General features: G+C 34.2%; 55 protein-coding genes, 1 other RNA gene and 1 pseudogene (2 of these 57 running past the window's edge). 23 read left to right on the plus strand and 34 right to left on the minus strand.

Annotation, left to right across the window (positions count from 1 at the left end):
* From ICJ85_RS09595 to ICJ85_RS09645, 11 genes are all read right to left on the minus strand, one after another.
* On the minus strand, positions 1-1,246 hold the 5' portion of the coding sequence (locus tag ICJ85_RS09595; RefSeq protein WP_188223574.1) for a bifunctional GNAT family N-acetyltransferase/carbon-nitrogen hydrolase family protein. 278 nt of this gene lie to the left of the window's left edge; 1,246 of the gene's 1,524 nt are visible here — the first part of the coding sequence; it begins with the start codon at positions 1,244-1,246; its stop codon lies beyond the left edge, outside the window.
* Between the two features lie 179 nt (positions 1,247-1,425).
* Complete coding sequence (locus tag ICJ85_RS09600) at positions 1,426-2,157, minus strand: SIMPL domain-containing protein (RefSeq protein ID WP_188223575.1); 732 nt, start codon at positions 2,155-2,157, stop codon at positions 1,426-1,428.
* Between the two features lie 157 nt (positions 2,158-2,314).
* A complete protein-coding gene (trpA, locus tag ICJ85_RS09605) occupies positions 2,315-3,079 on the minus strand; it encodes a tryptophan synthase subunit alpha (protein WP_188223576.1) in 765 nt (254 codons plus the stop codon).
* Positions 3,080-3,207: 128 nt separating this feature from the next.
* Positions 3,208-3,519, minus strand: coding sequence for a GIY-YIG nuclease family protein (locus tag ICJ85_RS09610; RefSeq protein WP_241739524.1), 312 nt, complete (start codon positions 3,517-3,519; stop codon positions 3,208-3,210).
* 6 nt (positions 3,520-3,525) lie between these two features.
* Positions 3,526-4,707 (minus strand): tryptophan synthase subunit beta, encoded by a 1,182-nt coding sequence (gene trpB, locus ICJ85_RS09615; protein ID WP_188223577.1) that lies wholly within the window; start codon positions 4,705-4,707, stop codon positions 3,526-3,528.
* A 71-nt stretch (positions 4,708-4,778) separates the two neighbouring features.
* A complete protein-coding gene (locus tag ICJ85_RS09620) occupies positions 4,779-5,465 on the minus strand; it encodes a phosphoribosylanthranilate isomerase (RefSeq protein WP_188223578.1) in 687 nt (228 codons plus the stop codon).
* A gap of 30 nt (positions 5,466-5,495) precedes the next feature.
* A complete protein-coding gene (gene trpC, locus ICJ85_RS09625) occupies positions 5,496-6,281 on the minus strand; it encodes an indole-3-glycerol phosphate synthase TrpC (RefSeq protein ID WP_188223579.1) in 786 nt (261 codons plus the stop codon).
* On the minus strand, positions 6,281-7,273 hold the full coding sequence (gene trpD, locus ICJ85_RS09630) for an anthranilate phosphoribosyltransferase (RefSeq protein ID WP_188223580.1): 993 nt from the start codon (positions 7,271-7,273) through the stop codon (positions 6,281-6,283). The genes trpC and trpD overlap by 1 nt, the downstream gene beginning before the upstream one ends.
* Positions 7,274-7,297: 24 nt before the next feature.
* A complete protein-coding gene (locus ICJ85_RS09635; protein ID WP_188223581.1) occupies positions 7,298-7,654 on the minus strand; it encodes a four helix bundle protein in 357 nt (118 codons plus the stop codon).
* A gap of 38 nt (positions 7,655-7,692) precedes the next feature.
* A complete protein-coding gene (locus tag ICJ85_RS09640) occupies positions 7,693-8,259 on the minus strand; it encodes an anthranilate synthase component II (RefSeq protein ID WP_188223582.1) in 567 nt (188 codons plus the stop codon).
* A 41-nt stretch (positions 8,260-8,300) separates the two neighbouring features.
* Positions 8,301-9,704 (minus strand): anthranilate synthase component I family protein, encoded by a 1,404-nt coding sequence (locus ICJ85_RS09645; protein ID WP_188223583.1) that lies wholly within the window; start codon positions 9,702-9,704, stop codon positions 8,301-8,303.
* A gap of 359 nt (positions 9,705-10,063) precedes the next feature.
* On the opposite strand from ICJ85_RS09645, the gene ICJ85_RS09650 reads away from it, so the two are divergent.
* From ICJ85_RS09650 to ICJ85_RS09670, 5 genes are all read left to right on the plus strand, one after another.
* Complete coding sequence (locus ICJ85_RS09650; protein ID WP_188223584.1) at positions 10,064-10,609, plus strand: TlpA family protein disulfide reductase; 546 nt, start codon at positions 10,064-10,066, stop codon at positions 10,607-10,609.
* Between the two features lie 6 nt (positions 10,610-10,615).
* Positions 10,616-11,236 (plus strand): thioredoxin family protein, encoded by a 621-nt coding sequence (locus tag ICJ85_RS09655; protein ID WP_188223585.1) that lies wholly within the window; start codon positions 10,616-10,618, stop codon positions 11,234-11,236.
* 112 nt (positions 11,237-11,348) lie between these two features.
* Positions 11,349-11,666, plus strand: a complete 318-nt coding sequence (locus tag ICJ85_RS09660) for a rhodanese-like domain-containing protein (protein WP_188223586.1) — start codon at positions 11,349-11,351, stop codon at positions 11,664-11,666.
* A 16-nt stretch (positions 11,667-11,682) separates the two neighbouring features.
* Positions 11,683-12,078 carry a rhodanese-like domain-containing protein gene (locus ICJ85_RS09665; RefSeq protein ID WP_188223587.1) on the plus strand — a complete coding sequence of 132 codons (396 nt, stop codon included), beginning with the start codon at positions 11,683-11,685 and terminating at the stop codon, positions 12,076-12,078.
* A gap of 182 nt (positions 12,079-12,260) precedes the next feature.
* Positions 12,261-12,527: a hypothetical protein gene (locus ICJ85_RS09670; RefSeq protein ID WP_188223588.1), complete on the plus strand. Its 267-nt coding sequence runs from the start codon at positions 12,261-12,263 to the stop codon at positions 12,525-12,527.
* Positions 12,528-12,546: 19 nt separating this feature from the next.
* On the opposite strand, the gene ICJ85_RS09675 is transcribed toward ICJ85_RS09670, so the two are convergent.
* From ICJ85_RS09675 to ICJ85_RS09685, 3 genes are all read right to left on the minus strand, one after another.
* On the minus strand, positions 12,547-13,431 hold the full coding sequence (locus ICJ85_RS09675) for a carbohydrate kinase family protein (protein ID WP_188223589.1): 885 nt from the start codon (positions 13,429-13,431) through the stop codon (positions 12,547-12,549).
* A 104-nt stretch (positions 13,432-13,535) separates the two neighbouring features.
* Positions 13,536-13,895, minus strand: a complete 360-nt coding sequence (locus ICJ85_RS09680; RefSeq protein WP_188223590.1) for a hypothetical protein — start codon at positions 13,893-13,895, stop codon at positions 13,536-13,538.
* Positions 13,896-13,925: 30 nt separating this feature from the next.
* Positions 13,926-14,969, minus strand: coding sequence for a LacI family DNA-binding transcriptional regulator (locus ICJ85_RS09685; protein WP_188223591.1), 1,044 nt, complete (start codon positions 14,967-14,969; stop codon positions 13,926-13,928).
* Between the two features lie 246 nt (positions 14,970-15,215).
* Here ICJ85_RS09685 and ICJ85_RS09690 point away from each other — a divergent pair, with 246 nt between their 5' ends.
* The 6 genes from ICJ85_RS09690 (at position 15,216) to glmM (ending at position 22,860) form a co-directional block, all read left to right on the plus strand.
* Positions 15,216-16,118, plus strand: coding sequence for a nucleotidyltransferase family protein (locus ICJ85_RS09690; RefSeq protein ID WP_188223592.1), 903 nt, complete (start codon positions 15,216-15,218; stop codon positions 16,116-16,118).
* 1 nt (position 16,119) lies between these two features.
* On the plus strand, positions 16,120-17,208 hold the full coding sequence (locus ICJ85_RS09695; RefSeq protein ID WP_188223593.1) for a phosphotransferase enzyme family protein: 1,089 nt from the start codon (positions 16,120-16,122) through the stop codon (positions 17,206-17,208).
* A gap of 46 nt (positions 17,209-17,254) precedes the next feature.
* Entirely contained in the window at positions 17,255-19,069 is a 1,815-nt protein-coding gene (locus tag ICJ85_RS09700; RefSeq protein WP_188223594.1) for a sodium:solute symporter family protein, read from the plus strand.
* A 31-nt stretch (positions 19,070-19,100) separates the two neighbouring features.
* Entirely contained in the window at positions 19,101-21,029 is a 1,929-nt protein-coding gene (gene nagB, locus ICJ85_RS09705; RefSeq protein ID WP_188223595.1) for a glucosamine-6-phosphate deaminase, read from the plus strand.
* Between the two features lie 12 nt (positions 21,030-21,041).
* Positions 21,042-21,374 carry a hypothetical protein gene (locus ICJ85_RS09710; protein WP_188223596.1) on the plus strand — a complete coding sequence of 111 codons (333 nt, stop codon included), beginning with the start codon at positions 21,042-21,044 and terminating at the stop codon, positions 21,372-21,374.
* Positions 21,375-21,474: 100 nt separating this feature from the next.
* A complete protein-coding gene (gene glmM / locus ICJ85_RS09715; RefSeq protein WP_188223597.1) occupies positions 21,475-22,860 on the plus strand; it encodes a phosphoglucosamine mutase in 1,386 nt (461 codons plus the stop codon).
* A gap of 146 nt (positions 22,861-23,006) precedes the next feature.
* Here the strand turns inward: glmM and ICJ85_RS09720 are convergent, their stop codons facing one another.
* The 4 genes from ICJ85_RS09720 to ssrA form a co-directional block, all read right to left on the minus strand.
* Positions 23,007-26,237, minus strand: a complete 3,231-nt coding sequence (locus ICJ85_RS09720; RefSeq protein ID WP_188223598.1) for a glycoside hydrolase family 2 TIM barrel-domain containing protein — start codon at positions 26,235-26,237, stop codon at positions 23,007-23,009.
* 76 nt (positions 26,238-26,313) lie between these two features.
* On the minus strand, positions 26,314-26,949 hold the full coding sequence (locus ICJ85_RS09725; protein WP_188223599.1) for a class I SAM-dependent DNA methyltransferase: 636 nt from the start codon (positions 26,947-26,949) through the stop codon (positions 26,314-26,316).
* Positions 26,950-26,952: 3 nt separating this feature from the next.
* Positions 26,953-27,165 carry an antibiotic biosynthesis monooxygenase family protein gene (locus ICJ85_RS09730; protein WP_317173069.1) on the minus strand — a complete coding sequence of 71 codons (213 nt, stop codon included), beginning with the start codon at positions 27,163-27,165 and terminating at the stop codon, positions 26,953-26,955.
* A gap of 169 nt (positions 27,166-27,334) precedes the next feature.
* Positions 27,335-27,730: a transfer-messenger RNA gene (ssrA, locus tag ICJ85_RS09735) on the minus strand.
* A 216-nt stretch (positions 27,731-27,946) separates the two neighbouring features.
* Between ssrA and ICJ85_RS09740 the strand changes: the two genes are divergently transcribed.
* Positions 27,947-29,152 (plus strand): NAD(P)-dependent oxidoreductase, encoded by a 1,206-nt coding sequence (locus ICJ85_RS09740; protein ID WP_188223652.1) that lies wholly within the window; start codon positions 27,947-27,949, stop codon positions 29,150-29,152.
* Positions 29,153-29,190: 38 nt separating this feature from the next.
* Entirely contained in the window at positions 29,191-29,976 is a 786-nt protein-coding gene (locus ICJ85_RS09745) for an SDR family NAD(P)-dependent oxidoreductase (protein WP_188223600.1), read from the plus strand.
* A gap of 128 nt (positions 29,977-30,104) precedes the next feature.
* Here the strand turns inward: ICJ85_RS09745 and ICJ85_RS09750 are convergent, their stop codons facing one another.
* From ICJ85_RS09750 to ICJ85_RS09785, 8 genes are all read right to left on the minus strand, one after another.
* Positions 30,105-30,743, minus strand: a complete 639-nt coding sequence (locus ICJ85_RS09750) for a DUF1361 domain-containing protein (RefSeq protein ID WP_188223601.1) — start codon at positions 30,741-30,743, stop codon at positions 30,105-30,107.
* Positions 30,724-31,167, minus strand: a complete 444-nt coding sequence (locus ICJ85_RS09755) for a ubiquinone biosynthesis protein COQ4 (protein WP_241739525.1) — start codon at positions 31,165-31,167, stop codon at positions 30,724-30,726. The genes ICJ85_RS09750 and ICJ85_RS09755 overlap by 20 nt, the downstream gene beginning before the upstream one ends.
* Before the next feature lie 108 nt (positions 31,168-31,275).
* Positions 31,276-31,569, minus strand: coding sequence for a winged helix-turn-helix domain-containing protein (locus tag ICJ85_RS09760; RefSeq protein WP_188223603.1), 294 nt, complete (start codon positions 31,567-31,569; stop codon positions 31,276-31,278).
* A 32-nt stretch (positions 31,570-31,601) separates the two neighbouring features.
* Positions 31,602-31,901 (minus strand): hypothetical protein, encoded by a 300-nt coding sequence (locus tag ICJ85_RS09765; RefSeq protein WP_241739526.1) that lies wholly within the window; start codon positions 31,899-31,901, stop codon positions 31,602-31,604.
* A gap of 8 nt (positions 31,902-31,909) precedes the next feature.
* Positions 31,910-32,518, minus strand: a complete 609-nt coding sequence (locus tag ICJ85_RS09770; protein ID WP_188223604.1) for an ABC transporter permease family protein — start codon at positions 32,516-32,518, stop codon at positions 31,910-31,912.
* A 178-nt stretch (positions 32,519-32,696) separates the two neighbouring features.
* Positions 32,697-33,560, minus strand: coding sequence for a hypothetical protein (locus tag ICJ85_RS09775; protein ID WP_188223605.1), 864 nt, complete (start codon positions 33,558-33,560; stop codon positions 32,697-32,699).
* A 13-nt stretch (positions 33,561-33,573) separates the two neighbouring features.
* Positions 33,574-34,392 (minus strand): 3-deoxy-8-phosphooctulonate synthase, encoded by an 819-nt coding sequence (gene kdsA / locus ICJ85_RS09780; protein ID WP_188223606.1) that lies wholly within the window; start codon positions 34,390-34,392, stop codon positions 33,574-33,576.
* A 43-nt stretch (positions 34,393-34,435) separates the two neighbouring features.
* Positions 34,436-34,795, minus strand: coding sequence for a hypothetical protein (locus ICJ85_RS09785; RefSeq protein WP_188223607.1), 360 nt, complete (start codon positions 34,793-34,795; stop codon positions 34,436-34,438).
* A 187-nt stretch (positions 34,796-34,982) separates the two neighbouring features.
* Here ICJ85_RS09785 and typA point away from each other — a divergent pair, with 187 nt between their 5' ends.
* The 6 genes from typA (at position 34,983) to ICJ85_RS09815 (ending at position 42,412) form a co-directional block, all read left to right on the plus strand.
* Entirely contained in the window at positions 34,983-36,782 is a 1,800-nt protein-coding gene (gene typA / locus ICJ85_RS09790) for a translational GTPase TypA (RefSeq protein ID WP_188223608.1), read from the plus strand.
* A gap of 143 nt (positions 36,783-36,925) precedes the next feature.
* Positions 36,926-37,153, plus strand: a complete 228-nt coding sequence (locus ICJ85_RS09795) for a uroporphyrinogen decarboxylase (protein ID WP_188223609.1) — start codon at positions 36,926-36,928, stop codon at positions 37,151-37,153.
* Positions 37,154-37,238: 85 nt separating this feature from the next.
* Positions 37,239-38,549 (plus strand): O-antigen translocase, encoded by a 1,311-nt coding sequence (locus ICJ85_RS09800; RefSeq protein ID WP_188223610.1) that lies wholly within the window; start codon positions 37,239-37,241, stop codon positions 38,547-38,549.
* Positions 38,550-39,839, plus strand: coding sequence for an O-antigen translocase (locus ICJ85_RS09805; RefSeq protein WP_188223611.1), 1,290 nt, complete (start codon positions 38,550-38,552; stop codon positions 39,837-39,839).
* On the plus strand, positions 39,829-41,370 hold the full coding sequence (locus ICJ85_RS09810) for a phosphoethanolamine transferase (RefSeq protein ID WP_188223612.1): 1,542 nt from the start codon (positions 39,829-39,831) through the stop codon (positions 41,368-41,370). Before ICJ85_RS09805 ends, ICJ85_RS09810 begins: the two co-directional genes overlap by 11 nt.
* Positions 41,363-42,412, plus strand: coding sequence for a glycosyltransferase (locus ICJ85_RS09815; RefSeq protein ID WP_188223613.1), 1,050 nt, complete (start codon positions 41,363-41,365; stop codon positions 42,410-42,412). Before ICJ85_RS09810 ends, ICJ85_RS09815 begins: the two co-directional genes overlap by 8 nt.
* A gap of 51 nt (positions 42,413-42,463) precedes the next feature.
* Here ICJ85_RS09815 and ICJ85_RS09820 read toward each other — a convergent pair.
* The 5 genes and pseudogenes from ICJ85_RS09820 to ICJ85_RS09840 all read right to left on the minus strand — a co-directional run bounded on the left by ICJ85_RS09820 (position 42,464) and on the right by ICJ85_RS09840 (position 47,229).
* Positions 42,464-43,682: pseudogene (locus tag ICJ85_RS09820) on the minus strand (IS3 family transposase).
* A 17-nt stretch (positions 43,683-43,699) separates the two neighbouring features.
* Positions 43,700-44,644, minus strand: a complete 945-nt coding sequence (locus tag ICJ85_RS09825) for a glycosyltransferase family 2 protein (protein ID WP_188223614.1) — start codon at positions 44,642-44,644, stop codon at positions 43,700-43,702.
* On the minus strand, positions 44,641-45,525 hold the full coding sequence (locus ICJ85_RS09830; protein WP_188223615.1) for a glycosyltransferase family 2 protein: 885 nt from the start codon (positions 45,523-45,525) through the stop codon (positions 44,641-44,643). Before ICJ85_RS09830 ends, ICJ85_RS09825 begins: the two co-directional genes overlap by 4 nt.
* 30 nt (positions 45,526-45,555) lie before the next feature.
* Positions 45,556-46,533: a class I SAM-dependent methyltransferase gene (locus ICJ85_RS09835; protein ID WP_188223616.1), complete on the minus strand. Its 978-nt coding sequence runs from the start codon at positions 46,531-46,533 to the stop codon at positions 45,556-45,558.
* 12 nt (positions 46,534-46,545) lie between these two features.
* Positions 46,546-47,229 (minus strand): cell division ATP-binding protein FtsE, encoded by a 684-nt coding sequence (locus ICJ85_RS09840; RefSeq protein WP_188223617.1) that lies wholly within the window; start codon positions 47,227-47,229, stop codon positions 46,546-46,548.
* 221 nt (positions 47,230-47,450) lie between these two features.
* On the opposite strand from ICJ85_RS09840, the gene ICJ85_RS09845 reads away from it, so the two are divergent.
* The 3 genes from ICJ85_RS09845 to ICJ85_RS09855 all read left to right on the plus strand — a co-directional run bounded on the left by ICJ85_RS09845 (position 47,451) and on the right by ICJ85_RS09855 (position 53,836).
* Positions 47,451-50,477, plus strand: coding sequence for a tetratricopeptide repeat protein (locus tag ICJ85_RS09845; protein WP_188223618.1), 3,027 nt, complete (start codon positions 47,451-47,453; stop codon positions 50,475-50,477).
* A 30-nt stretch (positions 50,478-50,507) separates the two neighbouring features.
* The gene (locus ICJ85_RS09850; protein WP_188223619.1) at positions 50,508-52,247 is read left to right on the plus strand and encodes a porin family protein; all 1,740 of its coding nucleotides are present in this window, start codon (positions 50,508-50,510) and stop codon (positions 52,245-52,247) included.
* A gap of 182 nt (positions 52,248-52,429) precedes the next feature.
* Positions 52,430-53,836 (plus strand): TlpA family protein disulfide reductase, encoded by a 1,407-nt coding sequence (locus ICJ85_RS09855; RefSeq protein WP_241739527.1) that lies wholly within the window; start codon positions 52,430-52,432, stop codon positions 53,834-53,836.
* 52 nt (positions 53,837-53,888) lie between these two features.
* Here ICJ85_RS09855 and ICJ85_RS09860 read toward each other — a convergent pair whose 3' ends face one another.
* Positions 53,889-54,593: a class I SAM-dependent methyltransferase gene (locus tag ICJ85_RS09860; RefSeq protein WP_188223620.1), complete on the minus strand. Its 705-nt coding sequence runs from the start codon at positions 54,591-54,593 to the stop codon at positions 53,889-53,891.
* 54 nt (positions 54,594-54,647) lie between these two features.
* On the opposite strand from ICJ85_RS09860, the gene ICJ85_RS09865 reads away from it, so the two are divergent.
* The gene (locus ICJ85_RS09865; RefSeq protein ID WP_188223621.1) at positions 54,648-55,139 is read left to right on the plus strand and encodes a YkgJ family cysteine cluster protein; all 492 of its coding nucleotides are present in this window, start codon (positions 54,648-54,650) and stop codon (positions 55,137-55,139) included.
* Positions 55,140-55,179: 40 nt separating this feature from the next.
* On the opposite strand, the gene ICJ85_RS09870 is transcribed toward ICJ85_RS09865, so the two are convergent.
* On the minus strand, positions 55,180-57,270 hold the full coding sequence (locus ICJ85_RS09870; RefSeq protein WP_188223622.1) for a S46 family peptidase: 2,091 nt from the start codon (positions 57,268-57,270) through the stop codon (positions 55,180-55,182).
* Between the two features lie 173 nt (positions 57,271-57,443).
* Positions 57,444-57,671: the final stretch of a serine hydrolase domain-containing protein gene (locus ICJ85_RS09875; RefSeq protein ID WP_188223623.1), read on the minus strand. It continues 840 nt past the right edge of the window; only the last 228 of its 1,068 coding nucleotides appear in the window; the start codon falls outside the window, past its right edge — the gene reads right to left on this strand; the stop codon is at positions 57,444-57,446.

Genomic DNA, 57,671 nt, shown 5'->3' on the forward strand with positions numbered 1-57,671 from the left:
CTCTGGCCTGGGCACAATGGCGTACACGGGAGTAGCCGTTTTGAGTATCGGTTAAGAACGGTACAAACAGAATATCCATGCCTTCATCGGCAAGTAATCGGCTTAACTCCGGGAACTCCGAGTCGTAGCAAATTAAGACGCCAATTTTTCCACAGTCGGTTTCAAAAGTTTGTAATTCATTTCCACCTACCATCCCCCATACCTTAGCTTCATCTGGCGTAACGTGGAGTTTCTCATAGCGTTCTGTTGTTCCGTCACGTCTACACAAATAGCCTACGTTATATAATTTATCGTTAACCATTTCTGGCATACTCCCTGTAATGATATTAATGTTATAACTGATGGCTAGTTTTGAAAACCGGGTGACGATTTCTGAGGTATGTTTGGCCAGTTCCCGAATGGCATCTGGTGTAGACATGTGGTTGTTTTCAGCCATTAGCGGCGCATTGAAAAACTCCGGAAATAAAGCAAAGTCACTGCGGTACCCAGAAACAGCATCTACAAAGAATTCAGCCTGATGCATGAGTTCATCTAAATCCTTATAAGTACGCATTTGCCATTGTATGAGCCCTAGTCGGACAATCTTTTTTATGGTTGCGGCCTGCTTGGTCTGCTTTTCGTAATAGATATTGTCCCACTCCAGAAGTACAGCGTAATCTTTACTATCTACATCACCTTCCAGATAGTTTTTCATAATCCGGGTAGGGTGGAAGTCGTTAGATATTTGAAAGTTTAATACCGGATCGTTAATCTCTTTGCTACGTACTTTCGCAATGTATTCTTTTGGGCTTAGCGTATCGGCGTACTGTTTATAATTAGGGATTCTTCCGCCGAAGGCTAAACCTTTTAAGTTTAAACGTTCGCAGAGTTCCTTACGGTAATCGTATAAACGACGACCTAAACGTAGTCCTCGGAATTCGGGTTTAATAAATATTTCTATACCATAGATGATATCTCCTTTAGGGTTGTGGGTGCTAAAGGTATAGTTGCCGGTAATATCTTTATAGGTGTGGTTGTCGCCAAACTTATCGTAGTCTACAATAATACAAAGGGCGCAACCAGCAATCTGATTATTCACTTTAATGACCACCTGACCTTCGGGAAACATATCGATAAGTTTCTTAATTTGAAACTCACGCCAGTAAGCATCAGGCATAGAAGAATATGAAGCTATCATGGCTTCTTTCAACTCGTCGTAATCGTCTAAACTCAGGTATTCTAATTCAATATTTTCTATCTCTTCCATAAAATTTTAGGTATGCGTTTAAGAACTAAAAGCGCTATGAAATGGTCTTTATTAATTGACTTCAAACCAACCGAAATTGATGATAAAGGCATTCCATCTGACTATTTAATAATACATATTAACAGATGAAATTTAAGGAAATTAAATATAAGATACTGTGCTTTAGCTAAAATTTAATACTAGTCTATGAGGTAGGTGAGTTTCATGGTAATAGATGCCGTTTTCTCTTTTGACGACGTGTTGAAGGCTCCACCCCATGAGTAATCTTCATTAGAGTTTTGACCAGTAATCTGGAAAATCCCCATTTGTGCTGTGGATAATTCACCTAGTTTAGCTCCAGAGTTTTCGGAAATGCTTTTGGCACGAAGTCTGGCGTTCTCTGTGGCTTTAGAGACCATTTCAATTTTTAAGTCTTCCAGTTTGGTGTAATAATATCTGGGAGCTACCGAATACAGTTGAATGCCTTTGTTTAAAAGTTCGGTAACTTCTCTGGATAATTTTTCAACTTTCTCAACGTCTTTAGAATTGATTTGAAGGGTCTGACTTAATGTATAACCCGTAAATTGTTGTCCCATATACTTACCTTCAGAGGAGTAGTTCTGCTTCATGTTTTTATTGGTTTCTACAGCGCTAAAAATAATTGCATCTTCGGCAATACCTTTAGTCTTAAAATAAGAAACAATCGCTTCTTTGTCTTTTTTTAAGTCGGCGTAGGCTTGTTTTAAATCGGCATTAACCTGCGAAAAACGGGCTTCCCAAACAATAAGATCTGAAGTGAAATCGGTTTTGCCTAATCCGGTGACCGAAATGGTGCCGGCTTTTTTATTTCGATTGATGACAGCGTTTCCGAAAATAATGGATGCCACAACGATAGCGATGGCAAACACAAGGGCACTTAGATGCTTTTTCATGAGAAGTAGATTTGTAATTTATAGGATTGAATTTGAGATGAGTGTAACAAGAAACATGCCAACTAAGTTAAGTAAAAAGAAGTATTTATCCTATAAAATGAAAAACCGATAAGGTTTTAAGTCTTATCGGTTTTAAATATGTGTTTTTTATAAAGTTTTATTGAAGAATACCGTTTACAAAATCACCAATAGTATCTAACTTTTCAGAAGACACATGCTTTATAAATGCACTTCCAATGATGGCTCCTTTGGCATAGGTTGTGGCTTGTGTAAAGGTTTCATTGTTGTTAATACCGAAACCAACAATTTGAGGATTCTTTAGGTTCATATCGGCGATACGTTTAAAGTATGCTGTTTGCTCGTTTCCAAAGCCAGACTGACTACCAGTAACGCTGGCGCTACTTACCATATAGATAAATCCGTTAGAAATAGAATCGATATAACGAATGCGTTCTTCACTGGTTTGTGGTGTAATTAAGAACACGTTCACTAAGCCATACTTATCAAAAATAGCTTTGTACTCATCATGGTACACGTCTACCGGTAAATCGGGAATAATTAATCCGTCGATGCCTATTTCTTGGCATTGTTTACAAAAGGCTTCTACACCATATTGTAACATCGGGTTGAAATACCCCATAATGATTAATGGAATATTAACAGTTTTACGGATATCCTTTAGTTGATTAAATAAGATTTCTGTAGTCATTCCGTTTTTAAGCGCCTGTGTAGAGCTGGCCTGAATGGTCGGTCCATCGGCTAAAGGATCACTAAATGGTAATCCGATTTCAATTAAATCGACACCACTTTTTTCTAAATCTTCAATAATACTTACGGTATCATTCAAACTTGGGTACCCGGCTGTAAAATATATAGATAGTAACTTTTTATCTTCCTGTAGTTTTTGCTGTAATCTGTTCATAAATTATTGTCATTCTGAACTTGATTCAGAATCTTTTTAATTGGTTTATTCTTGGTTCTTAAATAAAACTGAAACTAATTAGTACATTATTAGTTTTTCGTCAACCTGAACTTGATTCAGGTTCTCATTTAATAAACATCTATAGTTTTAAGAGTTGGATTCTTTTCCTTAATTAAGTTTAATTTCCATTCCTTATGCCAATTTTTTAATTGCTTTTCCCTTGAAATAGCTTGATGAATTGAAGTGAATTCTTCAAAGTAAATCAAATCTGTTAAATTGTATTTTTTAGTGAAAACAGATGCTATTTTATTTTGATGCTCTAAAAGACGCTTTTTAAGGTCTGATGTAACTCCAATATAAAATGTAGTTCTGTATTTATTTGTTAATATGTAAACGAAACTTAATTGCATTTTTGTGTGATGCTGAAACAAGTTCAGCATGACGTATTATATTTTAAAATAATCAATATAGTTCTGTAAATCTTTATCGCCACGTCCTGATAAGCTCACCACAACAACGTCGTCTGGTTTAAAGCTTTTTTGTTCAAAGATGGCTAAGGCATGCGAACTTTCAATAGCAGGTATAATACCTTCCAGTTTACAAAGCTCTAATCCGGCATTCATAGCATCATCATCTGTAATGGCCATAAATTCGGCACGGCCTGTTTTGCATAAATGGGCGTGCATTGGTCCAACACCAGGGTAATCTAATCCAGCTGATATTGAATAAGGCTCGGTGATTTGTCCGTCCTTAGTTTGCATCAATAAGGTTTTACAACCATGAATAACACCTTCATTACCCAACACCGAAGTGGCGGCACTCTCACCGGAATCCACACCATGTCCAGCAGCTTCAACAGCGATAATATTGACGTCTTTTTCGTGTAAAAAGTGATAATAGGTTCCGGCAGCATTACTACCACCACCAATACAGGCTACTACGTAATCTGGGTTTTCACGACCTTCATGTTCCTTTAGTTGCCATTTAATTTCTTCTGAAATCACTGCTTGAAAACGGGTAACCATATCTGGATAAGGATGCGGACCAATGGCCGAACCAATAATATAATGGGTGTTCACCGGGTTGTTAATCCAGTCCCGAATAGCTTCGTTAGTGGCGTCTTTAAGTGTACGACTTCCTGATTTCGCCGGAACCACACTAGCACCTAACATCTTCATTCGGGCTACATTTGGTGCTTGTCTGGCAATGTCAATTTCACCCATATACACAATACATTCCAGTCCCATTAAAGCACAAACCGTAGCGGTAGCCACGCCATGTTGTCCTGCACCGGTTTCGGCAATAATACGAGTTTTACCCAGGCGCTTAGCCATTAGAATTTGCCCGATGGTATTATTAATTTTATGCGCACCTGTATGATTCAGATCCTCACGTTTTAAATATATTTTGGTATTATATTTTTCCGATAGACGCTTGGCGAAATATAAAGGCGATGGGCGCCCCACATAGTCTTTTAGTAATTGGTTGAATTCCTCCTGAAACGACGGCTCAGCCATAACTTTTAAATAATTCTGGCGTAATTCTTCTACATTCGGGTAAAGCATTTCTGGAATAAATGCACCTCCAAATTCGCCGTAGTACCCTTTTTCGTTGACGTTATAGTTCATTTTTTTATTGTCATCCTGAATTTATTTCAGGATTTTTTTATTTTAGTTATTAGTTTATAATAGATTCCGTATCAAGTACGGAATGACAGATTTGCTTTAAATTGTTTTAATTGTTCAATATCTTTTAATCCGGGTTCTATTTCAAATTTACTGTTTACATCAATAGCATAACAGTATTTTGATGCAGGGCTTTGTTTAAATGCATTCAGTTTGTCGGCTTCATCCAACCCGATACCACCACTTAAAAAGAACGGTTTGGTAGATGGGTAATCGTTTAACACATTCCAGTCGAAAGTGTAACCATTGCCTCCCGGAAGTTTTCCTTTGGTATCAAAAAGGAAGTAGTCACAGACTTGTTCATAAGGTGTTAAAACTTCGAAATTGAATTCATCTTTTATAGAAAAGACTTTTACGATTTCTAATGATTTGTCAAACTGAGGGTGTTTCAAGTCATTATCGAGAGATGCTGAAACAAGTTCAGCATGACAGTTTTTTAATTGCTTGCAATATTCCGGAGACTCGTTGCCATGTAATTGTACTGCCTGTAAGTCGTGTTTTTGAATTTGTTCAAGTACAAACTCTACAGTTTCATTAACAAAAACACCGGTTTTTTTGATGTTTTTAGAAATATCTGGAATGGAGGTATTGAAATATCGCGCCGATTTTTCGTAGAAGATAAAACCCAGGTAATCTGGTTGCAAATCTGCTACTGCCTGAATATTATCCTGATATTTCATACCACAAACTTTTAACTTCATCTTTTTGTCAACCTGAACTTGTTTCAGGTCCTATTTATTTAATTGTTCTATAAATGTTTTAGCACTGTCGCCGGCATTATCGGTCTTCATAAAGTTTTCACCAATTAAAAATCCTTTATAACCGAAAGGCTGTAGCGATTTAATAGCTTCAATATTACTGATGCCACTTTCTGATACTTTTACAAAATCATCAGGAATCAATGTGCTTAAAGATTTACTGATGTCTAAACTAACGTCGAAGGTTTTTAGGTTACGGTTATTAACACCTAACATATCTAAACTTGGCATGATACTTTTGTTTAATTCTTCCTCGTTGTGAACTTCCAGTAAAACGTCCAGATGTAAGCTCTTGGCAAACTCTGAAAACTGTTTGATTTCATCACGTGTTAAGATGGCTGCAATAAGTAGAATGACATCAGCGCCATAAGCTTTAGCTTCCAGTAGCTGGTATTCATCAATAATGAATTCTTTACGCAATAATGGTAAATTACAAGACGCACGAGCAAGTAGTAAATCGTCTAACGAACCTCCGAAATACTTGCCGTCGGTTAAAACAGACATACCACAAACACCGGCATCTTCATAACCCTTAGCTACGTCGTTAACGTTAAGGTTTTGATTGATTACCGATTTAGAAGGCGAACGACGTTTGTGTTCGGCGATAATTCCTGTGTTACTGGTCTTTAGTTTTTCAGTTAATGAAACCGTAGGTCTTTCAAACAATACCGATTGCTCTAATTGAGATATCGGAATTAAGGATTTTCTTAAAGCAACTTCGGTTCGTTTATCGGCTGTAATTTTATCTAATATATTCATTACTTACTTAATGCTACTAATTTATCTAAACTCGCTTTGGCTTTTCCTGAGAATAAAGATGCTTTGGCTAATTCAAAACCTTCCTTATGACTAATTTGTTTGGTGGTTGCAATGGCTAAACCAGCATTGGCACAAACAACGTTATTTTGTTGCTCGGTACCGTTCCCGTTGATAACATTTATAAATATTTTAGCAGCTTCTTCAACGGTGTCGCCACCATAAATGGATTGCTGGGTGATTTGAGTAATGCTTAAATCCTCTGGTGTAAACATGGTTTCTTTATTATTAGAAATCACTTTGGTACCACCTGTTAAAGAAATTTCGTCGTAGCCGTCTAAAGCATGAACCACGCTGTAATTTTTATCGGTATTTTGATATAAGTAACCATAAAGGCGCAACAATTCTAAATTGAAAACCCCCACCATTTGGTTTTTGGGAAACGACGGATTGACCATTGGCCCCAGCATATTGAAAAAGGTTTTAACCCCTAATTCGCGACGAATAGGCGCTACGTTTTTCATTGCGGGGTGGAATAGTGGCGCGTGCAGCACACAAATACCGGCCTGATCAATACATTTCTTCAAGAAGTCTTCATCGTTTGAAAATTTAATACCTAAATATTCCATAACGTTTGATGACCCGCAAGCTGAAGAGACTCCATAGTTACCATGTTTAGCCACATGAACACCAGCGCCAGCAGTGACAAATGAAGCAAGCGTAGAGATGTTAAACGTGTTTTTGCCATCACCACCTGTACCGCATAAATCAATCGCGTTGAAATCTTTCAGGTCGATGGGAATACACAATTCTAATAGCGCATCTCTAAACCCTTTTAATTCATCTAAGGTGATGCTACGCATCATGTATACTGTTAAAAATGCCGCAATCTGACTTTGGTTATAGTCTCCTTTGGAGATGTTCACTAAAACCTGTTTAGCTTCTTCGGTAGAGATGCTTTCGTGATTTATAAGTCTGTTTAAAATGTCTTTCATAATATAGGTGTTAGATAAAAGAAGTTAGATGTTAGAAAACTTTTTAATTAACGTATAGTTCATTTTTTGAATTTCATTTAAAAGAGCGAATACAATTTTTAAATCGTTTTCTGGGATATAACCCACCCTAACCGATATTTTTAACTGTGTCATTAATTCGTTTATTGAACCATTAGATATTTCTAAAAATCTTTTGAATTCTTTGTCTGAATTTCGCCCGGCTCCTTCAGCTATATTTGAAGGAATTGATACTGCTGACCTTTGAATTTGACTTTTTAATCCGAATTTCTCTTCTTCGGGAAGTATAGAGGTTAATTGATAAACTTGTTCAACCAAGTCCATTGACTTTTGCCAAATTATTAACTCATTAAAATTATTCATAGTCTATATTCTATTGTCTTAAATCTCATGTCTAAACTCTAATTATCTATCCAGTTTTTAAGTATTTGTTTGCCATTTGGTGTTAATACCGATTCCGGGTGGTATTGTACACCTTTAACGTCGTAAACTCTGTGACGTAAGGACATGATTTGTCCGTTGGCATCAAATGAAGTAGCTTCCAATACTTCCGGTAAGTTGGTGTTTACTACCCAGGAATGATAGCGACCGACTTCAATTTCTTTTTCCAGTCCGTTAAACAGGGTTTCATCGTCTACAGTGATATTAACTTTAGTAGCTACACCATGGTATACATCGTCAAGGTTTTCTAAAGTACCGCCGAAGACTTCACCAATAGCTTGCTGCCCTAAACACACACCTAAAATACTTTTTGTAGGCGCATAGGTTTTAATAATTTGTTTTAATAAACCCGCTTCATCAGGGATTCCTGGTCCTGGTGATAACACAATTTTATCGAAAGGCTCCACATCTTCTAGGGCAAGTTTGTCGTTTCGGTAAACGGTAACCTCGCAGTTTAAATCTTCTAAATAATGTACAAGATTGTAAGTGAAGCTATCGTAATTATCTATAACTAATACTTTTTTCATTTTATATAGTCCTGTTTAACAGGTGTTTTTTGCTTTGTAGTTTATATGGTTTCAGCTAATTCAATGGCTTTAGTTAAGGCACCTAATTTGTTATACACTTCCTGTAATTCACTTTCGGCGCTTGATTTGGAAACTATTCCAGCACCCGCACGCCAGTGTAGTTCATGGTTTTTACTTAAAAACGTTCTAATCATAATCGCGTGATTAAAGTTGCCATCAAAATCCATAAACCCGATGGCGCCGCCGTAGAATGAACGGCTTGTTTTTTCGTATTGCTCGATAAGTTGCATGGCACGGTGTTTTGGCGCACCACTTAACGTTCCGGCAGGGAAGGTGTCGGCTACCACTTGCATGGTTGCTGTATCATTATGTTTTTTACCTGTAACCTTACTTACTAAGTGAATAACGTGTGAAAAGAATTGTACTTCACGATAGGTGTTAACCGTTACGCCGCTACCATGACGACTCAAGTCATTTCTGGCTAAGTCTACCAGCATCACATGTTCTGCATTTTCTTTATCGTCGGCTACCAGTTTTTGAGCTAATTCGGCATCTTTGGTATCATTACCGGTACGTTTAAAAGTTCCTGCAATCGGGTGAATTTCGGCTAGGCCATTGCTAACAACAAGTTGGGCTTCTGGCGAGCTACCAAAGATTTTAAAGTTGCCATAATCGAAATAAAATAAATATGGAGAAGGGTTGATGCTGCGTAGAGCGCGATATACATTAAACTCGTCACCTTTAAACTGCTGAGTAAAACTTTTTGAAAGCACTAACTGGAACACATCGCCACGTGCACAATGTTTTTTAGCTAATTCTACGTGTGTTTTGTATTCATCGTCGGTTAAATTAGATGAAATATCTCCGTTTGAAGCAAAGTTATAAGACGCAAAGTTTCTAACCTTAATTAAGTGATCGATTTCTTCAATGTTGCTTTTGGTGTTGTGGCAATGCGCAAAAATGTAAGCTTCATTCTTATGATGATTAATGGCTATGATGTTTTGATAAACCGCATAATATGCATCTGGAATAGAAATGGAATTGTCTTTTTTAGAAATCTCCACATCTTCAAAATAGCGCACGGCATCGTAGGCAATATATCCAAAAATTCCGTTGTTAATAAATTTGAATTTTTCTTCAGAACTAACTTCAAAACGTTTGGTAAACTTATGAATTTCTTCAGCGACATCGGTGGTGTTAGTAATCGCTTCTGTAGAATTGCTTCCGTCAGGAAACGTTTGTGAAATAGTTTCATTATCTACTTTAATAGAAGCAATCGGGTTGAAACAGATATATGAAAAACTGTTATCGTTGGCATGATAGTCACTACTTTCAAGTAAAATACTGTTTGGGTATTTATCTCTTATTTTCAAGTAAATACTGACAGGTGTAATGGTGTCTGCCAGAATTTTTTTGTAATGCGTGTATAAATTATAAGTTGTCATTTATGCTGAATTTAGTTCAGTTTTTATTCGTTTATCAAAATCTTTAATACTAAAAAAGGCTTGTCGTGAATGACAAGCCTTTTCGATATTTTAATTTAAATACATAAGGGGTCTACTTCACGAACGTAAGTTTGTAAAGCTCCACCACCAAATAGTATTTAAAGTTGTAAACATGTTTTGTTTTTATTTGCTTCAAATATAGAAATGAAAATAAAATTACACAATACTTCTGGTTAATTTTTACATAAAAGATTGTTAAACTAATTTATAACTGTAAAGTATTAATTAAATTTAGGATTCTATTAACAGATTATTAAACCTTATTGATAATTAAAGGTCTAATGTTGAAATGCTAACTCATGAAATTTAATACGTTACTTATTCTTCTTTTGTTATGTTTAAGTTGTAAATCTAAAAATAATAAAGCTGAAACAGCCTTAGCGGAAACATGGCAAACCGAATTTGTTGTTCATAAAGATTTCGGGGTAGATTTAAAAGTTTACGATTTTAATGGGTTAGAACCATTGCTAAATAAGAAAGACGGGAAAGTGCATGTTGTAAATTTTTGGGCTACATGGTGTGCGCCTTGTGTAAAAGAATTGCCATATTTTGAGCAGTTGCGTGAGGCTTATGCCGATAAAAATGTTGAGGTGTTGTTAGTAAGTTTAGATTTTCCACATCAATATGATACGAAACTGAAACCTTTTATAAAGAATAGAAAGATTCAATCTGAAGTTGTTGCTTTAGATGATGCCGATATGAACACCTGGATTCCAAAAGTTAATGAATCTTGGTCCGGATCTATTCCGGCTACTATAATATATAAAGATGATGAACGCCAGTTTTTTGAGCAGTCGTTCACTTTTGAAGAATTAGAAAAACAAGTCAAACCATTTTTAAATTAAACCCGTATGAAAAAATTAATGAAATTTATGCCGCTCGTGCTTGTTGTGCTTGCAATTAGCGCTTTTACCGTTAATAAAACCACTGTTAACTCAGGATACAAAATAGGGGATATAGCCGAAGATTTTTCGCTTGAAAACATTGATGGAAAGATGGTGTCTTTGTCAGATTACAAAGATGCGAAAGGTTTTATAGTCACCTTCACCTGTAACACCTGTCCGTTTGCAGTAGCTTATGAAGATCGTATTGTAGCATTAGATAAAAAATATGCTTCAAAAGGGTATCCGGTTATAGCTATCATGCCTAATAATACAGATATTAAACCAGGTGATAATTTAGATGCTATGAAAGAACGCGCCGAAAGCAAAGGCTTTACGTTTCCTTATTTAATAGATAGTGAGCAAACCGTTTTTCCAAAGTATGGCGCCACAAAAACACCTCACATGTTTGTGTTACAAAAAACTAAAAAAGGAAATGTGGTTAAATACATTGGCGCGATTGATGATAATTATAAAGATGCTGAAGCTGTTACTACAAAATATGTAGAAGATGCTGTTGATGCTTTGTTAGCAGGGAAAGAAGTCGAGCAAAAAGAAACCAAAGCCATTGGGTGTTCTATTAAAGTTTAAGGATAAAAGCATATCGTTTTAAAGACCAAAAATCTAAGGTGTAATACTTTAGATTTTTTTTCGTCTATAAAGGTTATAAATATTAATTTTGTGATACACTAAATACATTATAATGGAAGATTTAACACAAGAAGAGTGGGCAGAGCAATTAGCTAACGATGATAACGCAGTAGTTTTAGATGTTAGAACAGATGGCGAGGTAGCCGAAGGCGTTATTCCAAATGCTATACATATCGATATTTATAAAGGGCAAGGGTTTATTTATGCGCTTGAAGAATTAGATAAAAGTAAAAATTATTATGTGTATTGTCGATCAGGAAACCGTAGCGGACAAGCCTGTAATATTATGGAGCAGTTAGGTTTTGAGAATGCCTATAACCTTGAAGGTGGAATTATGGAATGGGCAGGCGATATTGTAGATTTTGAATAATTAAAACCTAAATAAAATGAGACGAATAATTGTTTTAGTAAGCGTAATACTTGTCAGTGTTTTTGGCTGTAAAGGATTATCGACTCAAAAGGACATCGCAAATGTACCAGTAGATTCTGCTAGCGAATTGGTTGATACGCGTAATAAGTTGCAACTTATTGATGTTAGAACTCCTGAAGAGTATGAGGCTGGTCATTTACAAGGTGCAACCAATATCGATTTTTTCTCTGATAGTTTTAGGGAGGAAATCGAAAAGTTAGATAAGCATAAACCGGTACTTGTATATTGTAAATCTGGAGGTCGTAGCAGTAAAAGCGCAGCGATTTTTAAAGAGCTGGGCTTTACAAAAATCTATAATATGGAAGGTGGTATTACCAGCTGGAGTGAAGCGGGTTATAAAACCGTTAAGTAGCTTTTTTTTGTTGTTCAACGATTAGAAATACAGAGGTTTACGACTTAATCTTTTTTTTAAGCACTTCAACTTGTTTATTTTTTAGCAATAGGTCTTTTTGGTAATTTTGGGGTTATAAAGATGTTACTTTTAGATAGTTACGTCTGTTTGTTTAACTCCCTTTTAATTGATAAATAAGACTTATGGAAAATGGTTATGTCATTTTAGGTATTATCGCATTGTTATTTTTGTCTATGTATGGGTTCTCTTATTATTCTGTCTTTAGAGAAAAAGCTAGACAGAAAAAGGAACAACAACTAGAAGCTGAAGCCGAAGCACAACGCGTGTTAAGACGTCAGAAAATGCAAGCTGAAATTAATGCCAGAGTAGAAAAATTCAATAAACGCAAAGAAGAGATTCAACACGAATTGGAGCTTCTTAAAAAAATGAAAGAACAGCAAATAAGTTAATCTTATTTGCTGTTTTTGTTTACGAAGGGTTTATAAAACTTTCTATATCGGTATCGGATAATTTAGGATTTGCACCTTCACTTTGAGCCACTAAGGCACCAACAGCGCAAGCAAAATCTATAGCTTCCTGAGGTTTGGTGTTATTTAGTAATTTGCTTATTAAAGATCCTAAAAAGGAATCGCCAGCTCCAACAGTATCAATTACCTTAATTAAGTAGCCACTATTGTAATATAATTTATCATTGTAAAGTAAAACAGCGCCGTGAGCTCCCTTTGTTACGCATACATGTTTTGTGTTAGTCTGTTCTGCGACAAACATCAGGTTTTGTTCTAAAGAATTATATTTTGATCCTAAATATTTGCTTACTTCAAAAAGTTCATCATCATTAAATTTTATAAAATCCGCTTTATTCATTAAGTAAATAAGGATATCTTTTGTATAATGCGGCGGTCGTAAGTTAAGATCGAAAATTTTGTATTTTGCAACATCTATTAACTTGTATAACGTGTTTTTAGAAGTGTAATCTCTAGCTACTAAACTTCCAAAAACAAAAGCATCGGCATTTTTTACCAGAGTTTCGGCATCGCTGTGTAAATCAATTTTATCCCAGGCACAAGGATATTTTATATCGTAACTCGCCGAGCCTTTTTCGTTAAGTTTTACGTGTACTTCACTCGTGTCATGGTCTGGTATAGTTTGTATACAAGTTGTATCAATACCATTTGAATTTAAATAGTCTAATAATGCATTTCCAGGAACATCATCACCCACAGCACTAATCATGGAAACGTCATTGTTTAAAGATTTTAATCTACTGGCTACATTTAAGGGGGCACCTCCAATTTTTCTATTTGAAGGGAATACATCCCATAAAATTTCTCCGAAACAAACAATATTCGCCATAGCTAAAGTCTCCTAATTTAATGCTTAAACAGTAAAGCTAATAAAATAGTATTTAACTATGAAATGGTAGTGGAAGCAAATTAATAAAAATCTAAACCGTCCAATCAGTTTAGAAGTTCTGTAGATTCGGTAATTCTAAAACATTGTTCTTCACCTAAGCAAAGCGGGTTGCCGTGTTTTTCCGACCAAAATCCATCTAGTAGGTTTTTGTTAATGCATCTGTAAACTACAACACCTTTGTATATGTTATGGTCGACGCCTTTGTAGCTAAAATTAATGACTAAGATGTTATCTTTAAAAAAGCCAGAACCTATTTGTTCTTGCGAATCATTTATAAGCCATTTCGCTTTTATTCGATAATTCATATCGAGAGATAGTGTAAGGGTACCTGTGTAGTCTGAGGCTTCTTCATCCTGATTACTGCCAATAATATTATATGTGCCTACTAGGTCTTCGATAGTCATTTTGTGAAAAATTTGTGAAGTAAAAGTACACTATTGATTTAAGTAGGAGTTATAGTTTTCTGAATTTATAATATCTATGGGTAACAACTTTTCTTCGGCAATTGGCTTGTCAAACAAGAAATGCTCTGCTAATTGACTCAATCCGAGATAAATTTGTTGTTTTGGATTTTGATGAATTAGGAAATCAATAGCACCACTATTTAGGTAACTGATGTTTTTTTCCAGTAAGTCGTAACCAATAATCTTAATCGATAAATCAGGAAAATTTTCGATGATTTTTGCCACTTTGTATGTTTTTGAGGTGGTTACGAAAATACCAGAAATGTTCGTTGATGAATTTATAGCATCGAAAAGGGTTTTATATTCATTCGACTCAATAGAATTACAGGTTTTTAAGTTGTAATCACTAGTCAGTAGATTTTCAAAATAATCTCTAAATCCTTTTTCTTTTTGTTGCATGAAGGATGCGTTATGAAAAAACTCATCAAGATGTGCAATAATAATCTCAGAATCTTTTGGGGTAATCATTTCCATCAAACGAGCTGCTATTCTACCACTTTGCATCAAATCTTGACCTACAAAATTAGTAATGTCTTCACTTCCTATTCTATTGTTTATAATGCTTACTAAAATGTTAGCTTCACTGTAGGCGGTTATAGATTTTTTTGCTTCGTTATAAAATAAGGGAGCCATAATTACGGCGTCGGGGTTTATTTCGAGAACCTTAGTGTTGACTTCTAAAAAAGAAGCGGTACTCGTTGGGTCGAAGAGATGTGTGTCGATAGTGATGCCTAACGACTTGTATTCATTAAAGGCTTGGTCTATACCTTTTTTGCATGGTTGCCAGTACGGGTCTATATCCGGGTTTGGAAGCAGTGCGCAAATAATATAGTCCTTGTTGTTTTTTAAACTTCTAGCCATAAGATTAGGCTGGTAGTCAATTTCAGCAAGAACTTTATTTACTTTTTCTAAAGCTTTTTCCGATACTTTACCGCGTTTGTGAATAACCCGGTCTACAGTTCCTTTTGATACGCCTGCTAATTGAGCAATGTCTTTAATGGTATATTTTTTCATTACTACAAATATAGAATAAAAGTTGAATTGTTTCACATAAAGTGTGCTCGAACACAAAATAAAATGTTGTCGAGCACATTTTTTGTGTTTTTTCTTTTTTATTTAAAACTTAATCTATACTTTCGCAAAGTTGACAGTTGAAAACCAATTAAACAACCGAATGTTTCTTACATCTAGTTGCTTGTAGGTCAATTATTTGACTGGTTGTTGGAGCTAGAGTTTAAAATCTGAATAATTAAATAAAACATGGAAAAGCCAACCTTAGTAGTATTAGCAGCAGGAATGGGAAGTCGATATGGCGGCCTTAAGCAGATAGACTCGTTTACGCCTCAGGGAGATACAATTATAGATTTTTCTATTTATGATGCTTTAAGAGCTGGTTTCGGAAAGTTTGTTTTTATAATTAGAAAAAGTTTTGAGGCTGAGTTTAAAGAAATCTTCAATAAAAAACTGGAAGGTAAAGCCGAAGTAGATTATGTGTATCAGGAGTTAGATTGCGTGCCTGAGGCTTATATAAATCCAGAGCGTACAAAACCATGGGGTACTGGGCATGCACTATTAATGGCGAAAGATGCTGTTAAAGAGAATTTTGCGATTATTAATGCAGATGACTTTTACAGTAGAGAGGCTTTTGAAAGTATGGCAAAAGCTTTAATTGAAACAGATAAAAACTCTTATAATTTTAAAACCATGGCCTACTTGCTGAAAAATACAGTTTCAGATCATGGGTATGTGTCTAGAGGGGAGTGTCAAGTAGATGAAAATGGTTTTTTAGTAGATGTGACTGAACGCACACATATTGAAAAAATTGATGGTAAATTAATGCGTAAGGACGACCATGGTGAATTTATTTCAATTGATCCGGATACTGTTGTTTCTATGAACTTTTGGGGTTTTACACCAAAATGTTTTGAGTTTGGAGAAGAGTTGTTTTTAAGCTTCCTGGAGCAAAATAAAGAAAACTTGAAGGCGGAATTTTATTTGCCAACCATAGTCAATGAAATTCTAAAATCAGGAAAAGCTTCAGTAGAAGTATTAAAGTCTGAAGCGAAATGGTTTGGGGTGACTTATAAGGAAGATAAAGCCATTGTGCAAGCTGCTATAGAAGCGTTGAAAGCTGCTGAAGTTTACCCTGAAAATTTATGGTAATATGAATCAGGAAGCGCTAAAACATATTTTTGATCAGTTTCAGCATGAAAGCGAATTTAGTTCGTTTTCAGAGTTGGCTTCTGGACATATAAATGATACGTATTTAATTAAAACGGTAGATAGGCCGCATTATGTGCTTCAGCGTATAAATCATGGTGTTTTTCCAGATGTACCTGGTTTGATTAATAATAAAGTGAGTGTAAGTGCACATTTAAAAACAAAGGTGTCACATTTACCAAAAGCAGAACAGGAACGTCGTGTATTGTCTTTTATCTCTACGGTTGACGGAAAACAATTTTACGAAGATGTTCCAACGGGGTATTGGAACTTAACACAATTTATTGATGATAGTGTCACTTTTGAGCGCGTTGTTGATGATGAAATCGCTTATGAAGGAGGGAAGTTATTTGGAGAGTTTTTAAATCAGACAGGTGACTTTAAGGTTAATGATTTGATTGAAGTTATTCCGAATTTTCACGATATGTCATTTCGTTATAACCAATTCGATGAAGCTTTACAAGGCGCATCTGCCGAGAGAAAAGCAGAAGCGAAAGATTGTATTGCGTTGGTTGAAGCGTCAAGAGAGGAAATGCATATTCTGCAAATGTTGAAAGAATCTGGAGCTATTCCAACCCGGGTAACACATAACGATACTAAGATTTCAAATGCCTTATTCGATAAGAATAACAAAGGACTTTGTGTGATTGATACCGATACGGTAATGCCGGGTATTATTCACTACGATTTTGGAGATGCGATTAGAACCATTTGTAATACAGCAGCAGAAGATGAAACCGATTTAGATCTGGTGAATTTTAATATTGATTATTACAAATCTTACGTTAAAGGGTTTTTAGAAACCGTAGGTGAATCGCTAACACCAACCGAGTTGGAGTATTTACCATTAGGAGCAAAAAGTATTATTTTTATTATGGGATTGAGGTTTTTAACCGATTTCCTAAACGACGATATTTATTATAAAGCGGCTTATAGTCATCATAATTTAGACCGAGCCAAAAATCAATTTAAACTATTAGAGAGTTATGCAAATCAGTATGATGAAGTAAAACAGATTACGAAATTGGCATAAGACAAAATACTAACAAAACGAAAATATTAACTAATAACATACGCGCATGGTATCATTAAGTCCATTAGATTACACGTTAATCATCATTTTTTTCTCGTTAACCTTAGGTATCGGGATTTGGGTGTCTAAGAAGTCCGGAAAAAACTCATCAGAATTCTTTTTATCTGGCCGAAGTATGCCTTGGTGGTTATTGGGGGTATCTATGGTAGCAACGACCTTTTCAACAGATACACCTAACTTGGTAACCGATATTGTAAGAACACATGGTGTGTCAGGAAACTGGGTGTGGTGGGCATTCCTATTAACAGGTTTGTTGACCGTGTTTGTATATGCAAAACTTTGGCGTAAATCTAACGTGAATACCGATTTAGAATTTTATGAATTGCGCTACGGCGGAAAACCGGCTTCGTTTTTAAGAAAGTTCAGGGCCGTGTATTTAGGTGTTATTTTTAATGTGATTACCATGTCGGCAGTAACTCTGGCGGCCATAAAAATAGGAGGCATTATGTTAGGGTTAGAGCCTTGGCAAACCGTAATTAGTGCAGGGATTATAACGGTAACTTTTAGTGCACTTGGTGGATTTAAAGGTGTTATTTATACCGATTTTTTATTGTTTTTTGTGGCAATGGGTGGTGCTATAGGAGCAGCTTATTACTTGGTGAATTTGCCGGAAGTAGGTGGTGTAGCAGCAATGATTACCAATGAGCATGTGGCCGATAAATTATCAATATTACCAGATTTTAGTGATACAGAATCTTTAATTACTCTACTGATTATTCCGTTAGCGGTGCAGTGGTGGAGTTCATGGTACCCAGGAGCAGAGCCAGGAGGTGGAGGTTATATCGCGCAACGTATGTTGGCAGCCAAAGATGAAAATCATGCAATTGGAGCCACATTCTTTTTCAATATTATGCATTATGCTTTACGCCCTTGGCCGTGGATAATAGTCGCACTGGCTTCGTTAGTGGTTTTTCCGGATTTAGCGAGTATTCAAGAAGCATTCCCAAGTATTGCAGATGATAAATTAGGACATGATTTAGCCTATTCAGCAATGTTAACCAAACTACCAAGCGGATTATTAGGGTTGGTGTTAGCATCATTAATAGCTGCCTACATGAGTACTATTTCAACGCAATTAAACTGGGGGTCATCATATATTGTTTTCGATTTCTATAAAGAACAAATCAACCCTGAAGCTTCAGAAAAGCGTTTGGTTGCTGTAGGTAGAATTTCAACAATTGTCTTGATGGTGTTTAGTGCATTATTAGCATTGTTGCTTCAAAATGCATTACAGTTATTCGAAGTATTGTTAGTGTTTGGTGCGGGTACAGGATTGATCTTTATTTTACGTTGGTTCTGGTGGCGTATCAATGCATGGAGTGAGATTGCTGCAATGTTTGCTTCAGGTATTATTTCAATTATTTTAAAATTAACACCTGCCGGAGCATTCTTCTTTGCGAAAGAAACAGGTGTTTTTGAAAGCTATTTAGAATACCCGTTTGTAGTATTAATAACAACTATCATTTGGTTAGCGGCAACTTATATGACGCAGCCGGAAAGCAAAACAGTATTACAAAGTTTTTATAAAAAGATTCAACCGGGAGGACCTGGATGGTCTAAGGTGTTGCTTGATGCGAAGTCTGAGGACATAGATTTAGAAGATAATAAAGAACCTTGGTCGGTGCCAGCTGGAATTTTAGCCATGATATTAGGTTGTGCTTTAATCTATAGTGCCATGTTCGCAACAGGATATTGGATTTATGGAGAGACGACACAGGCCTTTGTAATGACCATCATTGCATTGATATCAGGAGGTTTACTGGTACGTATTTGGAAAAAAATTAAAGCAAACATATTGTAAGGATTAAACAAGATTAAAAAGGAGATAGGTTATGATTAAAAGTAGTGCAGATAAAGCGACAGGTTTTGAAAAACGTTTTGAAAACGTTGATACTGTAGTTTTTGAAGATTCATTAGCAGCATCAAAAGCAGTAGCAAAAGAGATTGCAGAGCTTATAAAGCAAAAGCAATCTAAAAATGAAAATTGTATTTTAGGATTGGCTACAGGGTCAACTCCAAAAGGCTTATATGCTGAACTTGTGCGCTTACACAAGGAGGAAGGTTTAAGCTTTAAAAATGTAATTAGCTTTAATCTGGATGAATATTATCCAATGGAGCCGGATTCAGTGCATAGTTATGTGCGTTTTATGAATGAATTGCTTTTTAATCAAGTAGATATCTTACCAGAAAATGTTCATATTCCAGATGGGACCTTATCGAAAGAAGAAATCTCTGCATATTGTAATGCTTACGAAGCTAAAATTGAAGCTTTAGGCGGTATCGATTTGCAAATATTAGGTATTGGTGGTAATGGGCATATCGGATTTAACGAATCAGGATCTTTACAAAACTCAAAAACGAGATTAGTTGCTTTAGATCATATCACACGTGTGGCGGCAAGTAAAGATTTTGGTGGATTAGATAAAACACCAAGGACAGCGATTACGCTTGGAGTTAAGAAAATTATGGAAGCTAAGCGCGTGGTGTTAATGGCTTGGGGTGAAGGTAAATCTAACATCATCAAAGCTTCGGTTGAAGGACCTGTAACTAATCAGGTTCCGGCATCATTCTTACAGGAACACCGAAATGCAACTTTTGTAATTGATAAGAGTGCATCTTCAAAATTAACTCGAATAGATACGCCATGGTTAGTAGAGAAAGTAGAGTGGACCGATAAGATGGCGAGAAAGGCTGTATTAGGATTGGCCTTAAGCTTAAAGAAACCTATTTTAATGCTTACCGATGCCGATTATATCGAAAACGGAATGAGCGACTTATTAGCCGATTCAGGACCTGCGTACGATATCAATATTAACATCTTCAATAAAGTACAGCAAACGATTACCGGATGGCCAGGTGGAAAACCAAATGCCGATGATAGTAAGCGTCCGGAGCGTGCGGAGCCAGCAAGAAAACGTGTTTTAATTTTCAGTCCACACCCAGATGATGATATCATTAGTATGGGAGGAACGTTTAAACGTTTACAAGAGCAAGGGCATGATGTGCATGTAGCATATCAGACCTCAGGGAACATTGCAGTGGCAGATGATGAAGCCTTACGTTTTGCGGCTTTCGTATGCGATTACAATGAGAAATTTGGTATTGAAAGTCCAGAAGCAAATGCTATTTACGAAAAGGCAATCGACTTTTTAAAGAATAAAAAAGATAGTGAAATTGATATTCCGGAGGTGCGTTACATTAAAGGAATTATTAGAAAAGGTGAAGCTCGAGCGACATCGCATTTTGTCGGATTGAAAGATGAAAATATCCATTTTATGGAATTACCGTTCTACGAAACGGGGACTATAGAAAAGAAACCAATAGGTGAAGAAGATATCAAAATCACTATGGAGCTTATCGAGAAAGTTCAGCCGCATCAAATTTATGCAGCAGGAGATTTAGCCGATCCACATGGAACACATAAAGTGTGTTTAGATGCGATTTTCGAATCGGTAAAACGATTAAAAGAAAAACCATTTATGAGTGACTGTTGGGTGTGGTTATATCGTGGTGCATGGCAAGAATGGGGGATTGATGAAATTGAAATGGCTGTACCAATGAGTCCAGGACAGGTATTAGAAAAACGTCATGGAATCTTTAAACACCAGTCTCAAAAAGATGGTGTTGTATTCCAAGGAAGTGATAGCAGAGAGTTCTGGCAACGTGCAGAAGATAGAAATAGAGAAACTGCAGAATTATACCATCAGTTAGGTTTAGCGCATTATGCAGCTATGGAAGCCTTTGTAAGATGGATATTCTAAATATATAAGTTAATGTTAACATTAAAACATAACACTAAAACTAAGCCATCCAATTTCCAAATAAAGGAAATTGCATTAGTAGATAGTAAGATAGCCTATTGTCGGTTTTTAAATTGGGTTATTGGTGAATTTGATTTATTCCTTAAGAACGAAGAATCAGAAGCATTGAAAGTGTTTTTTCCTAATGGATGGTTTAGTATTAGTTGTTTTCAGAATACTGAAAAAGAGTTAAATGTGGCATTACAAGTAGAAGGTAAGACTGAAGCGACTTGCCAAAGTATGATGAAACAAATTAAAAGCATACATAAACATATATGCGAGTTTCATGAAAACAAATCTTATTAAGAGAATAAACTAAATTTACATTCACAATTTTAGCAGGTAGCAGAAATTAAATTTTGAGGCTCCTTTAAAAAATTTACCTCGATTATCGAGTAAAAATACAATGACATTAATAAAATCAATCTCAGGAATTCGCGGAACCATTGGTGGTAACGTAGGCGATAATTTAACACCTGTAGATGCAGTAAAATTTGCTGCAGCCTACGGAATGTGGTTAAAGGATCAGAATCCTGATAAAGAACTAACGGTCGTAATAGGTCGTGATGCCAGAATTTCTGGAGCGATGATAAGTACGTTGGTGAGTCAGACCTTAGTAGGTTTAGGCATTCATGTAAAAAACATAGGATTATCAACAACCCCGACCGTTGAAGTAGCGGTGCCATTAGAAGGAGCCGATGGAGGAATTATCATCACGGCAAGTCATAATCCGAAACAATGGAATGCCTTAAAGTTATTAAACAACAAAGGGGAATTCTTAGATGGGGTTGAAGGTGCTAAAATTTTAAAAGTAGCCGAAGAGGATGCATATATCTTTGCCGAAGTTGACGATTTAGGTATTTATACTGAAGTTGAAGGTTATATTGAAAAACATATCGATGAAGTTTTAAAATTAGAATTGGTCGATGTTGAAGCCATCAAAAAATCAGGATTTAAAGTAGTTGTTGATGCGGTGAATTCAACGGGAGGAATTGCTATTCCTGCGTTATTAGAGCGTTTAGGAGTAGAGTGTGTTCAGTTGTATTGTGAGCCTAATGGACATTTTCCTCACAACCCAGAACCTTTAAAAGAACATTTAACCGATATCTCAAAATTGGTTGTTGATGAGCAAGCTCATTTCGGAATTGTAGTTGATCCGGACGTGGATAGATTAGCGCTTATTTGTGAAGACGGTTCGATGTTTGGAGAAGAATACACGCTTGTAGCCTGTGCCGACTATGTTTTAGGACGATTGAAAGGGGGGAACACGGTTTCTAATTTATCATCATCTAGAGCGTTAAGAGATGTTACTGAAAAGCATGGTGGGACCTATACAGCAAGTGCTGTTGGTGAAGTCAATGTGGTTATAGAAATGAAAGCAGCCAATGCTGTAATTGGAGGAGAAGGCAACGGGGGAATCATTTATCCAGATGCGCATTACGGAAGGGACTCTTTAGTAGGAGTGGTCTTGTTCTTATCGCATTTAGCACATCAAAACATATCATGTAAAGCATTAAGAGAGTCTTACCCGAATTACTTTATGAGTAAGAAGAAAATAGAGTTGACACCAGAAATAAATGTTGATGCTATTTTAGAACAAATGGCTGAACAATATAAAAACGAAGAGGTGAATACGATTGATGGTGTGAAGATTGATTTTGAAACAGAATGGGTACACCTTCGTAAATCGAATACAGAACCGATTATCAGAATTTATACTGAGAGTTCTTCTCAAGAAGGTGCCGATCAGTTAGCTGATACCATTATTGAAAATATAAAAACCTTAATATAAGGTTTTTATTTAGCGTTATTAGTTAAGGTCCGTTTTTTAACGGACCTTTTTTATTCTCTAAACATTTAATAAAGAATGCAATACGTAAAAGCAAAAACCCCTGATACAAAAGTAAAAGGGGTTTGTGATTAGATAAGCTATTGAGTTTATTCGTTTTCTAAAACAATTTGACGAATCATTAAGTTTTTGCCTTTTGTGGCTTTGGTTTTTAAAATAAGTTTACCGTCGTTACTGTCTTCTCGCATCACGTGAAATTTAACCCATTTACCACCTTTATTTTTGTGCCTTCCCAGATGTACTTTTCGACCTTCAAATTCAACGTAGCCTTCACGATTTTGTTTGTTCCAGTCGTCAAACAATGCGTAAAAACTACCAAGCATTCCTTCAGGACAATTAAGCGTAATAGTCATTTCTTCACCATGCCAGGCATTGCCATCTTTGTCTTTCCATGCACCATCACTTTTTACATTATATTTCACGGATTTTGCAACGAGAATTTGGTCTTGTTCTGTTTTCCAGGCTATATTTTCATTTTCAACGTTTAAATTTTCAGCAGCTTTCACTTGTAAAATAGCATTTTTAAAATCGCCTTCTACCGTAATATTTTCGGCTTTCGGGATGTATGGAAGCATGCTTTTTAAAGTGTTGATATCTATTGAAAGCGTAGGAGTGAAATCTTTAGAATTCATGTATTTTTTAAGGCTGTATTGAAGTTGTCTGGCAACAGGTAAATCGCTGTTGGCAATATTAAATCCGCAAACTAAAAGATTACCTTTACCAACTTTTAATTCAAAAATGGCGCCTTCTTTATTGTTTCGGTGAAAATCGTCAACAACCTGCGCGATTGGTTTATAGTTTTGTGGGGTTTCGTTTAAAATAAACCCTTTAGAGTTTTTCATTATGGTTTCCCATTGCCAGTCGCTGTGGTAATTTGTTGAGAAATGTTTAAATGCCGGATGTTTGTCTTTTAAAAGCATACCAATATTAGTTTTTCCTTGACCAGGGAAGAACGTTAACGACCAATAAAGGGGCGTAAAATTTAAATTCACACTGTTTTCTTCAGTTCCTAAATTGTTGGCAATTAATAAAACATTTTTCCCAGCTTCGAGTGCTTTAATGGTGTTTTCATCCAGAAGATTGCTTACCACAATATTTTTAGAATTGGTTTCAGGAAGATTTGAAGGGTAAACCCAAATATTCCATTCATTTTTAAAATCGGTATCTTCTACATAAACAGAAATGATTAGACGCTGCGCTTCTTTAATATTACTCAACGGAAGTGTTATGGCTCCAATATCACTCAAGCTACCAACAGGTAAGTTGTTTAAAGCCCAGTCTTCAGTTTTAAGAACCTTTCCGGAAGCGGTTTTAATTTCAGTAATAATATTTCCTGATTTTATAGGGAATTGCCCAAAGTGTGATAATTGTATATCCGCAGTAAGTGTTTCGTTGTTTGTCCAGACATATTTTTCTAAACGAAGTAATGGTGTGGTTTCGTTAAAATGAGATTTAAATTTTTCCGGAGTTGTAATGCCTTTGCTTTCCCAGTGAGCGTCAAGCCACCCAATTAAAGCTTCACCTTGCCCTTGATAATCCTGCATGCTTAAGAGCTGTACACCTGCACAACTTTTGGTTCTTAAAAAGGATTCGGTTTCATACTTATACATGATTTGATTTAAAGCACCCGACGCCATTTTAAAATCATCGGCTTGGTCTGCAATACCATTTTTTTCGGCCATAGCTTTAAACTCTTCAAAGTTTCGGGCTTTGAGCACGCCTGAATATTTATCTATTTCACTCCACGAAGGATATACTGGCCACTGACCAATTTCGTGAGCAATAATAGGAATGTTCATTTGTTTGTAGGTGTCTTCAAAATCCCAGTCGGTATGTGCACCATTTAATCCTCGTGTACGTCCTATACCTTGAATGTAATGAGTTGCCATGTAGTCGTCTACTTCGGTAACTTTTCGTGCGGTTGAAACTGAATACAGTCGTCTGTTATCTTTTTCTTTTAAAGTTTTAACCCATTGCTTCATAATATCGAAATCTGAATTACCAAGTTCGTTACCGATACAAAACATGGTAAATGACGGGTTGTTACCGTAAAAATCTACCACGCGGTTCATTTCTTCAATAGCGAATTGATCTCTTTCCGGCTCTTTTCCTAAACCTTGCGGAAAACCTTTAGTGTTCATTTCCGGGCGACCACGTTCGGTATTGTCAACGCTCATCCACCAGTCAATCCAGATAGAAGCTTCGGCTTGCAGGTAAATCCCAACTCTGTTAGCTGCTTTAAAGGCTGCTTCGGGAGGGCACCATGAGTGAAATCTGGCGTGGTTTAATCCATAGGATTTATAGATTTTAAAAATCTTTTCCCAGTCTTCAACTTTTGTTGACGGGTAACCTGTTAAAGGGAAATGTACACAGTCTAAATTTCCGCGTAAAAAAACCGGAGAGTTATTAATGAGTATATGTGTGCTGTCGTGCCCTATTTTTAAGTAGCCAAATTCGGTTAACTTAGTGTCTTCGTATTTTTTTGTTTTTATGGTTGTAGATAATATGTAGACTGTAGGGTCGAATTCGTTCCATTGTTTTAGAGCTTCATTTAAATCGATTGTAAATTCTTTTTTATGTTCACCAGCATCAGAGGTAAAGGTGGTTTCAAAAGATTTAACAACATTTGATTTTCCTAGCTCGCTAATATTGAAAGTAATGGTTGTTTTTTCTTTTTTAGCTGAAATAAAACGAGTTTCAATTCGTAATTTATCATTATCAATATCTGAAAAAGTTCTAATAGTTTCAACATGTGTAGGGTCTTTAGCTGTTAATTCCATTCGGCCAACAATACCATTCCAGATGCTTTGCGTATATTCCCCGTAGGCATGACCTTTGTCTCCAATGTTATGAATCATATCATTGTTAACTTCAATAGATATATGATGTTTTCCGGGAGTAAGGTTTTCAAGATTGTGAATATGTGGTGTTCCTAAAGCGTCTTGGGTGCTTTGTTCTATACCGTCAATAAATATTTTAGATTCCCATAAAACGCGTTCTAAAAATAGTTGGATTTTTTTGTTTTTCCAGTTTTTAGGAATTTCGATGTCTTTATCGAAAGTTGCGATGCCTAAATATTTATACTCTGGAGTTAATACACCAAAATCGGATCCTGTTGTTTTTAGTCCGTAGCCTTGTCGAGCTAGCGATGAAGGTAAATTTATTATTCCTTCACGTTTGTATGTTGTTGTGTTTTCAATTTCCGGTTTTTCTTCACTTAGTGTAACATGCCAAGTTCCTGATAGGTCGATGATATTTTCTTGGGCGTTTAATGTTGCAGCTAAAAGGACCACAACCATAAGCATAAGGGGTTTGTACATTTTTAATTTAAAAGTTGAGTTAATAATGTGTTAATTGGGATGTAAGATATGTTTGTTGTTTAAGTTAAGCAATGGATTATTGATGTTTTTTTGAGATTAAAATACTATGGGTTTCTGAGGAACCATCGCTTTTAGTGTATTGCTTTTGATAAATTACCGGAGTATCAAAGTTATAAGCAGCTAATTGGATTTTGAGTTTTTTTAGATTGTGATAATAGAAAAAGACACGATCTCCAGTACTGCCAGATATAAATCCGGATTTTTCATAATCGCCTTCAACAAAGCTTAAATAAAGAATGCCGTTTTTATGGAGTAATTGACAACTATTTGAAATGAGTTTAGAACAGTCCTGTTTAGATAAATATGGGAGACAAAAACCACAGATAATACCATGAAATCTTCCTTGTATTGTGTTTAAGTTTCTAATATCCATGATTTCAAATTCAGCAGTTTTATTATTCGCCTTAGCTAATGCTATCATATTTTCAGAAATGTCTAGGCCTTTTATTTTTAGTTTAGGATTTTTAGATAAAAGATATTTGGTTATGTTTCCAGGCCCGCACCCTACATCTAAAACTTTCGATTTTTTATCTGTAAGATTGTCTAAAAAGAAATCGTACGTGTCGTTATATAACTCTAAATCAAAAAACGCATCCTCATAGAACTTAGCTATGTTATTCCAGGTGTTAAATGTTTCTTGGTATTTATTCATTGCCTAATTTTCAAATCCGTAATCACGTTCAACTTTAGCGATTCGTGTTTTATAAGCCTTGTGCCATTCTTGTTTGCCTCGCTTTTGAGCTATTTGATGATCTACATGGCTTTTCCAGTTTCGAATGGATTCTAAATCTTTCCAATGCGATACGGTAATACCTATTGCGTTTCTGGAGCTTTCAATACCTAAAAAAACCGTCTTGTTGTTTGGCAAGAGCAACCATCAGTTCAGCCATATCTTCATAACCTTCGTTATTATTGGTTTTAATAGAAGTAAATATTATTACAGCGTAATACGGAGGTTTGGGGGTATAAGCAATTGTCATGACATAAATTTAAGAAAAAATAAAGCCTCGAAAAATTTTAATTTTTTCGAGGCTTTAAAGTGGAGTCGGAGAGAATCGAACTCTCGTCCAAACAAGTAACCAAAGGGCTTTCTACACGTTTATTCTTTTCTTGTATTTTCGACTAAAAGCTGGTTAAAGACAACCCACTTATAAGCTTAGCTTTTTTAATTTCGAAAGGGCATCAAAGCACTACCCAATCTATGTCAACATTTACGATGCCTCTAAAAGGAACGCCGTTAACCAAGGCTTTCCGGAGACATTTAGCTTGCGCACCTTGTGCGCCTAGGCAAATCTTACTATAATTCAGATTAAGCAGCTAAAGCGTAGTTATTCTCGCCGTTTAAAGTTTGATTTAGCCTTTAACGTGTTTCAAAATCATTACACGACGTGCTTACCGTTCAATTAATCTCGCTGTCAAAACCAGTCGACCCCAGTATTAATGTAATAAGTATGGCGTTACCCTGTCGGGTCTGGCTTTCGGCAGTCGCTCTTTTCAAGGAGCTCCAACAATGCCTCAATCCTTAACGCGAACGCAAAGTTATCAAAAACTTTGTAATTCAATAATAATCCACCTATTTTAGAGCAAGAATTATTCCAAATTCATTTTCAACTAAACTTAATTACCAAATAAACCAGTAGTTTATGCCTATATCATTTGCTATTATTAAAGAACGCAAAAATCCGCCAGACCGTCGTGTTGTTTTTTCTCCAACCGAATTAGCTAAAGCTAGAGATAAATTCCCCGATGCCACCTTTAAAGTCGAAGCTTCCGATATACGTGTGTTTCCAGATTCAGAATATGAAGCTCAAGGATTCGAGGTGACAACCAAAGTGTCAGATTGCGATGTCTTTATAGGTGTCAAAGAAGTGCCAATTGAAGCTTTGGTACCTGACAAAAAGTACTTTTTCTTTTCGCATACTATAAAAAAGCAGCCTTATAACCGAAAGTTACTGCAAGCCATTTTAGAAAAGAATATAGAACTGTATGATCATGAAACCATAGTAAACAGTAAAGGATTCCGTTTAATAGGTTTTGGTCGCTATGCTGGAATTGTAGGAACCTACAATGGATTTAGAACCTGGGGACTGAAATATAATTCATGGGAACTGTCTAAAGCCGGGACCTTGACAAATCAGGAAGAACTCATTCAGCAATTAAAGACATTAAAACTTCCTAAGATAAAAATCTTGTTGACGGGTAGTGGGAAGGTGGCAAATGGTTCTCAGGAAATGTTGGATGCTATGGAAATTGAGCAGGTTTCAGTAGAAGATTACTTGAATAAGACGTTTTTTAAACCGGTTTATTGTAAAATTGATGTTTTAGATTATAATAAACGAAAAGACGGACAAGTGATTGATAATTTCGATTTCTTTAATCATCCGGAAGCGTATCAGTCAGACTTTATGCGCTTTGCTAAGGTAACCGATTTGTATATCGCAGGACATTTTTATGGCGATGGTGCGCCTTATTTATATACTCGTGAAGATGTGAAATCAAAAGATTTTAATATAAGAGTAGTGGCAGATATTAGTTGTGATGTCGATGGGCCGGTAGCAACCACTTTACGAGCGTCAACCATTGCTGATCCTATTTATGGTTACGATCCACAAACAGAATCTGAAACAGATTATACGAAACCAGATGTTATTGCCGTTATGGCAGTAGATAATTTGCCTTGTGAATTGCCAAAAGATGCGAGCGAAGGCTTCGGAGACATGTTTTTGCAACATGTTATTCCTGCATTTTTTAACAATGATAAAGATGGTGTGTTGCAGCGTGCAAAAATCACTGAAAACGGCAAATTAACCAAACGTTTTACGTATTTGCAGGATTATGTGGAAGGAAAACATTAGATTTAGCCTTTTAATGCCCCAATTATTTTAAAACATTTATGACAAAAACAGCATTAATAACCGGAGCCGCTTCAGGTTTGGGTTACGAACTTTCATTACTATTAGCTAACGATGGGTATCAATTAATTTTAATTGATATTGACAAAAATAATCTTGAGAAAGCACAGCATCATATACAAGAAACCTTTAATTGTAAGGTTGATATTCTGGCAAAAGATTTGAGTCAGTCCAATGTAGCAGCTGAGATTATGGAAGATATTAATGGTGTTAATGTCGATGTTTTAGTTAATAATGCTGGTTTCGGACTTTTCGGCTCGTTCACAGATACCGACTGGGAACGCGAGCAAGCTATGCTAAATGTGCACATAATGACCACAACCCACTTAACGAAGCTTATACTTGAGGGCATGGTAAAGCGTGGCTTTGGTAGAATATTAAATATGTCTTCGTTGGCAGCGTTTCAGCCTGGACCATTAATGTCTATTTACTATGCCTCAAAAGGCTATATGCTTTCCTTTTCTGAAGCTATTGCTAACGAATTAAAAGGTACGGGTGTAACTGTAACTGCACTGTGTCCCGGACCTACAAAAACAAAGTTCCAGCAAACCGTTTCAGCAGACAGCTGCGATAATAAAATTAGTTTTAATATGGGCTGTGCTAAAGCTGTAGCTGAATATGGATATAAAGCCATGCTGAACGGTAAGAGTTATGCTATTCCAGGTAGGTTCAATAAGTTTCTTGCTGTTTTACCGAGATTTATGTCACGTCGAGCAGCGACTTCTATAGTTAGAAAAATTCAGGAAAAGAATAGGGAAGTAGCTTAATTTTTAGGTGCCGTTTTATAAAAGATATTTAGCGTCTTGTACGTAAGCGCTAAAAATATACTAAAAATAAAAGTAAATATCCAGGCTTCATAATGAAGCATCGGATGAATTACTATATCTAGTATGTCCTAAAATAATTCGAATGGATTCTGAATGATTTCCCAGGAATTGTAGCGTAAAAACCGACCTAAATATATGCCGAATGCTGTTAAAAGAAAAATAGATGTTATGATGCGTCTAGATACGTTAACACTGAAATGTTGAAGGAGTATTTGTTTCATATCTTTTACAGATAGAAGAAATAGCAAAATCCCGTTGCCAGAGAAAGAAGCTAACATTAAAACATCTAGCCATAACAATTGATAATCTCCGAATCGCAAATGTAGAAAGTCGGTAATAATATAAGGCGCATTAGGTAAAAAGGCGAGCCAAGTGAAAAAGTATAAACCAAAGGAAACTTTGTGTTGCCTTGACCTTGTCGATAAGTAGCTAGTTAAAGCAAACGGTATAAAGGCTAAAAATAAATTCCATATTAAAAACAGATAGAAAAAAGAATGATTCAGTTTTATTCTAATCATTAATAGCAAGATGCTGAAAAGCATGGATGAACCGATTAAAACTAAAATGTTAAATTGATTACAGATGTAGGTTTTGAAATTAGTCATGATTAAAAATATTTTATTAATGATTAACTGAATTAAAAATAGAATGGTACCAATACTAAAAAAGGTGAAAGCTATTTTAAGGCTAAAATGTAAATTGTTCATAAGATGAAGTTTTATGTTGTAGATAGGATTTCGAAAAAATGACTTCTCTGAAGTCATGAATGTTAACATGAAGTAACTTTTTATAATCGTAATGATGGAAGGAATTTGCTGTTTTGCCCAATTTGTATGATCTGTAATAATATGGGAAGTAATCGGGTAAAATTATAATGCCTAAAATCATGGCACCGTATAAATAGAGACTTCGTTTGCCATTGCCAAAACAAAGGCACTGTAAGGCAATTTCATCTTCTACACAAGTGCCATATCCTGTTATGGTATGATAAGCATCATGGCGTTCGACTTTTGCAATTAATTCAAAATTATTTTTTTCTAAAAACAGCCCAAGATGTTTACCGATACTTTCTGAAGGGTAGGTAAGAAGGTCATGTTTGGTTATTCCCCAAGGTTTATGATGTTTAAACATGTGAGTGTATACTTTCTGAGATATATTAAACAGCCATTCTATCAATTTTTTTCTTATTTTCATTTTTAAAAGTACTTTGTGGTTCAAAGTGAATGGGTAAAAAAATAGTTATTGTTTGTGTATCAATTTTTCAAGAGCATCAATATGCTTTTTAAATTCAACTTCACCTAATTTGGTTGTGCTGTATCTGGTATTGGGTTTTCGGCCTATAAATTGTTTTTCTATGGTTATATATTCGGCTTTTTCAAGTGCTTTGGTATGGCTTGCCAAATTACCATCGGTAGCACCTAGCAATTCCTTTAGCGTATTGAAATCGGCATATTCATTTACCATTAAAACAGACATGATGCCTAAGCGAATACGATGATCGAAAACTTTATTTATGTTATTAATAATACTCATAGTCTATTTTTAAAGGCAATGCTCAATGGGTGTTAACTTCCGGCGAATTGTGTTCCAAAAATACCAACGGCTAACTCGGCCCATATTAACAGAAAGAGCAAAAATAGTATAACTATTAGAACTATCTTAACGGATGGCTTACGGAATGTTCTAATAATTAATTCAAAGAAAAGTCCGACGGTTAATAATAAACCACCCATAACAATAAAATCGAAGAGACTCCAGTTTACTTCAGTACTAAACTGCATAGCTATAAACGGAATGATAAGTACTACCGATATAACGCCTAGGATAATATAAATTCTTCTACAATTAGTTAACATAGCGTTCATGTTTAAAGTTATTTTTTATCGTGTTTAAAATGCATCCAGGTACCGTAAACAATGTGCATCACTCCAAAGCCTAAAACCCAAAACCAAAAGCCGTAACCAGGCAATAGGGCTGCGATTAATCCCAGAATAATTTCAATAACTCCTAAATATCTGATATCACCAATACTGTACTTCGATGCATTTATTAAAGCTAATCCGTAAAATATAAGCATTAGGGCCCCGGTTTGACCATATTTTTGATTTCCTAAAATAATGAGAATGTAAAGTCCTCCTGAAACTAATGGAATTAAAAAGTTTATAAGCAGACGTTTTGATGAAGTATCCCAGATTTTTGATCCGTTTTGCTTGGCTTTTCGGGTTGTTAAAATAACAGCCGTTATGATACTGAATAAGGCTACTAAAAATAAATCAAGTAAAATCAATTTAAAAACAGTGCCATCTAAAATTAAATACTCATGTGTGGAATTACTTACCAGCCAATAGGCATAGGCAGCTCCTAAAAGTGCATAAATTCCTGCCATGACTCCAGATAATCCACTAAGTGAAATAAATCGAGATGATTTATTCATTAAATTTTTAATTTCACTAATGTCTTTTAAATAGTCTTTTGGTTCCATATTAAAGTACTTTGAATTACAAAGTAAATGAATAAATTTCAATATTTCCAAATAAAATGTAGCTAAGATTAAAATATTTTTTTGAGGAGTTCTATTTAACTGAGGACTATTCAATATGAATTACAACAAAAAAGTCCCCAAACCGGGGACTTCAATTGTATTTATGTTACTAAGAAAATTAGATTCTAAACATACCTCCAATAGAAATGACATTTTGAATAAACATAAAGTGTTGCGAAGCACTTTCGGCAGTATTACTCGTCGTTCTAATATCTGGCATGTTAATATAACCACCTCTTAAATCTGTTTGAATAAAGAAGTGTTTGAAGAACAATAAATTTAAACCAGCAGTAGCTGAAATTCCGTAACCTGACAAGTGAAATTCATCGTAACGTTCTTTTTGTAGTAAGGTCGTGTTGGTTTTAGGAACTAAAGCTCCACCACCGATACCTTCCGTTATATTGATTTGAAATTTATCTGTGTTATTAATTCCGAAAATAGAGGATAAATCATCAAAGCGCGCAATTTCGACATAGACATAATTTAAACCGTTTGTGTGTTCAAATTTTAAAAACTCCTCCGATACTAAAAAGGCATCGTTGTTATACGTACCGTTATATATAGAACCAGCTTCACTTTCCGGTAAATCGATATACCCATTTAAACGTCGTGATTCATTTCTGTCCATAACGTATTTCATATGGTCGATACCTAATGAAATGGTGTATTTATCTGAAATAAAATATCCCACTTTTACATTGGTTTGCGGAATAGTAATACGGGTTGGGTTGATATAATCGATATGCCAGCCTTTGGGTTTGTCGTGAGCCGTTGCATTTTTTATTGTAAAATGATAATCTTCACCTTTAAAAGTAATGTCAGATTTTGAATATCGTTCGCGGTTACCTCCCCAACTAATAAAGAATTTTCCTTTATTATTAGTAGTATATTTGGTGGAAATATGTTCCTGGGCAATTATTGTGAAACTCGACAATAAAAAAGCTAAACCTAATAGAATAGGTTTTATAGCGCGTTTTGTCATTAATGACGTTTATTTATAGATTATTAACAGTTTTTCTGATGGCAACTAAGTTGCTAAGAAGTTTTTCAAGATTATCTAAGTGAAGCATGTTGGCGCCATCACTTTTAGCTTTGGCAGGGTCGAAATGAGTTTCAATAAATAAACCATCAACATTGTTAACCACACCAGCTCTGGCAACGGTTTCAATCATATCAGGCCTTCCTCCAGTTACACCACTTGTTTGATTGGGTTGTTGCAAACTGTGTGTAACGTCTAAAACCGTTGGAGCAAATCCTCTCATGGTTGGAATACCACGGAAATCTACAATCATATCCTGATATCCAAACATAGTGCCTCTGTCTGTTATCCAGGCTTTGTTGTTTCCGGAATCCTTAACTTTTTGTACAGCGTGTTTCATCGCCTCAGGACTCATAAATTGTCCTTTTTTAAGGTTAACGACTTTACCTGTTTTTGCAGCAGCAACCACTAAATCGGTTTGTCGCACTAAGAACGCTGGAATTTGTAACACATCAACGTATTGCGCTGCTAATCCGGCGTCTGAAACTTCGTGAATATCTGTTACTGTAGGTACATCAAAAGTTTGGGATACTTTTTGAAGAATTTTTAATGCTTTTTCATCTCCAATACCCGTAAAGCTGTCAACTCGACTACGATTAGCTTTTTTAAAACTTCCTTTAAATACATAGGGAATTTCTAATTTGTCGGTAATCGATACTACTTTTTCGGCAATACGCAAGGCCATATCTTCTCCTTCAATGGCGCATGGTCCACAAAGCAGGAAGAAATTATTAGCATTTACATGTTTTATTTTAGGGATCTCTTGAAGATTCATCTGCTTAAATTTTCATAAAATTAAGCGACAAAGATAGTCATTTTTAGAACGCTCTATTTAAACTATTTCTAATAATCCATAGGGCCATTAATAGATTGCATACTATAAATATGGCACCGTTAAAAATGAAATTTTGTGAATCTTGAAAATACCCGGATATACCTGATATGTTTAATAAGTAGCCAACAATTAAATAAGAAGACAGACAAACAAAGGTAATGCCAAGTGTAAAGTTTAAGCTTTTGTTAGGTTTTATAAGTTGCCATAAAAATGGAATGCCTAAAAGTAAAATAGGGTAAGCGCTTAGGCCTTCGGTTCTGTTAATTAGTGTAAACCAGTACGCCGAAGCTGTAATAAAATAAAGATAAGGTATAAACTTAGAATATTTATTTAACGTTTTCATTTTTCGAGAGATATTAATTGTAATCTGTATAACGTTATACGAGAGGTTTTCGTGTTTTGGATTGCTAATATACAATGAGTTAGCGTTAAAATGACGTTAAAATTAATTCAAATCTTAAATGTAACATTTTATTAACTAAATCAAAAAAATATGACGTACCTTTGCAGACTTAAAATCAGGCACTACTATGGCTAATATTAAAAACATTGCAATTATTGCACACGTTGACCACGGAAAGACAACTTTGGTTGATAAAATTATGTATCACTGTCAGTTATTCAGAGAGAATGAGAATACAGGTGATTTAATTCTTGATAATAACGATTTAGAGCGTGAAAGAGGTATTACTATTACTTCTAAAAACGTTTCGGTAATATATAAAGACACAAAAATCAATATTATTGATACGCCTGGTCACGCCGATTTTGGTGGAGAAGTAGAGCGTGTACTTAATATGGCTGATGGTGTGTTACTATTAGTTGATGCTTTCGAGGGACCAATGCCACAAACGCGTTTCGTGCTTCAAAAAGCAATCGATTTAGGTTTAAAACCTTGTGTGGTTGTTAATAAAGTAGACAAAGAAAACTGTACGCCTGATGAAGTTCATGAGAAAGTATTCGATTTAATGTTCGAATTAGGAGCAGAAGAGTGGCAGTTAGATTTCCCAACCGTTTATGGTTCGGCGAAAAACAACTGGATGAGTGAAGATTGGACGAAGCAAACCGAAAATATCGAGCCATTATTAGATATGGTTATTGAGCATATTCCTGAACCAAAAATTGAAGAAGGAACAACGCAAATGTTAATCACGTCCTTGGATTACTCGTCGTTTACAGGTCGTATTGCTATCGGTCGTTTGACACGTGGAGAGCTTAAAGTAGGACAAAACATCTCGTTAGTAAAGCGTGATGGAAAAGTGGTTAAGAATAAAATTAAAGAACTTCATATTTTCGAAGGTGTAGGCCGTAAGAAAGTAGATGAAGTTCAAGCTGGAGATATCTGTGCTGTTGTAGGTCTTGAAGGTTTTGAAATTGGTGATACTATTGCCGATTTTGAAAATCCTGAAGGGTTAAAAACCATCGCTATCGATGAGCCTACAATGAGTATGTTATTTACCATTAACGATTCGCCTTTCTTTGGTAAGGATGGTAAATTCGTAACATCGCGTCACATTAAAGAGCGTTTAACAAAGGAGCTAGAGAAAAACTTAGCTTTACGTGTGAACGAAACAGACAGTGCCGATAAATTTATGGTTTTCGGTCGTGGTGTTCTTCATTTATCGGTTTTAATTGAAACGATGCGTCGTGAAGGTTACGAGCTTCAAATTGGTCAGCCACAAGTTATCATCAAAGAAATTGATGGTGTGAAATGTGAGCCAGTAGAGGAAATGACTATCGATTTACCAGAAACCGTTTCAGGAAAAGCTGTAGAAATGGTAACCTTGCGTAAAGGTGAAATGTTAAGCATGGAGGCTAAAGGAGACCGTATGGTTTGTGAATTTATTATTCCGTCGCGTGGTATTATCGGATTAAGAAACCAGTTATTAACAGCAACTGCCGGTGAAGCGATTATGGCACACCGTTTTAAAGAGTATCAACCATTAAAGGGAGGTATTCCTGAGCGTTTAAATGGGTCTTTAGTTTCTATGGAAAAAGGAACTGCAATTCCATATTCTATTGATAAATTACAGGAAAGAGGTAAGTTCTTTATCGATCCGGGAGAAGAGATTTATGAAGGTCAGGTAATTGGTGAAAATTCTCGTGGTGATGATATGACGGTTAACGTAACGAAAACTAAAAAGTTAAGTAACGTGCGTTCTGCCGGAGCTGATGATAAGGCTAAAATTGTACCTGCAATTAAGTTTAGCTTAGAAGAAGCTTTAGAGTATATTCAAAAAGATGAGTACGTTGAGGTTACACCAAACCATTTACGTATCCGTAAAATCTTTTTAACTGAAGTTGAGCGTAAGCGCAATAAAACGGTTTAAAAACTAAAATATATTTTTTAAAAAGAGGAATGCTAGATTAGTATTCCTCTTTTTTTATTATTCATAGTAGTTTAAGCAAGGATAAGATTGTTGAATTAAAAATCTTAAATTGCATAAGGATATTTTTAACAGATAAAAAAAATATGGATTTTCTAGGAGTTTCTTTTACAGAATGGATTGGTTATGCTGCTATGGCTATGTTGTTGCTATCGTTTACTATGAAGGCAGTTACAAAACTTAGAATTGTAAACTCAATTGGTTGTTTGCTGTTTGTTATTTATGGATTCATGCTAGACCCGATAGCGAAGCCCATTATTATTACCAATGGAGCAATTCTTTGTGTGAATTTATACTACCTTTTAAAAAAGTAAAACGATTGTTTGTAGTTGAGCTAGAGTGTTTGTACATTTAAATTCAATTGCTACATTAACAAACGACTTAATTTATTTCGATTAATTGAAAAAATTAATAGATTACATAAATGATAACGTTTTAATTAAGGTTACTTCGTTACAGACAACATCAGTTGTTACCCGACTGATAGCAGGTATACTAACATCAAAGGCTATTGCGGTATTTATTGGTCCGGTGGGTTTGGCGCTTATTGGAAATCTTCAAAATTTTGTTAGCGCTTTTCAAACCATTTCTATCACTGGTTTGTACAATGGAACAGTTAAATATATATCGGAATTAAAAGAAAGTGTTACTGAATTAAGTAAAGTAATCTCAACTGTGTTTTATGTCGGTTTTATATCGACAATGCTAGCTTCGTTTTTTTGTTATTTTAATGCCGATTTAATTAATGATCTCATTTTTCCGTCTTATAACAATTATGCCTTTGTTATAAAAGTATTTGCTTTTGTTTTGCCATTTTATGCTCTGAATATGTTTTCATTTTCAATAATGAATGGTTTTTCGAAGTATAAAATCCTGATTGTAATAAATATTATTGGTCAGATCTTAAGCATGTCTGTAGCGTTGTTATTGATTTATCAAAATGCAATTAAAGGCGCATTGATTTCTGTGGCTATTGCTGAATCTTTGATCTTTTTAATAACTCTTGTTGGAATTATTAACAGAAGAAGTTTGATTCCGCTTATAAAAGTTAAAAGTGTCAGTTTTAATTTTTTAAAACAAATGAGCTCTCATGCTTTAATGGCATTATTTTCTGCGGTGTTATTGCCTTTGGTCGCTATTGCTATTCGTATGTATATTGTTGAACATGTTGGTTATAAAGATGCAGGTTTTTGGGAAGCTATGACGAGAATATCAAAGTACTATTTAATGATGGTAACTTCATTGATGGCGCTTTATATTTTACCACGGTTTTCAGAAATTGATGATGTTAAAGAATTTCGAAAGGAAGTTTTCGGATTTTATAAAATTATAATTCCGATTTTAATTGTGGGATTTATTTTTATTTACTTACTGAAAGGAGTTATTATAGATGTAGTATTAACAGATGAATTTCGTCCTGTAGAGAATTTATTTTTGTGGCAGTTATTAGGAGATTTTTTAAAAGTTTTGTCAGCTGTAATAGCCTACCAGTTTCTGGCTAAAAAAATGTTTTGGCATTATATTTTAACAGAGGCATTTTTAGTAATAGCACTATATATAACCAGTATTTATTTTATCGATTTATTTGATAGTGTTGTTGGAGCAGTAGTAGCTCATTTTGTAACCTACATCATGTACTATGGTATTATTCTACTTATTTTTGGGAGTGCGTTGTTTGGGGTTGATGGTGAAAATGAAAAACAAATTTAATTGTTCAAGCAAATAAATAATAATCAGTTTTATAAAACAATTACATATAATGGATTAATTGTTTTTTTTAGGGTTTTATCTTCATTTATAGTGTCAAAAGTAAGTGCAATGTATCTAGGCCCTTCGGGATATGCGTTATTAGGTAATTTAAAAAATATAATTCAAGGTCTTTTGGGGTTTACTATTACTGGCTTTGAAAGTGGAACAATTAAATATATATCAGAGAACTCATCAAATAGGAATCGACAAAATGAAGTTATCATTAACATTATTGTTTTTAGTTTTATAATTAGTTTAATTTTCTCTTTAATTACATTTTTCTTTTCCGAAGATTTAGCTCTTTACTCATTAAAAGAAAATCAATATGCTGTCTTTTTTAAACTTTTAGCTTTTTTATTGCCAATAATTTCTTTTAGTTGGTTAATTCTGTATATAACTAATGGATTACAAAATATAAAGCTTTATAGCATTCTATTGATAATATTTAATGTATTGAATGCTTTAATAACTTTTGTCTTAATCTATACTTTTGGACTAAAAGGAGCAATTTTAGCTAGTTTTTCCGCACCAGCTATAAATTTTTTAATCTCTTTATTTTTTAAAGAGATTAGGTTGTTTTTTATTTCAGCTTTTAAAAATTTAAAAAAGGTTTCGTTAAAGTTTTTTAGATCTATTTCTGTTTACATTTTAATGGCTCTATATTCATCTTTGTTGATAAGTGTATGTTATCTATTAATTAGAAATAGAATAATTTTCTCAATAGATACAAGGAATGCAGGATTATGGGAAGCTATGAATAAAATATCAAGTTTCTATATGATGTTTTTTTCTTCAATATTTACTTTGTATCTACTTCCTAGACTTTCTAAGAATACTTCTAGAGAGGGATATCATAAAATAATGAAAAAGTATTTTATGATGTTGGTTCCTATTTTGATTGTTTTTTTTCTAGTAATATTTTTATTAAGATTCTTTATAATCAGGTTGTTTTTAACTAATGATTTTGTTGAGATCAGTCAGTATTTTTATTTGCAATTATTTGGTGATATTTTTAAAATTTTAGGTTTTTCTTTGGCATATCAATTTCATGCCAAAAAAATGGTAAAAGCTTATTTAGTATCAGATATGATATTATATGGAGTTTTTTGTGTTGTAAGTTTCTTTTTGATTGATAAGTATGGTTTACAAGGTACTTTTTATGCTTATATATTAAGTACGAGTCTTTACTTTATTACAGTAGTTCTTTTGTTATTTAATGTTAAAAATAAATATTTAATAAATGAAAAATAAACTTAGGTTCTTTATAATTTTATTATTGCCATTTGTTTTAAAATACTTTTTTGTCTTGGTTTTTGGTAACTATCAAGGATTGAGTTTTATTGATTTATTTGAAGATTGCATCTTTCTCTTAGTGGTGTTTTTACTTTTTAATTTATCAAATAATAAGTATTTTCATTTAACAGTTATTCTTGCAAATGTAATTTACTTTTTATTAGAAGGAGCATCTTATTTAACGGTTTCGTCAAACTTTTCATCATCTTATATGTATGTGCTTATTGAGTCCTCAAAAGGTGAGTTAAAAGAATTTTTAAGTTCATATAATAGTTTAGTTGTAATAATTTTTGTTGTTTTAATAATAACTCCATTTTTTCTTTTTAAGAAACGCTTTTTTTTCCAGAATAGACTTAAAAGTTTTTATTCTGTTGTTATAATTATATTATTAGTTTTAGGTTTAAAACTAACAGGTTATATAGAAAATAACGTTTACCATAACGTTGTAAGAGGTGTTTATGGGTATTACCAACTTCAGAATAATTTTAAATTGGATAATTCGGTAAAGAAGGAGGATATTAAATTATTAAAAAACAATGATGTTTTGGTTATTGTTTTGGGTGAATCTACAACAAGGCAACATATGCAGTTGTATGGTTATAAAAGAGAAACAACCCCATTTTTAAATGCTTTTAAGGATAGTTTATTTGTTTACAGAGACGTCATTTCTTCTGATGTAATAACAACAAAATCCTTACCTAAAATGTTAACTTCTTTGGATTGCAATCTTAAAGAAGATAATTTGCAAAGTAGCATTATAAATATTTTTAAAGTATTAGGGATTAAAACCTATTGGTTGTCTAACCAAAGACCCATAGGTTATTTCGATAATCGTATTAGTAAGATTGCTTCAAATACACAATATTTTAAATTTTTCAATCATGTTGATGAAGTTAACACCTTAAGTTATGATGAAGTGATTATACCTGAGTATGAACGTATATTGCATGAAAAAGGAAAGAAGGTTATTTTTTTACATTTAATTGGAACTCATTTTGATTATCAAAATAGATATACCAAAAAATATGAGAAATTTGGAAAATTGAAACAATCGGAAAAACAAGAAATAATAAATCATTACGATAACGCTGTTTTGTACAATGATTTTGTGGTTAAATCAATAATGGAAAGTTTGAAAAATATCAAAGGGAAACGAGCTTTGATTTATGTTTCGGATCATGGTGAAAATGTATACGACGAAGGAGATTTTTTTGGTCGTACTGAAACTAATTTAAAAAAAGTAATGTTTGATATACCTTTTTTGGTCTGGACGTCAAAAGATTTTGAACTACCGGATGATTTTGAGTATGCGCCCAATAGAAAGTTTATGGCAGACCGCTTATATGAAAGTTTAGGGCATTTATTTGGAGTTAAACATGAAGACATGGATTTTAGTAAGAGTATATTTAGCAATACATTTAAAGAACGAAAACGAATTGTAGTTAATGGAATTGATTACGACGATGTTTTTGAAAAAAAAAATGAATAAGAAACTTTGTATTTTAACAGATAGTTTAAGTAATGGTGGGGCAGAACGAGTAGCTTCAAATATGTCTGTATCTCTAGCTAATAAGGGATATAATATTACTGTAGTTTCTATGCAAAGTAATATATCATATGCTTATGAAGGGGAACTATATAATTTTGGAAAGGTAAAGGAGGCAAATAACAAACTAAAAGCTTTTTTAAAGTTTAGGGATTTTTTTAAAAATGAAAATTTTGATGTTATTATAGATCATAGAGTTAGAAATAATTTTTTTAAGGAGTTACTTTTTTCAAAGTTGATTTTTAATAAGTCTAAAGTCATATATTGTATTCATAGTTATTTACTTTCGTATTCATTTTCTTATATGTGTTTCCCTCGCTTGGCTAGATTACCACATGTAAAAAATAGGATTTTTGTTTCTGTATGCAATGAGGTTAATAGGAATTTAGAGCAACAATTGGGTATAAAGAGTAAAACAATTTATAATTATTTAAAACTTGGAAGAGATATTGATTTTGAAAAGGAAAATTATATAATCGGTGTTGGAAGATTAACTAAAATAAAGCAATTTGATAAATTAATATTGGCTTATAATGAATCAGAATTACCAAAAAAAAGTGTCGGACTAAGAATCTTAGGTAACGGTGAAGAAAAGGAAAATTTAAAAAAAATGATTAATAATCTGGAATTAAACAAAAAAGTAAAGCTTATTTCGTTTAAAAACGATCCTAAGGCGCTGATATCAAAAGCAATGTGTTTAGTTCTGGTTAGTGAGTTTGAAGGTTTTGGAATGGTCTTACTCGAGGCTTTAAATTTAGGAACACCTGTTATTTCCTATAATTGTAAAAGTGGTCCCAGTGAAATTATTCAACATGAAATAAATGGGCTTTTAGTAGAAAATAAGAATAAAGAAGAGTTAATAAAAGCTATGAATAAATTAGTATTAGATGAAGAATTTTATAATCAAATCAAGTTAAATACAAGTTGTGGTTTAGAAAAGTTTTCAGAAGAGCAGGTAATAGCTCAATGGGAAACTCTTTTATAGATGAAGATATAGTGGACTTGCAACAAAAAAACTGGACAAATAGTTGAATGACTATGCCGCTAGTTTAAGGTTATACATGTCTAATTCAAATTCTCTTATAGTTCTATTTCCTAAAAAGGAATGTCTTCTTCTATTATTATACCAAGTTTCTATCCATCCAAAGATGGATAACTCCGCTTCAGATCTCAACTTATAATTGTGCCTATAAACCCATTCTACCTTTAATGATTTAAAGAACGATTCTGCAACGGCATTATCCTAGCAATTACCTTTTCTGCTCATAGATTGGTTTACTAAGCCATTGTAACTTTTAATTAATGAGTTAAACTTATGGCTGGCATATTATTGTATACCTCGGTCGGAATGAAAAATTAAAGGCTGAGTTAAAATTGTTTTCTTTACAGCCATATGCCAAGCCTTAATAATAGTGTCTCCTGTACTTAGATTATCGCTTAGAGCCCATCCAACAACTTTGCGGTTAAACAAATCAATAATTACAGTAAGGTATAACCAGCCTTGTTTGGTTTTGATATAGGTAATATCGCTTACCCAAACTTGATTCTGTCTGCTTACTTTAAAGTTTTGGTTTAACAAATTAGGTGCTATTGGGTAATTATGTTTACTATCTGTGGTTGCTTTAAACTTACGTTTTCGTTTTGCAAACAAATAATTAGCACTCATAATACGCGCCACTCTGGGCTTTGATATTTTATAGCCTAATGTCTCCAACTCTGTTTTTATTCTGGGTGAACCATAGCTTTCAAAACTATCTTTAAATATAGATTTAATAAGCTCTGTTACCTTTTGATTTTCTAACCATAATTTACTTGGTCCTGATTGTAACCAATGGCAATAACCGCTTTTGCTTACCTTTAATATTTGACACATCGTCTCGACAGGAAATCTCATAAGATGTTGTTTTATAAACCTGTATTTTTCTTGTCGCTCGCGGAGATTTGATATTAAGAGGAGAAAACAATGTTTTCGGGTATTTGCTGATGGCCTTTTTTAAGATGTCTCGTTCTAACTCGGCTTCTTTTAAAGCCTTCTTTAATCGAGCTATCTCTTTTTCTTCATCGGTCATTTTAGGATTACCACGGCCTGGAAAACTATTCTTACCGTAATCTTTTAACTCCCTACGCCAACGGTAAAGTACTGATGGAAATATATCCAAGTCTTCACATACTTGTTTTACATTGCCTTTGGCATAACTTAACTCGACTGCTTTTTGTTTAAATTCTAAGGTGTAATGTTTAGATTTTCTTCTCATAATTGCTAAGATAAAAACTAACTAACATTTTCTCTCTTCTTTATGTCCAGTCTAATATAGGAAGTCCAGTAGAGTGATTTAAATAAATAAAACAAATCAGTTGGTAAATAATATTTAATCTTCTGTAGTGTTGAAAGGTTTGATGGGGTAATCTTTTTTTTGTAGAATTTAACCAGTTCTTTGTTTCTTTCCATCTTAAATAAGACCACAAGGTGATAGTGAATGAAGTCTAAGTATTTTTTTAAATCAGGGTGGTTTATTTTGGTTAAATAAGCTTCGTAATCGGGGATTATTCTTTTAAATTTGTTATTGGGATAGGTGAGTTGGTTTGTCATACCTATGCGGTAAAGTGCTTTTGGAGACGCATAATATATTAAGCTAAACGTGTTAAAGCACCTAATGTAAAAGTCATATTCTTCACCGTAGTTAATGTTTTCATTAAAAAATCCTATTTCTTTAAACACAAGTTTATGGATAACGATGGAGTTAAAAGCGATGATACTTTCGGTAATATTAAAAAAATTATTGATTACTAGTGCTTGATCTGAACTGAAATTGTCAATGGTATAATCTGCTACTACATTTGGGGGTAATAAACTGTAATTTGTAGCAAAAACAAAATGGTTGTTATAGATCTTAATTAAATTATATATGGTTTCTAAAAAATCTTCTTTCCATAAATCATCGGCATCTAGAAATGCAATATATTCAGCTTGAGTTTTTTTTATGCCGTAATTTCGAGTAGATGATAACCCTCCATTTTTTTTCGAAAATAATCTTATTTTATCGTTTTCTAAAGTTTTAACAATATCCAAACTTTTATCCGTAGAGCCGTCATTGACAATAATAATTTCGAAATCCGTAAAGGTTTGTTTGAGTACACTTTCAATGGTATCTCCAATGAATTCCTCTTTATTATATAAAGGGATGATTACAGAAAAAAAAGGAGTTAAGTTTTTCATGTCAAATTCAAGTAATATCCTAGCCTGTAAAGGTCAAATATAAATAAAGAAGGAGAGGAAGAGAGAATATTCTTTTTTAGCATAGGTTTAAATAAAGAAAATGAGAGAATAAACAAGGTGTCTAACTTGTATGTTTTTAGAGTGTTAGCGGTTTTAGAGAGTTGGGTGTCGTTAAAAGTAAGGTAATTGTCTCTTATTAATATTTTCAAAGCATAAACTGATTCAAGCGATTTTTTAAGAAAAATTTGATTTGTGTCTAAACCGAGGTGAACAACAGGATTATTAATATGTTTGATTTTAATTTGGTTTGCTTTAGCTGTTATAGAAAAAAGTGTGTCTTCGTGTCTTAAATTGGGGATATCCTCATTAAACTTTATTTTTTTCAAAACCGATTTATGAATCAAAAAGTTTAAAGTTAGAAAACTGATATAAGGTTTTTTTTCTCTTTGGCTTAAGGTTAAAGCTTCTCGATGGTTTCCATATACCCAACGGAGAACTTTATCTGGTTTAGGCCTATTTTTTTGATATACAATACCCCCGTATATAATTTGATCGTCTTTGGTAATATTTTTTAAATACCTATTTAAAAAATCTAGATTATTAATTTCTGTATCAGCATCAAGAAACAACATCCAATCGTATTGGGCATTAGATGCTAATAAGTTTCTAATTTTACTTCTGCCAATATTTTGAGGTAAGACCTTAAAACTTGAGTATTTTAATAGATTTATTTTTTCGTTTTCTATGTTTTTGTCAGAGCTAGAGCCGTCATCAAAACATATTATTTCGTAGGTTATATTACAGTTATTGGCTTGGTTTTCTAATTCCTTTGCAAGAGGGTATACATTGTAATTATATGTTGGAATTAAAATAGATAGCATAAAAAAAAATTATACGTTTTTAAAAACCGTTTAAATATTTTGATTTTTGTATATCCCAAATACAAAATCACTTGCGTTGTGTTTTAAATAATTGTCTTCAAATTCAAAAAGAGAAGTTAAAACTTTTTCTTTTTCTAAATCCATATTAATAAAATGATGAGAAATATCTTTAAGGGTTGCCATTAAAATGTTTCCGCCGTAATTAGCTTCTAATAAGGTAGTAAAGTTTTTGTGTATTTCAGGTAATATGTTTTCTGATTCTATGCATTCAGAAGGATCTGCAATTTTCATACGTAGCAAACCTGATCCGTAAACTTTATTTTTGTAGGTTTTTAGCTTAAAACGTTTTTTGTATTCTTTTGGAATTAAGTTTAAAGCTTTATTAATTGCTTCAATTTGAAACTTAGGGAATTGAAGTCTGTTAGACCCTACATACTCATCAATGATTAATAAACCATCTTTTTTTAATGCTCCTTTCACAAGGTTACTCAATAAGCTTTCAATGTTTTTAAAGTGGTGTAAAGATGCTTTGAAGTAAATAATATCATAATGGTTTTTGGCGATCGAAGCGGAATTTGTATTTAAAACTTTGAAATAAATATTCGACAAGTTTTTTGCTTTAGCAATCTTTGAAGCTTCTATTAAGGGGATTTCAGCAATGTCAGTACACAATATTTCATCGAAATTACCATACTCAGCAAATTTTAATTCACTGTAACAGCTACCACTTCCTAATGATAGCATTTTTAAATTTTTCAGATCCTTTAAATAATTATTTACAACAAAGTCTTCAAAAAATACATTTTCATTTCCTGTAACCAGTTTGTTCCATCTTGATCTAACTGCTGGAATATTCCACCAGTTAGAAGAGATAATATAATTATGGTTAAAAGCGGTTTTAGCTCTTTTTAAATCATTAAAATTAAATTTAGAAGCAATAAAATGTAAACCTCGTTGGTTTAATTTAGAATAGGTGTCGATGAAATCATCTAGAGTGATAAGTCGCATTTTCTATTGATTTTATCCTTTCCTTTGCACTACTTCATAAACTTGATTCTCGTCACACTTTAATGTTTTACTTGGGTATTTTAACAGTAAAGCATAATCGTGAGTAGCCATTAAAATGGTATTCCCATTTTTGTTAATGTCTTGAAGGACTTCCATAACTTCAATGCTGGTTTGCGGGTCCAGATTTCCAGTAGGCTCATCGGCAAGAATAAGTTCTGGATTATTAAGTAAAGCTCTGGCAATGGCAATTCGCTGTTGTTCACCTCCAGAAAGTTCATGTGGGAATTTGAAGCCCTTAGTACTCATACCAACTTTAGTTAAAACCTCTTCAATTCTGGTTGTCATTTCCTGTTTGTCTTTCCAGCCGGTAGCTTTTAAAACAAATAGTAAATTGTCGTTAATCGTGCGATCGGTTAATAGTTTAAAATCCTGAAAAACAACACCTAGTTTTCGTCGCAAGTAAGGGATGTCTTTTTCTTTTAAACCATTAAGGTTGAAATCTACAATATGACCTTCACCTTTAGTTAATGGTAAATCACCATATAACGTTTTCATAAAACTACTTTTGCCGGTGCCAGTTTTTCCAATTAAGTACACAAAATCTCCTTTATTAATTTCAACATTTATATTAGAAAGCACTAAACTTTCTCCTTGAAATATAGAGGCGTCTTTTAATTGTAAAATAGGGTTCGACATAGTGTTATAATGAAAAGTTTTTTATGTGTTGTAAATGTATTATTAATAAGTTAAAAGTTAAAAATTAATGTTTAAAAAGTTTTTTGTCTATATGTTGAAACGTTGATTGGTCCTTGTTATTTTTCAAATATTAATAACTTGGTTTATAATTATAGCACGATTGTTGCGTTATACCTTTTATATAAATTATCTTTGATTTTAAATTAAAAAACGAATCGTTAATGATTAAAATAAATAGTGTTTCTCTTTTGATCGCCCTCGGATTAAGCTATCAAATTTCAGCACAACAATCGGCTGCATATACCAGCGATTTAGTAGATTATCAAAAGGCGCTATCGCTGTACAATAATCAGCAATATATGGCAGCCCAGGCTTTATTTTCAAATGTAAAAAAGCAACATAAAGATGAAGGTTTACAATCAGATTGTACTTATTATATTGCTAATTGTGCCGTACGTTTAAATCAGCAAAATGCCGATAGACTTGTCGAACGTTTTGTAGAAGATTACCCAACAAGTACTAAGAGAAATACGGCGTATTTAGATGTGGCCGATTATTACTTTGCTAATGGCAAGTATGCCTATGCCAGAAAATGGTATGATAAAGTAGATGAAAATGGTTTAGCGTATAGTGATAAAGAGAAATTTTATTTCAATAATGGGTATTCGGCCTTTTCTGTAAAACAATATAAGGATGCAAGAATATATTTGTCGCGCGTGGAGAGCTCTAAGGAGTATGGTTCTCAGGCCAAGTATTATATTGGATACATGGCTTACGAGGGTGATGATTATAATCAGGCCAATGAGTATTTCGATCAGGTAAGTAATCAGGAGCGTTACAAAGAAAAACTATCGTATTATCAAGCCGATTTGAATTTCAAATTAGGAAATTTTGAAAAGGCTATTCAGCTAGCAAAGGCCCAGCTAAAAAAGAGCAACCGTGATGAGGTTTCTGAGCTTTCCAAGATTATAGGAGAGAGTTATTTCAATTTAGAACAATATGCTGAAGCGATTCCGTATTTAAAAGCGTATAAAGGAAAACGCGGAAAATGGAATAATACCGATTTCTATCAATTAGGTTATGCGTATTATAAGCAAGGTGATTACGAAAATGCGGTTTCAGAATTCAATAAAATTATTGGCGGAACCAATAGTATTGCTCAGAATGCGTATTACCATTTGGGTGAGAGTTATATTAAACTGGATAAAAAGCAAGAGGCTTTGAATGCCTTTAGAAATGCATCTCAAATGGATTTTGATTTAAAAATTCAGGAAGATGCGTATTTAAATTATGCTAAAATCAGTTACGAAATTGGTAATGCGTATCAATCAGCACCTCAGGTGTTAACGGGGTACTTAGACAAATACCCAAAATCAGCATATCGCGATGAGATTGAAACACTGTTAATCGATTCTTATATTACTTCAAAAAATTATAAAGAGGCCCTTGGTTTATTAGAAGGAAAAAACAGCTTTGAAAACAAAGTGGCGTATCAGAAAGTAGCATTCTACAGAGGTTTAGAGCTTTATAACGAAAGTCAGTTTTTAGAAGCTAAAGAGATGTTCGAGTTTTCTCTAAAGGAACCTCGCGATGCTAATTATACGGCAAGAGCAACCTTTTGGAAAGCAGAAACCGATTATAATTTAACAAACTACGACGATGCCTTGGTAAGTTTTCAGCAGTTTAAACAGCAAACGGGAGCCACGGCAACACCCGAATATGAAAACATCGATTACAATTTGGCCTACACCTATTTTAAACTGAAAAATTACGAGCAGGCTTCAAAGTTTTTCAGCTCCTTTATTGCAGCCACCAAACAAAGAGATAATGTACGGTTGAATGATGCTTACCTAAGGCTTGGAGATGCCTTTTTTGTGTCAAGTAACTATCAAAATGCTATTAATGCTTACGAAAGTGCGATTCAGTTAAATGCGATTGAATCTGATTATGCCTTTTTTCAAAAGGCTATTAGTGCTGGTTATATTGGAAAGGACTCCAAGAAGATTAGTGAGCTAGAGACCTTTATTTCAGATTACCCGAAGTCTAAGTTACTAGACGATGCCATGTACGAGTTAGGAAATACATTGGTAAAGGTGAATCAAACGGATAAAGCCATGCGCAGTTATGATCGATTAAATTCGGAATACCGAATGAGTTCGTTTGTACCAAAATCGTTATTACGTCAAGGGTTGGTGTATTATAATGCTAATCAAAATGATCAGGCCTTAACGAAATTTAAAAAGGTTGCCGCTGATTATGAAGGCTCGCCGGAGGCTGTTCAGGCAGTTGCTACGGCGCGACTTATTTATATAGATATGGGGCGGGTTAATGAGTATGCAAATTGGGTGAAAACACTAAATTATGTAGAGGTTACCGACGCCGATTTAGATAATGCCACTTACGAAGCGGCAGAAAAACAGTATTTAGATAATAATGCTGATAAAGCCATTAAACAGTTCAATGGGTATTTAAATCAATTCCCTAACGGGTTACATGTGCTTCAATCTCATTTTTATGTCGCACAATTATATTACAAGCAAAATTTATCGGTTAATGCAGCACCACATTACGAGTATGTTGTTGGTGTGCCCCAGAACGAATTTACAGAAGTTTCGCTTTCTCGATTATCACAGTACTACCTGGAAAATAAAGCTTGGAGTAAGGCGATGCCTTTACTGAAACGTTTAGAAGAAGAAGCTGGTTTGCCACAAAATGTCATATTTGCTCAGTCGAATTTAATGAAAGCTAATTATCAGTTAGAGCATTATAACGAAGCTGTATCTTATGCCGAAAAGGTTTTGGCTAATTCTAAAATCGATAATAAAATTCAGGGTGATGCACATATTATCATTGCGCGTTCAGCGATGAAAACAGGTAACGAAGCAAAAGCTAAAACAGCTTATGTTCAGGTTGAAACCGTTGCCACAGGCGAGACAGCAGCCGAAGCATTATATTATAACGCCTATTTTAAAAATAAGGAAGGTAGTTATGAAGCTTCAAATATTGCCGTTCAAAAACTAGCAAAAGATTTTTCAGGATATAAGTATTACAGTGCGAAAGGTTTGGTGCTTATGGCAAAGAATTTTTATGCATTAAAAGATGCGTTTCAGGCGACTTATATTTTAGAAAGTGTGATAGAAAACTTTAAAGAGTTTGATGAAGTGGTTGAAGAGGCCACCAATGAGTTAAGTGCTATAAAGGCTAACGAAGCTAAGACCAATTCGTCTGTACAACCTGAAGGTAATTAAACCCTGAATCTAAACCGAAAATAAGAACTTATGCGAAAGCAAATTAAACATATATTAACAGCTGCTGTAACCTTTTCAGGTATGGCAGTATTTTCTCAAAATAATCCAAAGGATACACTTAATACAGGGGTAATCGATGTGGTTAAACCTTATACACCAACCATTTCTGATGCCTTTAAAGTAAAAGAAGTCCCGACTTTGGATGATGAAACCACCGCGACAAAAAAGGATATAAAGTATAATATTTTTTCTTTTCCGGTAGCTTCAACCTTTACGCCTGCTAAGGGAAAAGCTGAAGGAATAGAAAGAGCGAAACCTGTAAAGTTGTTTGATAACTATGCAACTTTAGGAGTGGGCTCGTATACCACTTTAATAGGAGAGTTGTACGTAAATCATGCTTTAAGTCGTACCGAAACGGTAGGTGGATATTTTAGTCATCATTCTTCAGGCGGTGGTATCGAGGATTTAGTGTTCGATGACAATTTTTCAGATTCTAAAATCAATATTAATTATGCATCACGATTACGTTATATGTCGTGGAAAGTTGAAGGTGGTTTTCAGCATCAAAATTATAACTGGTATGGGGTTCCGGAATCTCAAATCGATCAGGCGCAGTTAGATGGGATTCAAGTAGATCATAAATTTAACAATGCCTATGTTGGTGGAGATATCACGTTTGAAGATACCTATTTAAATTCAGGAAGTGCTTTATTTAGACATTTTGGTGATAATCAGGGGGCGGGAGAAAACCGATTTATATTAAAAGGTAAAGCCGATATTCCTATTAATTATGAAGAAATCGCAACCGAACTTAAAATCGATTATTTAGGTGGACGATTTGATAGAAGTTATAATATCGATGAAGAAATAAAATACAGCAATTTTCAAATAGGTTTGTCGCCAACCTATCAATTAAAACAAGATGATTTAACGCTGGATTTAGGAATTTCAGTTTATTTTATGAGTGATATTGAGGCTAGTGATAATAAATTGTACTTGTATCCGAATGTTTCAGCTAGCTATAGAATAGTAAGTGATGTGTTGATTGCTTATGGAGGAATTCAAGGGGATTTGCAACAAAATTCATATTATAATTTTGCTAAAGAAAATCCATTTGTGTCCCCAACATTATTTGTGCAGCCAACCGATCAACTTTACAATGCGTTTGCTGGAATAAAAGGAAAGGTAACGAGTAATACGAGTTATAAGTTTGAAGGACATTATATTTCTGATAAGAGTAAAGCTTTGTTTAAAAATAATGCGATTCAAACCGAGAATCAGAATGCTTACTCGTACGGAAACTCCTTTGGAGTTGTGTATGACGATATGAAATCGTTTGGAGTCTCAGGGGAATTAAGTGTCGATCTTAATCGAAACTTTACGGCATCGTTAAAAGGGCAGTATTTTGCATATTCAATGGATAACGAGGAAGAGGCCTGGAATTTGCCAGACTTTAAAGGCTCATTGTTTTTAGATTATCAAATTGATGAGAAATGGTTTGCGGGTGCTAATGTGTATTTTGTTGGCAAACGGAAAGATCAATATTTTGTTGCTCCAGGAGATGAATTTGTTAATACGTTACCTCCTGTTACAGTTAGTTTAGATAGTTATTTTGATGCTAATGCGCATGCGGGATATCACATAACGGAGCAGCTTTCCATTTTTGCAAAAATGAACAATATAGCCAGTCAGGGGTATCAGCGTTGGCAAAACTTCTCGGTACAAAGTTTTCAGGCATTGGCAGGAGCAACCTATAAATTCGATTTTTAAGATATAGTTTATATAAATTATGAAAAGCATCGCTAACGCGATGCTTTTTTTATGCTTAAAAGTTAAATAATGTTAAAAAAAGAGTGTTTTATAATGGTACAGTAGTTTTCTTGAGTATTAGTTTAAAGTAGAAAAGTATTCTACTAAAGCTCAATTGAAAATTAATAAGACAAACTAACAAAATGATTAAAAAACAAATTCTTTATGTATTGGTTTGCTGCACGTTTGTAATAAATGTGCTTCACGCAACATCTAAATCAAATTTGTCCACTGTAACCGGACATTTAAATTTCGAATCGAAAACAGGAGAGGTAACACTACATCATGTGGTAGACGGACAGTTAGAAGTGCATTCTACAACTTTGGTTAACCAACAAGGCGATTTTGGTTTTCAGTTGCCAGTAGTAGAGCCTGGTTTTTACTTCGTAGATTATGGTCAGTATAACAATCGTTTAAGAGGTCAAGTGATTCGTTTGTATATTGAACCAGGTTTAGAGATTAAACTAGATATTAACGAGAATGACTATGTTTTAAAAGGTAAGCATAACGGCTTTAATACTTTAGTTCAGGAAGCTAACAAAATCAATAATACCTTTAGAGAGTATAACCGATTAAAAGCTATGTTTACATATAAAGAGTTTTTTCCTTTTATAGAAGGTAAAGGTACCAAAATGGTTGAAAATTTTAAAAGGTCAATCAATACTAAAGATAAGACATTCAACGAACTTTTAAAATTAGCTGTTCAAGCCGATTATGAAACTGAATTGTATTTCTTCTTTCGTTTGCCAAGAATAGCCCACCCTGAAAAAGATAATCGACCAGAAATTTATACTAATTTATATACTGAAGGCATTAAGTTTACGAATCCAAACATCTTGAAATTAGATAATGGTTTAATGTGGATGTCAAGCTATTTTAGTTATTATAGACATCGTTCAGATGCGCCTTTTTCAAAGTTAGATATAATCGATAATGAAATTAAGCATATTTCAAGCGATAGAGTAAAAGAGGTTTATATTCTTGAAACTTTAAAAAGCCTAAGATTTAAGCCTGAAGAATATAAAAAGGTAATTCCGCCATTATATCAATATTTAACCTCAGAGAAGAGTAAAGCCTACACTTTAGAGTATGAAAAACAAATGCATAAAGAATCTGGCCAGGCGGGATATGAGTTTACCTATGAAGATATAAATGGTAACCCAGTTTCTTTTAAAGATTTTAGAGGTAAATATGTATACATAGATATTTGGGCAACGTGGTGTGGACCATGTAAAGCGCAAATTCCATATTTAAAAGAATTGGAGCACGCTTATAAAGGAAAAGATATTGTGTTTATGAGCATTTCTGTCGATAACATTAAAGATAAACAAAAATGGAAAGACTTCGTGAAAAGCGAAGCTTTAGGAGGGGTACAGTTAATGGCCGATAAAGATTTTGGTTCTGGAATTACACAGAATTATGAAATTAATGCCATTCCAAGATTCTTGTTGTTTGATAAAGAAGGTAAGATTATTTCAACTGATGCTTTGAGACCTTCAGATCCATTGTTAAAAGAACAGTTTGATACATTACTTAACGAAAGTAAGTAAGCTATTATTAATTTAGTTGAAGAGAAAAAAGCACCGTGAAACGGTGCTTTTTTTATTTCTTTGTTATTCTTGCCAGATAATCAAAATGTTCACCTTCTAAAACGAGTTTACAACTTAAGCCAACAGATTCACAAGTCATTTTTAGGTTTTCAAAATCGAGATAGAGCCATTTCATAGCATCTTCTTCTTCTTCTTTATAACTTAAAAAATAATCCAGTTCACCATAATATTCAGCATTGGTGTCAATCCAGAAGCCACCATCTTCTTCGTCTTCATACATGTATTTAATGTCTGAAGAATCGATTAAAATTTGTCCATTAGGATTTAATAAACCTCTAAGATGTGTTAAATATTTTGAAACCTGTGACGCTTCCTGAAAAATTCCGGTACCATTCATCAATAAAAGAATGGTGTCAAAGGTCTCGGTTTCATCTAAAATGTCTTTCACTTCAGTATTTAAGACACCACGTTTTTTAACCACTTCAATAGCACCATCAGAAATGTCAATCGCTTTAACGTCTATTCCTTTTTCTTGTAAATACAAACTATGACCTCCGGCACCGCAGCCCACATCTAAGGTTTTGCCTTTAGTAAGTTGTAAGGCTTTTTGTTCCAGTTTAGGCATCTCTTTATAGTTTCGAAACAGGTAGGGAATCGGTAATTCATCTTCATCTGAAATACTGGTAGAGGTGATGATATCTTCTGTGTAATTTCCGTTTTGGAAGTCTAATAAGGCCTTTCCGAATAAATCCTTCATAAAGTTGATGGGTTAAGAGATTTAAGATCTCATTCAAAGTCGTATTTTTGCACTATGCAAGACATTATTAAAAATCTTCCAAAGCTCGCCAAAGATAAGCAAAACGAGAACAAGAAATTCTTTAAGAAGCTAAAAAGTAAGCCTCCAAAGGATTTAGATTACATGATGCAGGAGCTGCATGATGAGGAGTTTCAGCGTACCGATTGTTTACAGTGTGCGAATTGTTGCAAAACGACGGGGCCTTTGTTTACCGATAAGGATATTGAGCGTATTTCGAAGTTTTTTAAAATGAAACCACAACAGTTTATCAATCAGTATCTGCGAATTGATAGTGATAACGATTATGTATTACAAAGTGTGCCTTGTACCTTTTTAGATGCCGATAATTATTGTATGATTTATGATGTGCGACCAAAGGCCTGTCGTGAATATCCGCATACCGATAGAAAGAAGTTTCAGCAAATATCAAATCTCACGATAAAGAATGTTGCAATTTGCCCAGCGGCTTATAATATTGTAGAAGAAATGAAAAAGCGAATCAAATAATTGATTCGCTTTTTAGTTTTTAATTCAGATTGTTTAAATTTTATTTTTTCGGATGAACCAGTTTCATCTCTTTAATAAGTCTCTTGGCGTTGGCGTATTTATCAACAATAAACAAAACATAGCGCGCATCGACCATAATGTTACGACAAATATCTGGGTCGTAATTCATGTCGCTCATCGTACCTTCCCAAACACGGTCGAAATTCAGGCCAATTAAATTACCTTCGGCATCCAGAACAGGACTTCCAGAGTTACCTCCGGTAGTATGGTTTGTACCTATAAAACATACAGGCATTTTTCCATTACTATCCGCATATTTTCCGAAGTCTTTATTGTTGTATAATTCAATCAGTTTTTCTGGAACATCAAATTCATAATCTCCAGGAATGTATTTTTCCATCACGCCATCTAAGTAGCTTATGTGATTATAATATACTGCATCGCGAGGTGCATACCCTTTTACTTTACCGTAAGTAACACGAAGCGTACTGTTGGCATCTGGGAAATAACGCTCCTCAGGTAAAGCTTTCATCAAGGCTGTCATGTACTCGGTTTGCAAAGCTGAAATGGCTAAGTTTTTTTCTTCGAACTCAGGATTTACTTCATTGAAGAAGGCTTCAATTATTGGCTTTGCGTAGGCATAGGCCACGTCACTATTTAGTTTTTGTAAAATGTCTTCAGTCGAGCCTTCAAATAAAGCTAAAGCTCTGTCTAAATTCGTGAATGCGGTGTTCTCGTAGATTGAAGCATCAACATTAGTGTTTTTGTATAAGGGCATTACAGCCTCAAAAATACCTTTATCTACAGTGGCATCGTAGTTTTTGTGAATCTTTTTAAGAGTACCTTCAATAGACGCTTTGGCACGTTCAAAAGCTGCTGGGTTTTTTGCAACGGTTTGCTCGAACTGATACGATCTAAAGGTCATTTGCATTAGTTCATTGGTTACTAAAAAGACTTCAACGAAATTACGACGCATGATGTTGATGTTGGCAAAACTTTCGTACTGACTTTCAAAATCAGTAAGAATATGACCGTATTCGTCTTCTAGATCTTTATTCTTTAATGCTTTTTTAAATTTTTCCTCAAATGCTTTACGTTTAGCAATGGCATTCGATTTTTCAATACCTAAATTTTCACCAACCCATTTTTTCCAGGCATTTGCAATGCTAGCTTGTTTAGCAGCGTATTTAATTCTAATATCGTCACTCGCTTTCATGCTGGAATTGATAACACCTAAAGCAGCTTCGCGAATAGCTATATTACTGGGGTTATATTCCTGAGTAATATGTTCGATAGCTACGGCTGGTAAATATTCTTCAGTTTTACCAGGGAAACCAAATACCATAGTAAAATCGTCTTCCTCAATACCATCTAACGATACAGGTAAAAAGTGTTTTGGTTTGTAAGGTACATTGTCTTTACTATACTTTGCTGGTCGATTATTTTTATCGGCGTAAATTCTAAATATTGAAAAGTCACCCGTATGTCTTGGGAAAACCCAGTTATCGGTGTCGCTACCAAACTTACCTATGCTAGTAGGGGGAGCACCAACCAAGCGCACATCATCGAAACGTTCGGTTACAAATAAAAAATACTGGTTGCCTTTGTAAAACGATTTTACTTTGGTGTCTTGCCAGCTTTCTTTATCTACTTTAGTTTGTAAGCTGTTGCTGTTTTTGTCAATTAATGACTGTTTTTCTTTTTCCGTCATATTCTTCGTTACACCTTCAAGGACTTGGCTTGTAACATCTTCGATACGAATGATGAACTCTACATACAACCCTTCATTAGGTAATTCTTCGTCGTAATCCATAGCCCAAAAACCATTTTTTAGGTAATCATTTTCTAAGGAAGAATGTGATTGAATTTGACTGAAACCACAATGGTGGTTAGTTAAGATTAAACCCTTTGGAGAAATTACCTCACTGGTACAGCCTCCGTTAAAATGTGCAATGGCATCTTTTAGACTGGAATGGTTAACATCGTAAATGTCTTTAGCTGTAAGTTTACTGCCTAAACTGGTCATTTCGGTTTCATTCATACCTTCTAAAAGTGACGGAATCCACATGCCGCCTTGTTGCGCCGTGGCTTGAATACAAATGAAAAGGATAAATAATTTTAAATATCTCATGTTTTAATTTTATAAAAGTTTTCAAAAATAATAAGTAATGCGTTAATCGACCGAAGAAACCAGGCAGACGAAGGTTAAATATTTCATAAAATAAGGAGCTTAGACTAAGAGTTGTAGGTGTTTTACTCGGTGAACACAAAATTTATAAGACGGTAACCGAGAAGAAGTTGTTTTTATTTTAAAAACACAGATTCTAAGGCGTTACCAAATTCCACCATGCTTACGCCACTAAGATTAGTTAAAACACAAATAACGATGCCTTCTTCGGGGTAAACGCATAAAATACTAGAAGATCCCATGCCACCACCCGTGTGATAGTATTTAGGGGTTTGGTTTACTGAGGTTCTAATGGAAAGACCAATACCGTAGCCTGTTTTGTAACCATTATCTAAACGTTGTGA

Origin of the sequence: Aestuariibaculum marinum (genome assembly GCF_014596975.1) — a bacterium.
In the GTDB taxonomy this organism is placed as follows: domain Bacteria; phylum Bacteroidota; class Bacteroidia; order Flavobacteriales; family Flavobacteriaceae; genus Aestuariibaculum; species Aestuariibaculum marinum.

What these genes read in the sequence shown, in the direction of transcription:
- ICJ85_RS09690 (WP_188223592.1), top strand. Translation starts at nt 15,216, where the DNA reads ATGGAAAAGCCAACCTTAGTAGTATTAGCAGCAGGAATGGGAAGTCGA.
- ICJ85_RS09640 (WP_188223582.1), bottom strand. Translation starts at nt 8,259, where the DNA reads ATGAAAAAAGTATTAGTTATAGATAATTACGATAGCTTCACTTACAAT.
- ICJ85_RS09760 (WP_188223603.1), bottom strand. Translation starts at nt 31,569, where the DNA reads ATGAGTATTATTAATAACATAAATAAAGTTTTCGATCATCGTATTCGC.
- trpD (WP_188223580.1), bottom strand. Translation starts at nt 7,273, where the DNA reads ATGAAAGACATTTTAAACAGACTTATAAATCACGAAAGCATCTCTACC.
- ICJ85_RS09845 (WP_188223618.1), top strand. Translation starts at nt 47,451, where the DNA reads ATGATTAAAATAAATAGTGTTTCTCTTTTGATCGCCCTCGGATTAAGC.
- ICJ85_RS09700 (WP_188223594.1), top strand. Translation starts at nt 17,255, where the DNA reads ATGGTATCATTAAGTCCATTAGATTACACGTTAATCATCATTTTTTTC.
- ICJ85_RS09830 (WP_188223615.1), bottom strand. Translation starts at nt 45,525, where the DNA reads ATGCTATCTATTTTAATTCCAACATATAATTACAATGTATACCCTCTT.
- ICJ85_RS09770 (WP_188223604.1), bottom strand. Translation starts at nt 32,518, where the DNA reads ATGGAACCAAAAGACTATTTAAAAGACATTAGTGAAATTAAAAATTTA.
- ICJ85_RS09815 (WP_188223613.1), top strand. Translation starts at nt 41,363, where the DNA reads ATGAATAAGAAACTTTGTATTTTAACAGATAGTTTAAGTAATGGTGGG.
- glmM (WP_188223597.1), top strand. Translation starts at nt 21,475, where the DNA reads ATGACATTAATAAAATCAATCTCAGGAATTCGCGGAACCATTGGTGGT.
- ICJ85_RS09635 (WP_188223581.1), bottom strand. Translation starts at nt 7,654, where the DNA reads ATGAATAATTTTAATGAGTTAATAATTTGGCAAAAGTCAATGGACTTG.
- ICJ85_RS09650 (WP_188223584.1), top strand. Translation starts at nt 10,064, where the DNA reads ATGAAATTTAATACGTTACTTATTCTTCTTTTGTTATGTTTAAGTTGT.
- ICJ85_RS09685 (WP_188223591.1), bottom strand. Translation starts at nt 14,969, where the DNA reads ATGAAAAAATATACCATTAAAGACATTGCTCAATTAGCAGGCGTATCA.
- ICJ85_RS09675 (WP_188223589.1), bottom strand. Translation starts at nt 13,431, where the DNA reads ATGGCGAATATTGTTTGTTTCGGAGAAATTTTATGGGATGTATTCCCT.
- ICJ85_RS09835 (WP_188223616.1), bottom strand. Translation starts at nt 46,533, where the DNA reads ATGCGACTTATCACTCTAGATGATTTCATCGACACCTATTCTAAATTA.
- ICJ85_RS09755 (WP_241739525.1), bottom strand. Translation starts at nt 31,167, where the DNA reads ATGTTTAAACATCATAAACCTTGGGGAATAACCAAACATGACCTTCTT.
- ICJ85_RS09750 (WP_188223601.1), bottom strand. Translation starts at nt 30,743, where the DNA reads ATGAACAATTTACATTTTAGCCTTAAAATAGCTTTCACCTTTTTTAGT.
- ICJ85_RS09620 (WP_188223578.1), bottom strand. Translation starts at nt 5,465, where the DNA reads ATGAAGTTAAAAGTTTGTGGTATGAAATATCAGGATAATATTCAGGCA.
- typA (WP_188223608.1), top strand. Translation starts at nt 34,983, where the DNA reads ATGGCTAATATTAAAAACATTGCAATTATTGCACACGTTGACCACGGA.
- ICJ85_RS09810 (WP_188223612.1), top strand. Translation starts at nt 39,829, where the DNA reads ATGAAAAATAAACTTAGGTTCTTTATAATTTTATTATTGCCATTTGTT.
- trpC (WP_188223579.1), bottom strand. Translation starts at nt 6,281, where the DNA reads ATGAATATATTAGATAAAATTACAGCCGATAAACGAACCGAAGTTGCT.
- ICJ85_RS09860 (WP_188223620.1), bottom strand. Translation starts at nt 54,593, where the DNA reads ATGAAGGATTTATTCGGAAAGGCCTTATTAGACTTCCAAAACGGAAAT.
- ICJ85_RS09655 (WP_188223585.1), top strand. Translation starts at nt 10,616, where the DNA reads ATGAAAAAATTAATGAAATTTATGCCGCTCGTGCTTGTTGTGCTTGCA.
- ICJ85_RS09600 (WP_188223575.1), bottom strand. Translation starts at nt 2,157, where the DNA reads ATGAAAAAGCATCTAAGTGCCCTTGTGTTTGCCATCGCTATCGTTGTG.
- ICJ85_RS09680 (WP_188223590.1), bottom strand. Translation starts at nt 13,895, where the DNA reads ATGACTATCGAAGACCTAGTAGGCACATATAATATTATTGGCAGTAAT.
- ICJ85_RS09765 (WP_241739526.1), bottom strand. Translation starts at nt 31,901, where the DNA reads ATGAACGCTATGTTAACTAATTGTAGAAGAATTTATATTATCCTAGGC.
- trpA (WP_188223576.1), bottom strand. Translation starts at nt 3,079, where the DNA reads ATGAACAGATTACAGCAAAAACTACAGGAAGATAAAAAGTTACTATCT.
- nagB (WP_188223595.1), top strand. Translation starts at nt 19,101, where the DNA reads ATGATTAAAAGTAGTGCAGATAAAGCGACAGGTTTTGAAAAACGTTTT.
- ICJ85_RS09670 (WP_188223588.1), top strand. Translation starts at nt 12,261, where the DNA reads ATGGAAAATGGTTATGTCATTTTAGGTATTATCGCATTGTTATTTTTG.
- ICJ85_RS09660 (WP_188223586.1), top strand. Translation starts at nt 11,349, where the DNA reads ATGGAAGATTTAACACAAGAAGAGTGGGCAGAGCAATTAGCTAACGAT.
- ICJ85_RS09645 (WP_188223583.1), bottom strand. Translation starts at nt 9,704, where the DNA reads ATGACAACTTATAATTTATACACGCATTACAAAAAAATTCTGGCAGAC.
- ICJ85_RS09865 (WP_188223621.1), top strand. Translation starts at nt 54,648, where the DNA reads ATGCAAGACATTATTAAAAATCTTCCAAAGCTCGCCAAAGATAAGCAA.
- trpB (WP_188223577.1), bottom strand. Translation starts at nt 4,707, where the DNA reads ATGAACTATAACGTCAACGAAAAAGGGTACTACGGCGAATTTGGAGGT.
- ICJ85_RS09745 (WP_188223600.1), top strand. Translation starts at nt 29,191, where the DNA reads ATGACAAAAACAGCATTAATAACCGGAGCCGCTTCAGGTTTGGGTTAC.
- ICJ85_RS09855 (WP_241739527.1), top strand. Translation starts at nt 52,430, where the DNA reads ATGATTAAAAAACAAATTCTTTATGTATTGGTTTGCTGCACGTTTGTA.
- ICJ85_RS09725 (WP_188223599.1), bottom strand. Translation starts at nt 26,949, where the DNA reads ATGAATAAATACCAAGAAACATTTAACACCTGGAATAACATAGCTAAG.
- ICJ85_RS09850 (WP_188223619.1), top strand. Translation starts at nt 50,508, where the DNA reads ATGCGAAAGCAAATTAAACATATATTAACAGCTGCTGTAACCTTTTCA.
- ICJ85_RS09665 (WP_188223587.1), top strand. Translation starts at nt 11,683, where the DNA reads ATGAGACGAATAATTGTTTTAGTAAGCGTAATACTTGTCAGTGTTTTT.
- ICJ85_RS09710 (WP_188223596.1), top strand. Translation starts at nt 21,042, where the DNA reads ATGTTAACATTAAAACATAACACTAAAACTAAGCCATCCAATTTCCAA.
- ICJ85_RS09775 (WP_188223605.1), bottom strand. Translation starts at nt 33,560, where the DNA reads ATGACAAAACGCGCTATAAAACCTATTCTATTAGGTTTAGCTTTTTTA.
- kdsA (WP_188223606.1), bottom strand. Translation starts at nt 34,392, where the DNA reads ATGAATCTTCAAGAGATCCCTAAAATAAAACATGTAAATGCTAATAAT.
- ICJ85_RS09825 (WP_188223614.1), bottom strand. Translation starts at nt 44,644, where the DNA reads ATGAAAAACTTAACTCCTTTTTTTTCTGTAATCATCCCTTTATATAAT.
- ICJ85_RS09840 (WP_188223617.1), bottom strand. Translation starts at nt 47,229, where the DNA reads ATGTCGAACCCTATTTTACAATTAAAAGACGCCTCTATATTTCAAGGA.
- ICJ85_RS09610 (WP_241739524.1), bottom strand. Translation starts at nt 3,519, where the DNA reads ATGCTGAACTTGTTTCAGCATCACACAAAAATGCAATTAAGTTTCGTT.
- ICJ85_RS09720 (WP_188223598.1), bottom strand. Translation starts at nt 26,237, where the DNA reads ATGTACAAACCCCTTATGCTTATGGTTGTGGTCCTTTTAGCTGCAACA.
- ICJ85_RS09695 (WP_188223593.1), top strand. Translation starts at nt 16,120, where the DNA reads ATGAATCAGGAAGCGCTAAAACATATTTTTGATCAGTTTCAGCATGAA.
- ICJ85_RS09795 (WP_188223609.1), top strand. Translation starts at nt 36,926, where the DNA reads ATGGATTTTCTAGGAGTTTCTTTTACAGAATGGATTGGTTATGCTGCT.
- ICJ85_RS09785 (WP_188223607.1), bottom strand. Translation starts at nt 34,795, where the DNA reads ATGAAAACGTTAAATAAATATTCTAAGTTTATACCTTATCTTTATTTT.
- ICJ85_RS09870 (WP_188223622.1), bottom strand. Translation starts at nt 57,270, where the DNA reads ATGAGATATTTAAAATTATTTATCCTTTTCATTTGTATTCAAGCCACG.